44 protein-coding genes and 1 tRNA gene (2 of these 45 running past the window's edge) are annotated in these 57,671 nt (G+C 55.0%); 18 read left to right on the forward strand and 27 right to left on the reverse strand.

Features of this window, described 5'->3' with window-relative positions; all coding sequences use genetic code 11:
• The 12 genes from JWG43_RS02450 to JWG43_RS02505 form a co-directional block, all read right to left on the reverse strand.
• Positions 1-493, reverse strand: the beginning of a protein-coding gene (locus JWG43_RS02450; RefSeq protein WP_205241224.1) for an FAD-dependent oxidoreductase. 761 nt of this gene lie to the left of the window's left edge; only the first 493 of its 1,254 coding nucleotides appear in the window; the start codon lies at positions 491-493; its stop codon lies off the left edge, out of view.
• 186 nt (positions 494-679) lie between these two features.
• Complete coding sequence (gene aprA / locus JWG43_RS02455; RefSeq protein ID WP_205241225.1) at positions 680-2,695, reverse strand: adenylyl-sulfate reductase subunit alpha; 2,016 nt, start codon at positions 2,693-2,695, stop codon at positions 680-682.
• 63 nt (positions 2,696-2,758) lie between these two features.
• Positions 2,759-3,184 carry an adenylyl-sulfate reductase subunit beta gene (gene aprB / locus JWG43_RS02460; protein ID WP_205241226.1) on the reverse strand — a complete coding sequence of 142 codons (426 nt, stop codon included), beginning with the start codon at positions 3,182-3,184 and terminating at the stop codon, positions 2,759-2,761.
• A gap of 394 nt (positions 3,185-3,578) precedes the next feature.
• Positions 3,579-5,753 (reverse strand): FtsK/SpoIIIE family DNA translocase, encoded by a 2,175-nt coding sequence (locus JWG43_RS02465; protein ID WP_205241227.1) that lies wholly within the window; start codon positions 5,751-5,753, stop codon positions 3,579-3,581.
• A gap of 293 nt (positions 5,754-6,046) precedes the next feature.
• Complete coding sequence (nusB, locus tag JWG43_RS02470) at positions 6,047-6,466, reverse strand: transcription antitermination factor NusB (protein ID WP_205241228.1); 420 nt, start codon at positions 6,464-6,466, stop codon at positions 6,047-6,049.
• Between the two features lie 74 nt (positions 6,467-6,540).
• Positions 6,541-7,008 (reverse strand): 6,7-dimethyl-8-ribityllumazine synthase, encoded by a 468-nt coding sequence (ribH, locus tag JWG43_RS02475; protein ID WP_205241229.1) that lies wholly within the window; start codon positions 7,006-7,008, stop codon positions 6,541-6,543.
• A 244-nt stretch (positions 7,009-7,252) separates the two neighbouring features.
• On the reverse strand, positions 7,253-8,497 hold the full coding sequence (locus JWG43_RS02480) for a bifunctional 3,4-dihydroxy-2-butanone-4-phosphate synthase/GTP cyclohydrolase II (RefSeq protein ID WP_205241230.1): 1,245 nt from the start codon (positions 8,495-8,497) through the stop codon (positions 7,253-7,255).
• A 190-nt stretch (positions 8,498-8,687) separates the two neighbouring features.
• Positions 8,688-9,338 carry a riboflavin synthase gene (locus tag JWG43_RS02485; protein WP_205241231.1) on the reverse strand — a complete coding sequence of 217 codons (651 nt, stop codon included), beginning with the start codon at positions 9,336-9,338 and terminating at the stop codon, positions 8,688-8,690.
• Positions 9,339-9,944 carry a tetratricopeptide repeat protein gene (locus JWG43_RS02490; protein ID WP_205241232.1) on the reverse strand — a complete coding sequence of 202 codons (606 nt, stop codon included), beginning with the start codon at positions 9,942-9,944 and terminating at the stop codon, positions 9,339-9,341.
• Positions 9,937-11,082, reverse strand: coding sequence for a DVU0298 family protein (locus JWG43_RS02495; RefSeq protein ID WP_205241233.1), 1,146 nt, complete (start codon positions 11,080-11,082; stop codon positions 9,937-9,939). Before JWG43_RS02495 ends, JWG43_RS02490 begins: the two co-directional genes overlap by 8 nt.
• On the reverse strand, positions 11,072-11,719 hold the full coding sequence (locus JWG43_RS02500) for a tetratricopeptide repeat protein (protein ID WP_205241234.1): 648 nt from the start codon (positions 11,717-11,719) through the stop codon (positions 11,072-11,074). The genes JWG43_RS02495 and JWG43_RS02500 overlap by 11 nt, the downstream gene beginning before the upstream one ends.
• A gap of 156 nt (positions 11,720-11,875) precedes the next feature.
• On the reverse strand, positions 11,876-13,006 hold the full coding sequence (locus tag JWG43_RS02505) for a bifunctional riboflavin kinase/FAD synthetase (protein ID WP_240193329.1): 1,131 nt from the start codon (positions 13,004-13,006) through the stop codon (positions 11,876-11,878).
• A gap of 145 nt (positions 13,007-13,151) precedes the next feature.
• On the opposite strand from JWG43_RS02505, the gene JWG43_RS02510 reads away from it, so the two are divergent.
• Positions 13,152-13,238: transfer RNA gene (locus tag JWG43_RS02510), tRNA-Leu, on the forward strand.
• A 163-nt stretch (positions 13,239-13,401) separates the two neighbouring features.
• On the opposite strand, the gene recD is transcribed toward JWG43_RS02510, so the two are convergent.
• From recD to JWG43_RS02535, 5 genes are all read right to left on the reverse strand, one after another.
• Positions 13,402-15,450, reverse strand: coding sequence for an exodeoxyribonuclease V subunit alpha (gene recD, locus JWG43_RS02515; protein ID WP_205241235.1), 2,049 nt, complete (start codon positions 15,448-15,450; stop codon positions 13,402-13,404).
• Positions 15,434-19,129 carry an exodeoxyribonuclease V subunit beta gene (gene recB / locus JWG43_RS02520; RefSeq protein WP_205241236.1) on the reverse strand — a complete coding sequence of 1,232 codons (3,696 nt, stop codon included), beginning with the start codon at positions 19,127-19,129 and terminating at the stop codon, positions 15,434-15,436. The genes recD and recB overlap by 17 nt, the downstream gene beginning before the upstream one ends.
• A 2-nt stretch (positions 19,130-19,131) precedes the next feature.
• Positions 19,132-22,662: an exodeoxyribonuclease V subunit gamma gene (gene recC / locus JWG43_RS02525; RefSeq protein WP_205241237.1), complete on the reverse strand. Its 3,531-nt coding sequence runs from the start codon at positions 22,660-22,662 to the stop codon at positions 19,132-19,134.
• A 295-nt stretch (positions 22,663-22,957) separates the two neighbouring features.
• Positions 22,958-23,524, reverse strand: a complete 567-nt coding sequence (locus tag JWG43_RS02530) for an SOUL family heme-binding protein (RefSeq protein WP_240193330.1) — start codon at positions 23,522-23,524, stop codon at positions 22,958-22,960.
• 152 nt (positions 23,525-23,676) lie between these two features.
• The gene (locus JWG43_RS02535; RefSeq protein ID WP_205241239.1) at positions 23,677-23,859 is read right to left on the reverse strand and encodes a hypothetical protein; all 183 of its coding nucleotides are present in this window, start codon (positions 23,857-23,859) and stop codon (positions 23,677-23,679) included.
• Positions 23,860-24,172: 313 nt separating this feature from the next.
• Here JWG43_RS02535 and JWG43_RS02540 point away from each other — a divergent pair, with 313 nt between their 5' ends.
• Together JWG43_RS02540 and JWG43_RS02545 are read left to right on the forward strand one after the other, a co-directional pair.
• Positions 24,173-24,832 (forward strand): ferredoxin-like domain-containing protein, encoded by a 660-nt coding sequence (locus JWG43_RS02540; protein ID WP_205241240.1) that lies wholly within the window; start codon positions 24,173-24,175, stop codon positions 24,830-24,832.
• Between the two features lie 606 nt (positions 24,833-25,438).
• Positions 25,439-27,928, forward strand: coding sequence for a glycogen/starch/alpha-glucan phosphorylase (locus JWG43_RS02545; RefSeq protein WP_205241241.1), 2,490 nt, complete (start codon positions 25,439-25,441; stop codon positions 27,926-27,928).
• Positions 27,929-28,051: 123 nt separating this feature from the next.
• On the opposite strand, the gene orn is transcribed toward JWG43_RS02545, so the two are convergent.
• Positions 28,052-28,594 carry an oligoribonuclease gene (gene orn / locus JWG43_RS02550; RefSeq protein ID WP_205241242.1) on the reverse strand — a complete coding sequence of 181 codons (543 nt, stop codon included), beginning with the start codon at positions 28,592-28,594 and terminating at the stop codon, positions 28,052-28,054.
• Between the two features lie 226 nt (positions 28,595-28,820).
• Positions 28,821-29,801 carry a class II fructose-bisphosphate aldolase gene (locus JWG43_RS02555; protein ID WP_205241243.1) on the reverse strand — a complete coding sequence of 327 codons (981 nt, stop codon included), beginning with the start codon at positions 29,799-29,801 and terminating at the stop codon, positions 28,821-28,823.
• A 213-nt stretch (positions 29,802-30,014) separates the two neighbouring features.
• On the opposite strand from JWG43_RS02555, the gene JWG43_RS02560 reads away from it, so the two are divergent.
• The 10 genes from JWG43_RS02560 to JWG43_RS02605 all read left to right on the forward strand — a co-directional run bounded on the left by JWG43_RS02560 (position 30,015) and on the right by JWG43_RS02605 (position 40,555).
• Complete coding sequence (locus tag JWG43_RS02560; protein ID WP_205241244.1) at positions 30,015-30,353, forward strand: hypothetical protein; 339 nt, start codon at positions 30,015-30,017, stop codon at positions 30,351-30,353.
• Entirely contained in the window at positions 30,350-31,801 is a 1,452-nt protein-coding gene (locus tag JWG43_RS02565) for an FAD-dependent oxidoreductase (protein ID WP_205241245.1), read from the forward strand. The genes JWG43_RS02560 and JWG43_RS02565 overlap by 4 nt, the downstream gene beginning before the upstream one ends.
• Positions 31,756-32,136, forward strand: coding sequence for a RidA family protein (locus JWG43_RS02570; protein WP_205241246.1), 381 nt, complete (start codon positions 31,756-31,758; stop codon positions 32,134-32,136). Before JWG43_RS02565 ends, JWG43_RS02570 begins: the two co-directional genes overlap by 46 nt.
• A 629-nt stretch (positions 32,137-32,765) precedes the next feature.
• Positions 32,766-33,557 carry an enoyl-CoA hydratase-related protein gene (locus JWG43_RS02575; protein WP_205241247.1) on the forward strand — a complete coding sequence of 264 codons (792 nt, stop codon included), beginning with the start codon at positions 32,766-32,768 and terminating at the stop codon, positions 33,555-33,557.
• Positions 33,558-33,873: 316 nt separating this feature from the next.
• Positions 33,874-34,725, forward strand: a complete 852-nt coding sequence (locus JWG43_RS02580) for a 3-hydroxybutyryl-CoA dehydrogenase (RefSeq protein WP_205241248.1) — start codon at positions 33,874-33,876, stop codon at positions 34,723-34,725.
• A gap of 65 nt (positions 34,726-34,790) precedes the next feature.
• The gene (locus tag JWG43_RS02585; protein ID WP_205241249.1) at positions 34,791-35,240 is read left to right on the forward strand and encodes a PaaI family thioesterase; all 450 of its coding nucleotides are present in this window, start codon (positions 34,791-34,793) and stop codon (positions 35,238-35,240) included.
• 133 nt (positions 35,241-35,373) lie between these two features.
• Positions 35,374-36,519 (forward strand): acyl-CoA dehydrogenase, encoded by a 1,146-nt coding sequence (locus tag JWG43_RS02590; RefSeq protein ID WP_205241250.1) that lies wholly within the window; start codon positions 35,374-35,376, stop codon positions 36,517-36,519.
• 149 nt (positions 36,520-36,668) lie between these two features.
• Complete coding sequence (locus JWG43_RS02595; protein WP_205241251.1) at positions 36,669-38,672, forward strand: heterodisulfide reductase-related iron-sulfur binding cluster; 2,004 nt, start codon at positions 36,669-36,671, stop codon at positions 38,670-38,672.
• A 186-nt stretch (positions 38,673-38,858) separates the two neighbouring features.
• Entirely contained in the window at positions 38,859-39,626 is a 768-nt protein-coding gene (locus JWG43_RS02600; protein ID WP_205241252.1) for an electron transfer flavoprotein subunit beta/FixA family protein, read from the forward strand.
• Positions 39,627-39,637: 11 nt separating this feature from the next.
• Entirely contained in the window at positions 39,638-40,555 is a 918-nt protein-coding gene (locus tag JWG43_RS02605) for an electron transfer flavoprotein subunit alpha/FixB family protein (protein WP_205241253.1), read from the forward strand.
• A 134-nt stretch (positions 40,556-40,689) separates the two neighbouring features.
• On the opposite strand, the gene JWG43_RS02610 is transcribed toward JWG43_RS02605, so the two are convergent.
• Positions 40,690-41,646: a Tim44 domain-containing protein gene (locus JWG43_RS02610; RefSeq protein ID WP_205241254.1), complete on the reverse strand. Its 957-nt coding sequence runs from the start codon at positions 41,644-41,646 to the stop codon at positions 40,690-40,692.
• 273 nt (positions 41,647-41,919) lie between these two features.
• Here JWG43_RS02610 and JWG43_RS02615 point away from each other — a divergent pair, with 273 nt between their 5' ends.
• The 3 genes from JWG43_RS02615 to hflC all read left to right on the forward strand — a co-directional run bounded on the left by JWG43_RS02615 (position 41,920) and on the right by hflC (position 45,227).
• The gene (locus tag JWG43_RS02615) at positions 41,920-42,894 is read left to right on the forward strand and encodes a rhomboid family intramembrane serine protease (RefSeq protein ID WP_205241255.1); all 975 of its coding nucleotides are present in this window, start codon (positions 41,920-41,922) and stop codon (positions 42,892-42,894) included.
• Between the two features lie 129 nt (positions 42,895-43,023).
• Entirely contained in the window at positions 43,024-44,229 is a 1,206-nt protein-coding gene (hflK, locus tag JWG43_RS02620) for an FtsH protease activity modulator HflK (protein WP_338033219.1), read from the forward strand.
• Between the two features lie 47 nt (positions 44,230-44,276).
• Positions 44,277-45,227 carry a protease modulator HflC gene (gene hflC / locus JWG43_RS02625; RefSeq protein WP_205241256.1) on the forward strand — a complete coding sequence of 317 codons (951 nt, stop codon included), beginning with the start codon at positions 44,277-44,279 and terminating at the stop codon, positions 45,225-45,227.
• Between the two features lie 589 nt (positions 45,228-45,816).
• On the opposite strand, the gene JWG43_RS02630 is transcribed toward hflC, so the two are convergent.
• Positions 45,817-46,491, reverse strand: a complete 675-nt coding sequence (locus tag JWG43_RS02630) for a hypothetical protein (RefSeq protein ID WP_205241257.1) — start codon at positions 46,489-46,491, stop codon at positions 45,817-45,819.
• A 796-nt stretch (positions 46,492-47,287) separates the two neighbouring features.
• On the opposite strand from JWG43_RS02630, the gene JWG43_RS02635 reads away from it, so the two are divergent.
• On the forward strand, positions 47,288-48,589 hold the full coding sequence (locus tag JWG43_RS02635) for a citrate synthase (protein WP_205241258.1): 1,302 nt from the start codon (positions 47,288-47,290) through the stop codon (positions 48,587-48,589).
• Positions 48,590-48,799: 210 nt separating this feature from the next.
• On the opposite strand, the gene JWG43_RS02640 is transcribed toward JWG43_RS02635, so the two are convergent.
• From JWG43_RS02640 to JWG43_RS02650, 4 genes are all read right to left on the reverse strand, one after another.
• Positions 48,800-49,180 (reverse strand): PilZ domain-containing protein, encoded by a 381-nt coding sequence (locus JWG43_RS02640; RefSeq protein WP_205241259.1) that lies wholly within the window; start codon positions 49,178-49,180, stop codon positions 48,800-48,802.
• 18 nt (positions 49,181-49,198) lie between these two features.
• Complete coding sequence (locus JWG43_RS19860; protein ID WP_275888413.1) at positions 49,199-49,321, reverse strand: hypothetical protein; 123 nt, start codon at positions 49,319-49,321, stop codon at positions 49,199-49,201.
• A gap of 331 nt (positions 49,322-49,652) precedes the next feature.
• Positions 49,653-52,334, reverse strand: a complete 2,682-nt coding sequence (gene polA / locus JWG43_RS02645) for a DNA polymerase I (protein ID WP_205241260.1) — start codon at positions 52,332-52,334, stop codon at positions 49,653-49,655.
• Between the two features lie 315 nt (positions 52,335-52,649).
• Positions 52,650-53,192: a cold shock domain-containing protein gene (locus JWG43_RS02650; RefSeq protein WP_205241261.1), complete on the reverse strand. Its 543-nt coding sequence runs from the start codon at positions 53,190-53,192 to the stop codon at positions 52,650-52,652.
• A gap of 287 nt (positions 53,193-53,479) precedes the next feature.
• Here JWG43_RS02650 and hemH point away from each other — a divergent pair, with 287 nt between their 5' ends.
• Positions 53,480-54,433 carry a ferrochelatase gene (hemH, locus tag JWG43_RS02655; RefSeq protein WP_205241262.1) on the forward strand — a complete coding sequence of 318 codons (954 nt, stop codon included), beginning with the start codon at positions 53,480-53,482 and terminating at the stop codon, positions 54,431-54,433.
• Between the two features lie 291 nt (positions 54,434-54,724).
• Here hemH and rodA read toward each other — a convergent pair whose 3' ends face one another.
• Together rodA and mrdA are read right to left on the reverse strand one after the other, a co-directional pair.
• Complete coding sequence (rodA, locus tag JWG43_RS02660; protein ID WP_205241263.1) at positions 54,725-55,861, reverse strand: rod shape-determining protein RodA; 1,137 nt, start codon at positions 55,859-55,861, stop codon at positions 54,725-54,727.
• A 233-nt stretch (positions 55,862-56,094) separates the two neighbouring features.
• On the reverse strand, positions 56,095-57,671 hold the 3' portion of the coding sequence (mrdA, locus tag JWG43_RS02665; protein ID WP_240193331.1) for a penicillin-binding protein 2. The gene runs 538 nt beyond the window's last position; the window shows 1,577 of its 2,115 coding nt (coding positions 539-2,115); its start codon lies off the right edge, out of view; it ends in the stop codon at positions 56,095-56,097.

Genomic DNA, 57,671 nt, shown 5'->3' on the forward strand with positions numbered 1-57,671 from the left:
GAATGGCTTCAAGGGACTCGGCTGAACAAGCATCCTTGTCCAGAACAAAGCGACGGGGAAAGGCCATCTCGTGGGGCAGGTATACGGCCTTGGTTTTTTTCATGCCAAAATTGTAGGCGTCATCGATCTCTTCGCTACAGGCTGGGATACAATCGCCGCAGGCAGTACAATTTGCGTTGATATACCGGGGCGCGGTTTCCAGTTGAACATCGAAATTGCCTGGCTCACCTGCAATCGATTTCACGGTGGTCAGCGTATACGTCCTGATCCTGCGATTGTCTTTAATACGTTTAAAATTGATTTCGAGTCCACATGTCGGGGGACAAAGTTTGGGGAAATACTGATTAAGCTGGGCGACCCGACCACCGAAGTACGAGTTTTTCTCGATCAGAAAAACGTCCTTACCGACTTCAGCCGCTTCGAGTGCAGCGGTGATACCACTGATACCGCCACCCACAACCAGTACCGCACCATTGCCTGCAGTGTCACTCATGCCAAACCTCCATAACTGCTGGTATTGATGAAAGGTGATTTCTGGTTCAATTGAACTGAAAATATTAAAACTACTTCATCTTTCAGCTCAACTCAAACAAAATCACAGCCGCATACAAAAAATCTCCAGACCCCCGAAGGGGCCTGGAGATTCCTGGTACCATCAACGAACAATATCCTCTCGGAATCAGATCCAAGGTTCGGTTTCGATGATGTTGATGCAATTGACCTTTTCACACTTCCACTCTTTGGTCTTGGGATCAAAGGTGGAGTTGACGAAGACCTTCCAGTTCTCGTCGTCACAGGTCGGATAGTCGGAGCGATAGTAGAATCCAGGATAGCGGGATTCCTTACGGAACTCGATGTGACGGATATGGGTCTCCACACACCAGATGCGGTGGTAGTTCTCCCAGGCCCGGAGGAGTTCATGCAGGTCGCCGGCTGCCATTTTTTCAGCATCCTCGCGCATCATCTGGAGCAGATCCAGACAGATGTTGAGCAGTTTGCCGGAGGTCATGTAATAGGTAGCGACACCACCGCCATATTCGTCGGTGGCCTTCATCAGCCGCATCATCAAGCCAGAGGGTTTGATATAGTTGGGATTGACATCAACAGCGGTGGACAAATCCTTGAACTCATGATATCGCTTGACCGGTGCGTAGACTTCATCGGCCAGTTCCTGGGGAGTCTGGGCCAGTTCCGGCTGAAAGTCGGCATTGTCACGGCAGTACTTGACCATCTGCTTGGCACAGATACGGCCTTCTGCGTGGGATCCGGAGGAGAATTTATGTCCGGAGGCGCCAACACCGTCACCGGCGGTGAACAGTCCGTTGACAGTGGTCATACGGTTATAGCCCCACTTGTACTGATGTGAGCGGGGACCATCAACTACAGGTACCCAGTCTTCTTCAGGACCGGAGGTCCAGATACCGCAGCAGCCGGAGTGGGATCCCAGCATGTAGGGTTCAGTCGGCATGATCTCAGATCCGACTTTTTCCGGCTCGATGTTCATACCGGCCCACAGCCCGGCCTGACCAACGGACATGTCAAGGAAGTCTTCCCACGCCTCGGACTCGAGGTGTTTCCAGAACTTCTTCACTTCCTTCTCGTCCTTACCGGCAGCGCGCATGTCATCGAGGAACGCATTCAAAGCAACATCGGTGGCCATGTAGATCGGGCCGCGGCCAGCTTTGAGCTCATTGATCATGAGGTGGTTACGCAGACAGGTCGGAGTGACCGGAGAACCACCGTATGGCATGAATTTGCCAAGCTCGTCTTTCACATCCGGGCTGTTGGCATAGAATTCGCCCAGACCGTTCTGAACTTTGGCTTTGAACAGAAGGAACCAGGCGCCAACGGGACCATATCCGTCTTTGAAGCGGGCGGGGGTGAAGCGGTTTTCCATCATGGTCAGGGTTGCACCGACCTGAGCGCACATGGTGTAGGTGGAGCCAGCGTTCCAGATCGGATACCAGGCACGGCCCTTGCCTTCACCGACCGATCGTGGGCGGAAAATGTTGACCGCGCCACCGCAGGCAACCAGTGCGGTTTTACACTTGTAGACGTGTACCTTGTTTTCACGCATGGAGAAACCAACGGCACCGGCGACGGTGTTTTCGCGATTCTTGTCGAGCAGCATCTTGACGATGAAAACACGCTCATGGATGTTGTCCTCACCCAATGCTTTTTTAGCGGGTTCGGCAACGATGCACTTGTAGGACTCTCCGTTGATCATGATCTGCCATTTACCGGTCCGTACCGGGGTACCACCTTCGCGCAGAGTTTTGGCAGGCTTGGCGCCGTCGAGGTTGTGGCCGTGCTCGTCTTTCTTCCAGATGGGCAGACCCCATTCTTCAAACAGCTTGACAGACTCGTCCACGTGACGACCGAGGTCATAGATAAGGTCTTCACGGACAACGCCCATCAGGTCGTTGCGCACCATCTTGACATAATCTTCGATGGCGTTTTCGCCGATGTAGGTGTTGATGGCGGAAAGGCCCTGGGCCACTGCACCGGAACGTTCGAGAGAGGCCTTGTCCACGAGGATGATTTTCATCCCTTCGGGGGCCCATTTGGTGATTTCAAATGCAGTACCGCAGGCAGCCATACCACCGCCAACAATCAGTACATCACAGCTGTGCTCTACAATCTCCGGATCGACTTCAGCGAGTAGCTCGCCTTTCGGCTTGTTAGGTAATGCCATATTTTTATCTCCTAATATCTTATTTTAAAAAGAATCTCAGTTCTTCACCCGGCTGGAAACAAGTCAGGCCAGCTTGGTGGGGGCTGGCAGATTGCTCTCGAGCAGCAAACACTCGTCATCCAGATTTGCTCCTCTTTCACCTGGATACTCATTGGCAGCACCCTCAGCCGTTGTCCGAATGGGGAACTTGAAGCGCTTGATCTGGCCGTTGCGGAACTTGACGGTCCACATGATGGAGTCAGACGAACGCATTGGATGCACCTGGCCTCCCAACGGTACAAAGTCGTCATAGCCGCGCACGAAAATTGCGCCCTGCGGACAGATCTTAACGCAGGAATGGCACTCCCAGCATGCATCGGGCTCCTGATTGTAGGCCTTCATTTCCTGGACATTCAGGACCATCAGATCATTGGGGCAGATGTACATACAGGCGGTCTTGTCGCCACCTTTGCAACCATCACATTTTGCAGGTTCTACGTAACTTGGCATTAAACTACCTCCTCACTTGGATTTTCCATTATGGCTTCCAACCCTGAAAGCCCATAACCTTTTTCTTCTTGATGCAAGAATAACGAATTCACATTGCTGACAAACCATCCGTTTTTCGCCTCGACCAGATGCAAAGCGCTGTGCATTTTTCTTGTCTTTCCAGACAGTTTACAACCAACCAAAAAATGAACAACCACTCATTCTGGACCGTGAACTTCTTTTAATTTGTTGCCCTTTCAAAGTCAAGAAAAATCGTCAAAACAACCTTAAACAGCAAAACTTAATAAAAGCATCAGAATTATGGATATATATTGTCGGCAGGCTCGCCAAACACGGGAAAACAAGGACTGGCACGCCTGAACCATTGAGCTATGCACGGAAAAGGCTCTTTTATTTACGTTTCTTCGGTATACGCGGAACGGACCAGGACCTCGCGCGGTCGGGAACCGTCAGCCGGTCCGACAATGCCTTCCTTTTCCATGATCTCGATCATCCGCGCGGCCCGGTTATAGCCAACCCGCAACCTCCGCTGCACCATGGAAATAGAGGCCTGCCCGGTTTCGGTGACCACAGCCACGGCTTCATCATATTTTTCGTCATAGGGTTCGCCTTCCCCTTCCACGCCCACGGACTCCTCTTCGACAACCTGAAGAACGGTTTCATCATATTCGGCTGTCCCCTGTTCCTTGAGGAAAGCAACGATCCGTTCGGTTTCCTGCTCGGAAATGAAGGCCCCATGAATGCGCTGCAGTTTGGCCGCCCCCGGGGGGAGAAAAAGCATGTCCCCCATGCCGAGGAGATGTTCGGCGCCGGACCCGTCGAGAATGGTTCGTGAATCGACCTTGGAAGACACTTTGAAAGAAATTCTGGTAGGGAAATTGGCCTTGATCAAACCGGTGAGTACATCAACGGAAGGGCGCTGAGTGGCAAGAATGATGTGCATGCCGGCAGCCCTGGCCATCTGGGCCAAGCGGGCGATGGAGGTCTCCACGTCTTTGGAGGCCACCATCATCAAATCGGCGAGTTCGTCGACAATAATAACGATATACGGCAATTTTTCTTCCGCAACCTGGTTGTAGGAGGCAAAGGATTTGACCCGTTTTTCCTCCAGGAGACGATATCGTCGCTCCATCTCACGTACAGCCCAGAGAAGGGCCCTGGATGCCATTTTCGCTTCAACAACCACCGGGTGGAGGAGATGGGGAATATCATCGTACATGGACAATTCAATCCGTTTGGGATCGATCATCAGCAATCGGACGTCGTCCGGGCTGGCCTTGAATAGAATCGAGGCGATAAAAGCATTGATGGCCACCGACTTTCCGGCTCCGGTGGCACCGGCGATAAGCAGATGCGGCATGCGGACCAGATTGGTGATGACTGGTCTGCCAATAACATCGAATCCCAACCCCAGGCTGAGCATGGATGTCGCGTCCCGATATTCGGGTGTCATGAGAATGTCACGCAGATACACTGTCTTGCGGACTGGATTGGGGATTTCGATGCCAATGGCCGCTTTACCGGGAATGGAGCCGACAATCCGCACCCGATCCACCTTGAGGACCATGGCGAGGTCGTCGGCCAGGGTGACGATCTTGTTGATCTTCACCCCGGGTGCCGGAGAGAACTCATAGGTGGTGACCACAGGTCCAGGCGAAATACCGGCAACGGTTCCCTGCACCCCGAAATCCTGGAGTTTGGCGATCAAGGTATCGCTGACCTCGTAATAATGCTCCCGACTGACCTCAAGATCACTCTGATCGCCAGAATCCAGCAGAGAAAGGGGGGGTAAGCGAAATGCACCACGCCTGGAGGATTTTCGAAGCACATCCTGCCGGTCCGTCTCGTCGATTTGCACCACGGGGACCGGGTCATGTACAGCGGGAACGGAAAAGGGCTCGGTGTCGGCCACCTTATTTTCCTTGCTCCTCCCTCGCCCGGCTGAAACGCTTGCCTTAGTTCTTCTCGCCAACGGCGCAGTTCCGCTGCTCTCACCTGTGTCCTTTTCCCCCATGTCGACAACCGGCTTTCGCGCCAATAATCGCAATATGCCGAAAGGAGAAAACCTGACCGCGGCCATCAGTGAAAAAATCAACAGCAGACCAAGCACCAGGGCGGTGCCCACGGAACCGAGATAGCTGTTGAGTAAGGTCCAGATCAAAACTCCGAGATAGCCGCCCGGGGCAATGAATTCCGCGGGAAACAGAAGATGGTCAAAGGCCCCGAACAACCCGGAGGAACTGAGCATGATCCCTGTAACACCGATGACGACGGCGGGAAGGCGCCTGCTTTGCGGTCGGGAAAAGAGAACCGAGCCGGCGGCATAGATGAGTATGCAGACCGGAAAAAGAGCAATGAGCCCGAGAAATGAAAAGAGATACCAGGCGGTGTAAAAGCCGAACGTACCGCACCAATTGTCGGCGGGTTGCTGTAGATGCGGTTCCGACTCGAGGAGGGGCTGCATATAACTGACCAGGCAGGTCAGAAGAAAAAGGGCCAGGAACAGCAGGAGAAGGGAGAAAACCTCCTGCAGCCTCCTGGTTTGAGGAATTGGTTCGGTTACATTCATCCGGTGATCGTGTGCTGCGGGAATCGTTTCGACAGAACCCTGGACAACCAGGCCGCGAGAACAGACGATTTCCTCAATCCGTGAAGGCGGCGTTGATGTTTTGGATATATTTGCCTGTAATCAGGGTATAAGTGTAGATACATTTTTCGTAGAACGCCTTCACCTGTCGCCCTTCGGGGCTTCCGTCCGCACGCTATCTTAGTAGCCCGTACCTGTTCGATAAAGTGTACTTTCATCGAGCGGCCGCGAGCAACAAAGCTGACGCACGGATGAACGCTGACGGATTCAGGGATTTATCGCGGTGCGGCCTGAACGGCATCAAGGATACCGTTGATAAAAGCCACTGAGTCGTCCACTGAGTAGCGCTTGGCAATCTCCAGGGCCTCATTGATGGCGACCTGGGCCGGTGCCTCATCAGTATATCGCATTTCGAAAATGGCAATACGGAGAATATTGCGGTCAACCAGAGACATACGCTCGACCCGCCAATTATGGGAATGGGCAGCCAGAAGCGTATCAACCGTCGCCAGGTTTGAGCAGATTCCCAAGATCAGGTGGCGTCCGTACTCAAGGGCCTTGCGATTGACATCGAACAGCTGGCAGAACAATTCCAGGTCTGCTGCCACTGCTTCCACTGTATTGGCATGCTCCTGGAAATCACGACTGAAAAGAAACTGCAGGGCCAGTTCCCGTGATTTACGACGAATACCCATGCAACCCCTACTGGAATATCACGGTAAAGCCGGAGTTCAACGTCCCGCTGATGATAAACCGTTTGTCAATGATGTTACTGGATCACTTCCAGCAGATTGATCATTTCCAAAGCAGCCACAGCCACATCCGCACCCTTGTTACCAGCTTTGGTCCCGGCCCTCTCGATGGCCTGTTCAATGGACTCGGTGGTCAGGACACCGAACAGGACAGGAATACTGACATCCAGCATGACCTGTGCGGTTCCCTTGGCCACCTCGCCGGCGACATATTCGAAATGAGGGGTGGCGCCGCGGATAACCACACCGAGACAGATGACAGCATCGTATCGGCCGGACCGCGCCATTTTCTGAGCCGCTAACGGGATTTCAAAAGCACCGGGGACACGGGCAACAGCAATGTCGCCGGAATCAACACCGGATCGAACCAGAGTGTCGATGGCCCCTTCAAGGAGCTTTTCGGAAATAAAGGAATTAAAACGGCTGACAATAATCCCGATTTTGCGTCCACCGCCTTGCAGATTGCCTTCCAGAAATGTGACCATGTTTGTACCTTATGGATTGATCCTTGCGCCACACTGTCCGCTCCGATGCCGATTCAACGGCAAATTGGGACTGCAGAATCTGGCAGTCTGTTCGAAATCGGCAGAAGCGCGTGCGCATAGATGGTTGAGGGAATTACACACTCCTGAATCCGTGACGGCTGGAATCTTGTTTCGGATAACGCTCACGGATTCAGGACTCTATCAACGCCTTGGCCCGAGGGCCGGGATGCTTGTCTACCGGCACTCATGGATCCCTGGTAACACACCCCATGGGCATGTCACCGTAGAGTTCGAGCAGATGTCCCAGCTTGTCGCGCTTGGTCCGCAAATACTGCTTGTTCTCATCCTCACCAGGTATCTCGATGGGAAGACGGTCAACTACCTCCAGCCCGTACCCCTCCAACCCTATGATTTTTTTAGGATTATTTGTCAGCAGGCGCATCTTTCGCACCCCGAGATCACGTAATATCTGAGCGCCGATCCCATAATCCCGCAGGTCCGGCTTAAAACCGAGCCGGGTATTGGCCTCAACCGTGTCCAGTCCATCGCTGTCCTGGAGACCATAGGCCTTGAGTTTGTTGATCAGACCGATGCCGCGTCCCTCCTGGCGCATATAAAGCACCACCCCTTTTCCTTCCTGCTCCACCATACGCATGGCTGCATGCAGTTGGGAGCCACAGTCGCACCGGGCCGAACCAAAAACGTCACCGGTGAGACATTCGGAGTGAACCCGGACCATGACCGGTTCCGCGGGAGTTATATCACCCTTGACCAGAGCAACATGCTCATCGCCGTCCACCTCGTTCTGATAGGCGACCAGGCGAAACTCTCCGGAATGGAAGGTGGGCAGCCGGGCTTCCGCGGCCCGGTGGACGAGCACATCCTTGCGGAGACGATAGGCAACCAGGTCAGCGATGGTGGCAATCTTAAGATCATGCTCACGGGCAAAAATCTCGAGATCGGGCATCCGGGCCATGGTCCCGTCGGTATTCATGATTTCACAGATGATCCCGGCGGTCCGCAGACCGGCGATCCGAGCCAGATCAACCGAACCTTCAGTCTGGCCGGTCCTGACCAAAACACCGCCCTGACGGGCTCGCAGAGGAAAAATATGGCCGGGACTGATAATGTCACGGGGGGTTGCGTCCGCCTGCACCGCCGCCTCGATGGTCCGACATCGGTCCGCGGCAGAAATGCCGGTGCTGACGCCGGTGCGGGCCTCGATACTGATGGTGAATCCAGTGCCGTACGGTGACTGGTTATTGGAAACCATCATCGGCAGTCCCAGCTGCTCCACTATGTCCGGGCTCAACGCCAGACATATCAAGCCGCGGCCATGGGTCGCCATGAAATTGATGGCCTCGGGCGTGACTTTTTCAGCGGCCATGCATAGATCACCCTCATTCTCACGATCTTCATCATCGACGAGAATGATCATTTTACCCGCCTTGATATCCTCAACAACTTCCTCTATCGAACTGACTGCCATAGCATGCCTCTTGCTGGACCTCGCCGCTCACTCCGGCCATCTTCCTTGTATTCCATGACAACACCCTGAATCCGTGACGGCGGCATTCATGTTTTGGATATATTTATCTGTAATCAGGGTTTAAGTGTAGGTACCTTTTTTATAGAACGCCTTCATCCGCCGCCCTTCGGAACACAACTGGTTTCCCGCATCACAAAAAACCGTGCTCAGCGAGAAAGGCCGGATTGATCCGGCCAGGCAATCCAGCAGCAGATTGGCCTGCCAGCATCTTTTCCACATATTTACCTATCATATCCACTTCGATATTGACCAGATCCCCTTCCTGCAGCGTTCCTAAAGTGGTCACAGCCAAGGTATGGGGGATGATGGAGACTGAAAACCTGTCCCGCTCGCAGCGGTTCACCGTCAAACTGATACCGTTGATGGCGATGGAACCTTTTTCAATAATGTACCTGGTCAATCCCTGGTCGAGAGAAAAGGTGAACAGGGTGAAATCTCCGGCGGGCCGCCGCTGTTCGACCCGACCCTGGGCATCGACATGGCCGCTGACCAGATGGCCGCCAAGACGGTCGGACAAGCGAAGGGCCCGTTCAAGATTGACCCGGTCGCCAGCCCGCAACCGGCCCAGGCCGGTCCTCGCCAGACTTTCCGGGGACACATCGACGGTGAATCGACTCCCGTTGATATTCCGCGCCGTCAGACACACCCCATTGACAGCGATGGATTCTCCTTCTTCCGGATCGGTGAGAAGAAAATCCGCCTCTAGCCCGAAGGTCATTCCCCCTCCGGAGGGTTTTTTCTCCAGTAAGGTTCCCAGCCCCTGTATGATTCCGGTGAACATTTACCGCTTCTGCTCCAGAGCCGCGGCACGAAGGTTGAACTCCTCGGCCAGCCGGGTGTGCTTGAAGCGACTATGGATGCCGGCAATGGATCGGTAGGTATCCGCGGCTTTGGCCCGTTCGCCCTGCTCGTTATAGACCTCGGCGATGCCGATCATGATTTCCACCGCCCCTTTGGGGTTGTTGGTCAGGCGATAATGTTCGAGCATATCAAAGAGCAGTTCCAAGGCTTTGTCGTGCTCCTCGAGCTTACGATAGGCAGCGGTCATTTTTTTATTGAGCGCCAGCTGCGAAAAACTGTCGTCTTCCTTTTCACAGATAACATGGGCTCTTTGATAATGGGTGATGGCCAAAGCATACTCGCCCCGGGCGAGGCAGACATCTCCGAGTCGGTCCGAAGCATTGGCGATGCCCTGTTCATCACCCTGCTCCTCAAAACCTTTCAAGGCGTTGTGGAAAGCCATGGCAGCGGCGCCAAATTCGCTTTTGCCAAGCAAGGTTCGCCCTTCCCGGTAATCTTTGCGGGCCTGATCCAGCATCTGGTCAGTATCACCTGACTGCCCACCCATGGGACAGAGGGAATCCAAGGGTTGAAAATGGTTACTCACGATTGTCTTCTCCCTTATGTATGGCACGGCTGGCGAGCATAGAGAGTTCGGCCACCGTTGTGTGATGAGGCGCACCCTGCTGGTAAACACAGACAGGGGTGGTGTCGCTCTGGAGCGCCATGATCTGAAATCCGGCCTCCTTGGCCTTGATTCGCCCGAACAGTTGCAGGGTCAAGCCGCGCAGAACGGCATTTTCGTCATTGAGCCCTGGGATGAGCACATAAAACGGCGTCTTACGAATGAGATCCGGGCGGGTGGCGGCGATTTCCCCAAGTCCCCACAGCGCCGCCTCACGGGTGCCTGGATCGCCAACGTAATTGAACAGATGCCGGGCAAAGGCCCCATAAATATCCGGGCGGGCGGCAATTATGGCACCGATGGCCTCCACCATGCCCCAGGAACTGGCGGCGGAATCAGCACAGGCCTCAAAGAGGCGATGGAGAAGATCCGCCACCGGGCCGGGTTCTCTGGTGGCCACCCGACCGCAGACCTCTCCCAGGATCCAGGCTATACGGTATCTGGCGGCGGTATCCGGCTCATAGAGCAACCGCTGCAGAAAACGCAAAGTCCGGCGATCATCCAGGCAGAGATCCACCAGGGCATCGATATCACCGCTGTGCGCCAGTTGCTGCACTTGCCGTTTGTCCGCTCGTTTGCGTTGCCGCTTGGGGTCCCGTTTTGGTTCCACCAGTGGAGAGACCGCCTGCACCTCCCCGACCAATGAACCTGGGTCGTCTTGTTCCTGTTTGCGCTGCAGGCGCTGAACCAGTTCATTCATCTCCCGGTGGAGACGGACAAAATAGAGCACCCCGCGCACGGCACGGCCGTCAAGATTGCGTTTGGCCACCACCCGGTGGGTGACTTCGTCATAGTCTTCTATCCGTCCGGTGAGATAGTCATCTTCAGGAATCAGCTCCCAGGCCAGATCCCAGTGATCACCACACGCCGTTACCAGGCACTCGACCATGGCAGCACCGACATTGTGGCCGGTGGCGTCACTGACATACACCGCCCCGCACTCACAATGTCCCATGGGGAACTCGCGCATCTTGCGTTGGACGCCGTCAGTGGGACGGCCCACATCCATGCCGCAGAAGGGGCACCAGGGCTTGACTTTTGCGTCTCCTTTACTGCCCATCTGCTTCCGTCAGTTTCCCGCGAAGTGCATCCACAAAACGGAGATCAACACTGTAGCCAAGCTCCTGGGCCTTCTCCAGATTCCGTTGCGCCTCCTTGAATTCTCCCTTGAAATAGAGGGCCACGGCAAGATTGTTTCTGGCCATCGGCGAGTCGGGTTCAAGGGTCACAGCCTGCTGGGCAGCCTCCACCGCTTTATCGTCTTCCTCCAGCATGGTGTAGGCTGAAGTCAGATTGATCCAGGCGGTGATCAGCCGGGGATCGATCTGCACGGCGGTGGTATAGCTGGCGACGGCCTCGTTGACCTCGTTGCGATGCTGGCGGATAAGACCGATATTGACATGTGCCTCGGCCATCTTCGGGGAAACGGCCAAAGCTCGCTGATTCAATTCGAGGGCACGATCGGTGTCGCCACGTTCAAAAAAGATGGCCCCGAGGTTGATCATACTCTCCATGGACTGATTATCCTGCTCGATGACCTTTTCCAAGGCAGCAATGGCCTCATCAATCCGGCCCGCCTGCCGGTAGACCAGGCCGAGATGATGGCGGGCCATGATGTTTTCAGGTTTTTCCTGCACGACCTTTTCGAGGTCAGCGATGACCTCGGCCAGGTCGGCTTTTTTCATTGTCTCTGTCATAAAAAAACTTCTCCGGTTCTTGAGTCATGCCTCCTCTTCTGCCGGCATTTTCGGCAAAAAGAGGTAAAATTTTTCACAATATAGCCACAATCAGCAGGGATGCAAGCCGGATCCGGGAAAAACAAGTGATTCCGTCCCTGACGTCGGACAGGGCGCTCATGGAGCGGCACCGTGATGGTAGGCGATAAGTTTTTTTCGTCGCTCGCGAACGAGAACCCTGTGGGCCACCTCTATATCCTTGCGGATCTGCCGGGCCAACGTCTCCGGTCCGGAAAAGGTGATTTCCCCGCGCAGGTGCTGAATCAGATTGATTTTCAGGGGGCGTCCGTAAATATCACGATTGAAATCGAAAATGTGGGTTTCCGCCACCAGGGCTGTGTCACCAAAGGTTGGGTTATAGCCAATATTGGAAACCCCGCCATACTGCTTGCCATCATAAATGACCTGGGTGACGTACACGCCTCGTTTTGGACAGAGATCCTCTTCGGAGAGGGACAGATTGGCGGTGGGAAACCCAAGCAGTTTGCCACCCCGCTGGCGCCCCGACTGCACATCCCCCCGGATCTGATAATAGCGACCGAGCAACCTGCGGACATCGCGCATCTTGCCAGCGGCGACCAGTTCGCGGATCCTTGTACTGGAAACCAGCTGTCCCTGTTCGTAATGGGCGGGCATCACCAACACTGAAAAGCCCTTTAACTCACCCTGCCGCTGCAGAAAGGCGGTATCACCCTGGCGATGTTTCCCCAGGGCATAATCGTATCCCACCACCAGATCCCGCATGCCGATTCGGCCGAGAAGCACTTCATCCACAAATTCATCCGCAGTCGTTAAAGCAATCTCTCGGTTGAAAGGAATGATCACAAGCACATCGATGCCAGCCCGTTCGATCAGTTCAATCTTCTGTGGGGTGGTTGAAATCAGCCTGATCCCTTTTGAACCTAATACTTTGAGCGGATGCGGGTCAAAAGTGATGGCAACGCTGACACCAGCATGCTGGTGGGCCCTGGCCACAACCTGATCGAAGAGTTTCTGATGACCGAGATGCACACCATCGAAATTGCCGATGGTGACATGTGCTCGCGGAAAAGGATGAGGGATGTCTTTCAGGTCAGTATAAATGTCCATGGAAGCCACCGCCGATACCCGGCGGGCCTGTTCAAACAAAAAAAGTGTCTCCCGGCAGGCAAGGAAACCCTCGCAACCATGGAAACGGGATATGTACCCCAAATCGAATAAACAAGCAAACAGTTCATCCTGAATCCGTGAGCGTTCGTCCCGATGCATACCTGTCCATCACCCATCAGGACCATCATCCACCACACCAGTGCTGTCCCCGGAGTTGCCAGGATAATCCCGGTCAATATTCTCTCCAGGCGCAAAAGAAATTGTTGACAAAAAACCGTTTAGCCAGCATATTCACCGACGCAATGCCGAAGTGGCGGAATTGGTAGACGCGCTAGGTTCAGGGTCTAGTTGGGGTTTCCCAGTGGAAGTTCGAGTCTTCTCTTCGGCACCAAGAAAAAATCAAGGCTTTATCCCATAATATCAGGGATAAAGCCTTTTTTTGTCCATTTCCTCTCCCCGCCCTGCCCTTTCCCGCCTTGCCATTCTTTGCTGTCTTATGTCCAATAAGTATAGTGAATCTTGAAGACTCCCGGGATCGGCCAATTTCTTGCGAATTAAGATTCACCAAAATCCAGGGCGCCAGACGTTTCGCTCTCACCCTGGGACAAGAGATCTCCAAGGCCGGAGGCCCTGTGTGTCCGCTGTTTCACTGCCGCGGCCAGCAGGTCGGTTGAGGTTCCTGCGAGGGTAAATAAGGAGCGGGACCGGGTGAGGCCGGTGTAGATCAGCTCCCGGGTCAGCAACGGACTCATGGTCTCGGGCATGACCAGGACAGTGTGGTCAAACTCCGACCCCTGGGATTTGTGAACGGTCATGGCATAGACGGTTTCCACAGTTCCCAGCCGTGAGGGCAGCACCTGCTTCAAGGAACCATCAGCCGTGGGAAAGACCACCCGCAGGATCGTTGCAGGCAGATCCCCTTCTGCATGGTTTTCGGAGCCGCTCTTGCTCACCGCAAAGACAATACCGATGTCCCCGTTCATGAGCCCCAGGCTGTAGTCGTTCCGGGTGACCATCACCGGTCGGCCCGGATACCATCCCTGGGTGGCCCGTATCAGCCCGGCATTGGCGAGAATCCGGGCGGTGATATGATTGAGCCCTTCCACGCCCCAGTCTCCTTTGCGAACAGGGCTGAGCAGCTGAAACCGGTTAAAGCTCTCCAGAACGGCCCTGAACCAATGGTCCTCCGAAGGCCAGGCCCCGGATCCCCCGGCCATGATGGCAAGATATTCCCGGTAGCCGACCGGCTGCTGCGCAGCATGTTGAAATGATTGCGGATTGCCGTCCAGGACCAGGCTGCGAAACCCTGCAGCTTCACAGGAAGGGATGACCAGCCGGGAAATATCGGCATACCCCTGCTCCCATACCGTAGAGACCTGCTGGCCATCGCCCTGGTTGACTGCCCGGGCCAAGGCACCGATGCCGCTGTTTTCATGGAATCTGTGGCTTGTTCGCAACACAACGATCCGCTGGTCCAGGGCGGTTCCCGAACCTGAAAACGCTGCCAATTCGTATCCAGTGGCTTTTTGGACCATAGCAAGGGTTTGCGGCCGATAACCGGGGTTGGAGGCATGGGCGCAGATATCCCCGAGCACGGACCCGGCTTCCACCGATGCCAACTGATCCTTGTCGCCGAGAAGGATCAGCCGCGCCTGGGGCGGCAAGGCACCCAGCAGCGCAGCCATCATTTCAAGATCGATCATGGACGCCTCGTCCACCACCAGCAGATCCACATGAAGCCGGTTGTTGCGATTGTGAACAAACCGGCGGGTATCAGGACGGGTGCCTAACAGTCGGTGCAGGGTCGTCACCTCGGTGGGTATATGGGCCTCAAGTTGCCCCGGCAAAAAGTCCATGGCCCTGGAGAGGGATTCCGTGAGCCGGACCGCGGCCTTTCCCGTGGGGGCGGCCAGGCGGATCCGCAGCGCCTTGCCCTGCTCCGTGGCGATCCCCTGCAGCAGGCCCAGAATCTGAACCACGGTGGTGGTTTTTCCGGTCCCTGGCCCTCCGGAGATCACGCAGAATCGGGAAGCAGCAGCAATGGCCGCGGCCACGCTCTGCCAATGGATGCTGTGCTTGCTCGTTTCTTCCGGGCTTCTCAACCTGGCAAACAGTTGATCCAGGCGATCCTCCAAGTCGCCGGGGACGGGGAGCGTCTGTTCCACCCTGTCAAGGATTTCCCGGGCTACCTGCCGGGTATAGTGCCAATAGCGCCGCAGATAGAGGCGGCCCTGGTACAGAACCAGGGGGGAGCTATCCGTGTCCTTGCCAACCAGAGCCGACCTGGAAAAATTATCGACCCAGATCTCTTGGCTCAGACCACGAAGAATCCGTGACGGCGCGACCGGCATATCGCCTCCTGTCTCTCCTTCCGGTGGAAGAGAAAGGGTGCCCTCGGGATCAGCCAGGGTCCTGTCTATATCCAGGCAGATATGGCCCCGTCCCAACTGGTGGCTGGCCAGGGCCGCCCCGAGCAGCACCAGTGCAGAGGCAGAAGGGTCCTGGCGGTGTGCAAACAGCACCAAGGCCTGGTCAATGGGCCTGAGCCAGCCCCAGGTGGTCCAGGTGCGGATCAGGTTAAAAAAATCAGTGAGGGGCAGCATGAGTTTCTTTTTCCTTGAACAATTTGTCCAGCGCACTGATCAGGCTTGCCGGAGGCTTGTCCGCATAGACCCCCTGGCCGGATTCGTTCACCCCGCGTAAAAACAGATAGACCACACCGCCCACATCCCGTTCGTAGTCATACCGCGGAAGACGGGCCTTGAGCAACCGGTGCAGGGCCAGGGTATACAACAGGTACTGAAGATCATACCGGTGCCCGGCCATGGCCCGGGCCATGGCCTCCTGCCCATAGGCGCTCTGCTCTTCTCCCAGATAATTGGATTTGTAATCCAAAACAAAATACCGACCCTCAAAACTGAACACCAGATCGATGAAACCTTTGAGCATGCCGTTGACCCGGTCCGGCCGCAGCACTGGCCGGACAATGCCCGGCAGCACCCTCTCGGTCAGCATACGGTCCAGAGAAGGGATATCCACCTGGTGCGCTGCAAAGAGAAATTCCATTTCCGCCCGGCATTGTTCTGTTTTCAGGGCCGACAGCGTCATGGAGGTTGCAGATAGAGCCGGAGACAGGCGCAACGGGGTGCGCAGCAAATTCAGCAACCAGTCAGCAAGCACATCGGCCCACAGGTCCCAGCCCCGGCGACTGCACATGCTTGTGACCTTGTCCCGGGTGGCGGCAGGGTCCTGTGCTACCCGGTCAAATCCGGTGTGCGCAGCCCATTCGAGGAGATCATGGAGAAAGGTTCCCGGCTCAGGCCCCCGGGCGAAGGTGTGGATGGAACGCGCCCTCAGGGGTGCCCCCAGGGACAATCTTTCTTCCTTGGCGCTTTCCTGGAGTTGGTCCTGCGCCGGCGAGTCCGGCGAGTCCATGGCTGTATCATTGCTCGAGCCAGGGGCATCGGCCCCGGCATCCGGCATGGCCGCACCGGTGAGTATCCCCGAATAACTGGTGATCCGCCAGTTTTGCGGAATAGTTCCTGAAAATTGCCGTGCAGGGAAAAGCGGCTGATTTTCCGGCTGCGGAGCCGCAATGTTGCCAGACGGATCCGGCAGGGGCAGCACGGCAATGGCCTCACAATCCCCTTTGACCTCGGCAAGAAGAGCCGCAAACTCATCGGTGGGAATCATCGCCCCTCCCTTGAGCAGGTAACCGATGGCTGCCTGGTGCAGATCGCTGGAATCCCTCCTGTTTTTACCCATGACACCCATACCCATCCAGCAGGCGTGGCAGGCCCGGGTCAGGGCCACGTAGAGGATACGCAGATCCTCGGCCAACCGTTCCTGGTCCGCTCTGGCAAGATCCTCGTCGTCCGGATGCACCACCATCCGCACAGTCCCGTCCGGGTCATGAATTTGTACGAAGACGGTATTTTTTGCGGTCACTTTCCTGAAACTACAGATAAAAGGCAGGAACACCAGGGGATATTCCAGGCCCTTAGCTTTGTGGACCGTCACCACCCGGACCAGGGCCTGGTCGCTTTCCAGGCGAAGGATCTGCTCATCGCCGCCCCCCTGGGGATTGTCAATCTGCCCGGCCAGCCACCGGATCAGACTCTGCTCGCCGTCAAGGTCGGCAGCCGCCGCCTGGAGCATTTCCGCCAGATGGAGCACATTGGTGAGTTGCCGCTCCCCCTCAGGGGCCGCCAGCATCCTGGCGCCCGCATTGAGCCCTGCCAGCAGGGCTCTGATCATGGGCAGTACTCCCTGATAGTGCCAGATGCCCTGCAGGTGCTTGAACCGTTCCTGTTCAGCCTCCCAGGCCAGCTCGTCCTGTTTGAGCCGGTCAAGGGTTGCATAGGAAAGATCGAGAATCCCGGTCGCCAGGGCAGTCCTGAGCAGCTTCTCGTTGGTGGGATCGGCACATGCCTGGAGGATATACAGCAAGGACTGGGCTTCCGGGGTAGTAAACACAGATTCGCGGTCCGACAGATAGACCGATTTGACCCCGCGCGCTGTCAGGGCAGAGCGAATGGCTGCCGCTTCCCTGCCGTCCCGGACAAGCACGGCAATGTCCGAGGGCCGCAGCGGGGTCATCTCTTTTCCCGGCTCAGCAAAGCCGGCCTGGCAGGGTATCTGACGGCCAAGGTTGATCAACCGGGTGATTTCATGGGCACAAGCCCGGGCCATCCGGGCAATGTAGCCTTCAGGGCCGCTTTTGTTAACCGGTCCGTCCTGGTCCATCTGCCACAGGGTCATGGCCGGGACCGGCTGGCCCTCGACGGTCAGCGTTTCCGGCCGGCCCTGTGCGGTGACCGGCTCAAAAGGGATCTGCTCCTTGAACAGAAAGGCCCCTTGGGGCAGATGGGATGCCCTGGCAAAGACCTGGTTGACCGCCGCCACCATGGAATGCGTGGAGCGGAAATTTTTCTCCAGGGTATAATGGTGGCCCCTGGTATCCTCTTTTGCTTTGAGATAGGTATGGATATCCGCGCCCCTGAAGGCATAGATGGCCTGCTTGGGATCACCGATCATGAACAGCCCCGTGTTTTCCCGGTCCAGGTAAATAGTGGCAAAGGAACTGTACTGGACCGGGTCCGTGTCCTGGAACTCATCGATCATGGCCACGGGAAACTGGGCACGGATCACCCGGGCCAGACGGTTTTCACCGGATCCGGGTCGGGACAAGGCCTGGCCGAGTCGGGTCAGCAGATCATTGAACCCTATCCGGGAAAGACGGTCCTTGGCCGCCAGAACCCTTTGCCTGATCTCGGCCGCGGCCTGATAGAGAAAGGCCTGTTCAGGATCCATCGAGACAAGGTCCTCGTTGAGCCGGTTCAGGGCATCATAGGCCGGATGGGCCGGGGGGGTCTTGTTTTTCGATGTCCCGGCGGCCAGACCGCGGGAGGACATTTTTTCCAGAACCTTTTCGTCCGGCAAAGGGCCGGCATGGTGCACCCATTGATCGAGTTCTACAATCCATTGTTCCAGGGAGGCTGCTCGGTATTTATTGTTGTTGAGGGTCTTATCAGTCCGGGCTTGGTTGATCTGCGCCACGGCGTGGGCAAAATCCGCTGCCCAGACCAGCCGGGCCGCTTCGATGGATTGCATGCGCCGTGCCAACAGGGCAAAGGGATCATCCGACCGAATCTCGCCGACAAAATCGAGGCCATTGATGAGGGGCAATACCTGTTTGAGCAGCTCCTGGGGCGTGGAGATCCGGACCACGGTCTTGAAAGCCGCTACCATTTCAGCACTCAGGGGATACAACCTGGCCCGCCAGAAATCACAGGCCGCCTCTTCGAGCAAATCCTGATCGCTGGGGGCAAGCTCCAGATCAAACAGGGATAAACTGTCAAAGGCATGCTGGCGAAGCATACGCTGACACCAGGCATGAATAGTGTGAATGGCGGATTCATCCATCCACTGAGCGGCCCGCTCCAGGCGCATGGCCATGGCCGGCCATTGATCGGATCTGTACTCATCCTTGAGATCGTGGAGGAAGGTATCCCCCGGCGCACTTCCTCGGAAAAAGGCGGCGGCTTCGGTCAGCCGGCTGCGGATCCGCTCCCGCAGTTCTTCGGTGGCTGCATTGGTAAAGGTGACCACCAGGATTTCCGGCGGGGTCAAGGGCCGAAAAAATCCCCTTTCTCCGCCGTGCCCCAGAACCAGGCGAAGATAGAGGGCTGCAATGGTGTAGGTCTTTCCCGTTCCCGCGCTGGCTTCGATGAGCCGGACCCCGTGGAGAGGAAAGGTCATTGGATGTAGTTTTACCACCATGGTTATTCCTCTTTTTCCAGGGCTTGCAGCAGGGGTGTATACAAAATCTGGCAAAGGGCGGCAAAATGATTGTCCCGGGCCTGCCAGAGATCCGTGAACGTGGGATAAGCTCTCTGCAGACAGGGATCATGTGCCAGTTCGCCGCCGGAATTGAAGCCGTCACCTTCATACACCCTGGACGCCGTGGCCTTTGCCCGATCCTCGTCTTGAGAGAGCAGGGCATGGGTATAGGCCAGACCGGTTTTTGCCGTGACCGGTAAAGGCCAACGCAGCCCGGAGCACAAACACACGACCATATCCGTGAGGATGTGCCGGGCCAGGGATTGCCCCATGGGGGCAAGAGAAACCGTTCCGCCCGGGGCCACGAGATGACTGGCAAGGCGGATACCCTGGGCGCATCCGGCCACATGTTTCACCCACAGCCCTGCCAGGCTGTGCAGCCGGATTATTTTTCCCGTGTTGTTGTCCATAATGGGCAGGGAATAAAACTCCCAGCGGGCAAAGCGGACCGAATCCGTGCACTCGCCGGTTGCATCCGGAGCATTGACCTCATGAACCTTGTCCAGCCAGTCATCCAGGGCAACAGACGGCATGTCCTCCGGGGCGATGGGCTGGGCGATCTCCATGGGATCGCAGGGACAGGGCCATTGATCCAGGAGGACCTGATGGCCTTGCAGCATATCCAGCACCGATTCCATAAGCTTTTGGGCGGCAAGATGACCAAACCCGGCCATGGGCAGAGCTCCGGCGCGAATCAGGCGCAGGGCCTCTGCTTCCACAGCAGCAGGGGCATCGGCCTGCCCCGCATGCAGCCCGGCTTCCAGCAGCTGATTGCCCAGTCTGAAGGGGGCCAGGTTATCCAGGGCAAAGGGTTCCTGATCCTGGCTGGTCGCGGACAGGTCATCAAAGCGGACGGACAAACGCTGATTGAAAAAATACCTGACCGGTTGTGTATAAAACCGGACCAGAGAACCCAGATTCAGCCCTTCCGTAAGATCAGGCGGGTCCAGGAGCTGGTGAATACTTGCTGTCGACTGGTGATTGTTGTCGATGTCCAGGGAAGTGCGCCACTCATGGGCATAGGTGAAAAGATCGGAGCGGTTGTCAAGGAAATAGGCCTTGGCAAAGGGCTGCAAAGGATAGGTGCGGGTCAGGGCCGCCAGGAGATCTCCGTTGCCGGTGCCCTCTTTCTGCAAACACCACCCGGCCGCCAGGTAGTCCCGCAACTGCCCCACCAGAACCGAAGGCATCCGTTCGCTGTTGTCGCGGTCATCCCGGCCCACATAGGAGATGTACAACCGCTCCCGGGCTGAAAGCAGGGCTTCCAGAAAAAGATAGCGGTCATCTTCACGCCGGGACCGGTCGCCGGGTCGATACAGCCCATTACCGGCCATGAGATCAAAGTCAAGCGGGGGACGGCTTCTGGGAAAATCTCCGTCGTTCATGCCTAACAGACAGACCACCCGGAAAGGTATGGCCCGCATGGGCATCAAGGTCCCAAAATTCACCATGCCCGCCAGAAAACGCTGGGAGATGCTGGATTCCTTCATTCGCGCCAGCAGAAAGGCCCGGACAACAGCCAGGGTCAATGCTTCATCCAGCATGGCCTGGTCACAGGCATCCTGCCACTGGTCCAGGACTTGATCGAGACGGCTCAGGGTCAGATGATCCTGACTGTCCTGGGCCAGGAAACAATCCTGGACAAGTTTGCGGATCCGTCGGCACCAGGCAGTCGGGGTTCCTGTCTGGTTCAGCTCCCGCCACAGGCTGTCCAGTTGCCTGATCACATCGAACAGCAGCCCGGCCAGAGCCGCATCGAGTCCGCCTACTTCTTCATAGGGTTCGATGCCAATCCATGCCGCGCCCTGCCCCACGGCATAGCCTAAAAGCATACGGTCGAGGCCAAAGCTCCAGGTGTTCTGCTCCAGCCCCTCGGGCAGTTCGAAAAAGGTGCGTTGCTCACCATGCAGCCCCCAGGAGATCCCGGCCCCTTCAATCCATTGCTTCAGTCTGGGTATATCCGCAGCTTCAATCTGAAATCGTTTGCGGAAGGCCCCGACCTCGAGCAGGTCCAGAACCACACTGACCCCCATGCGGGAATCAGGCAGGTGGAGAAGGGTTTCCAGGGCCTTGAGCAGAGGTACGCTTTCTCTGTTGGGCTTATCGGCAATGGTAAAGGGAATAAAACGGGGATCCGTCAAGGACAAGTTCCCGAAAACCGCCTCGATATGCGGGGCATAGGACTCGATATCAGGGGTCATGACAATAATGTCCCGGGGCTTCAAGTCTTCGAGGGTCTCAAAACAATGGAGGAGTTGATCCTGAAGAATCTCCACTTCCCGTTGCCGGCTGTGGGCGAGATGAAAACAGATGGACTGATCTTCTGGCCCAACCGCTGGTTTTGCTGCCTCGTCTTTGGCAAGGGGCTCGAGGTCGAGGACCGCCTGCTGGACCTGCCGCAACAGGGAATGGTCGCTCCCGGCGACCAGAAAATCCGCAAACAGATCAATCTGGGTAAAAGCGGTTGCATAGTTTTCCGGTTGGTCATACCCGTACAGCAGGCCGATATAATCCCGGCCCTGCTTTCCCCACGCCGCAAGCAGGGGATTGGCATGCTGGTGCAGCAGTGCGGGATCCAGGGGCTCGGGCATGGTGGCCTTTGCCTTGTGCCGGGCATGCTCGATGCGCAACAGCTCGCGGTCTTCAATGATGTCGGCCCAGAAGTGCCTGCAGGGATTGTGCACAAAAAGCAACACCTGGCACAACGAGGACACGGCGTGCAGGGTTTCCAATACCTGCCGGGGCAGAGAGGAAATACCAAAGACAATGGTTCGGGGCGACAATTCTCTGGGCCGGCCTTGCAATGTCCGGGCCTTTTCCACAAATCTGTGGTGAAGATCGGACCGGCTCAGATTTCTGTCTTCCTCGCGAACATCAGCCTTGATCCTTCGCCAGAGTTCAGCCTGCCAGAGCTGATCTTCTCCCAGGGGTTCCGGTTCTTTCGCTATCCTGGTCAGCCGGTCAACGCCCTGGGCCCAGTCCTCGAGCCAATCAGCCCGGTACACCTGGTACTGGTCATACAGATCGGCGAGATGGGCGGCCAACTGGCCGCGTTTACGCTGGTCTGTATCGTGGTCAAGAAAGCGGCGCAAAGGATCAAAAAGGCGTTCCGCGCACAACCCGGGCAAAAGCCTGAAAATGCGCCACATCAGCCGCTCTTTGTCATAGGGTGATTCCGCCGGAATGCTGTCGCTGCCCAGAACAGCCCGATAGGCGCTCCAGACAAAATGCCCGGGCAGCTGCATGTCTATTCCGGCACTGATACCACATCCATCGTCCGCGGCCAGGGCCAGCTTGAGCCATTGGGCCATCCCGTTACTCTGGACAATGAACTGCTCGCTTTCCAGCACCTGCAAAGGATGGGCCTTGATCCACCCCACCGCCACCTGTCGTAAATCTTCCAGGCGGTTGGAATGGATTATGGCAAGCCCCGGGGAAAGGTCCTGGCCGGTGTTTTTGTTTTGGGTACCCATTGAATTTTATGTGATTATGAAGCCGTAACCAGTGCAAACTGTCGCTTCGACGTGCACCAGAGAATCGTTCTCCCGGATCCGTGAGTGTTCGTACGTGGGGCAGCTGTGTTGTCTATGACCGTTCGATGAATGGACACTTTATCGAACGGAACCGGGCAATGAAAATGGCGTGCGGACGAACGTCCCAAAGGGTGGCTGGCGAAGGTTACTTTCAAGGATTCCGCTGTAATTATAATGTGATGACAGCAAGATATATTCAAAAAAAGCGTCCAGCCGTCACGGATTCAGGTCTCTCTTAGTCAGCGCCTGCCTCGACTGGTATCAAAATCTCATTCCGCCGCAAAAACCATGGGGTAAAAGGGGAATTGTAGCGTGCCCATACGGGCTCGCCCGCAACAGCAAGGTCCCTCTCCTTAATCCACGAAGCGAGTTCCATCTTGTATCGAAGATACTTTTTTTCGCTCCACAAACCGGAGTAGCGGACCGTGGCCATCCTTCGGGCCGGGACCTGCCGCAACACGACCCTGGGATCGTCCGGTACCGGCAGGGTTTCCAGAGTATACGAAGCCGGCATCATGAAACTGACAAGCCACTTTTCCTGGACACGCTGCTGGCCTACGGGAGCCGTCATCTTGATTTTCTCCCCCATTGGCTCCTGGGACACGGGGGCGGTCATGGCCAATTTGTCGCGCGACCGGTTTTCGCCGGAGATGTAGCCAAAGAGCCTGCTGAACGCCATGCTTCCAGCCTGTTCAAGATTTCCTTCCACCATGGTTTCGGCAAGGATATGGGGAGCATAATCGCGGATCTCGAACTTGCCCTCTCTTTCCAGCACAATGTATGCAGCCTCTTCGATCGCCATGGTCTCCATCGCTCCTATCATTATAACCGTTGCTGCAAGTAAGATTTGCATTGAACGTGTCATGTTTTCCTCCTCTCATGGCGTATAACTGGATCCGTGAGCGTTCATCCGTGCGTCAGCTTTTTTCGCCCAAACAACCTCGCTTGGATATTTCAGATGCCTGCAAGCAGGACAATGCCGTAGATAACCGGTGAAACGAGAATCAGCAAACCACCCAGGCACCCGGTTTTTCCTCCCGCCTTCCCCTCTTCTTTGCGCATCTCTTCAAACAGAATACAGTCCAGCGCTGGATCGTCATCAAGAAGGCCATGGAACTCCTCATCATCATCGCGCATTATTATGATCGCCTGTTTCAATGGTTTTCACAATCAAGATCTCCGCCAAATGTTGCCACTGTGCTGCCCTTTGCTCTTTTCCAGATTGGCGCCACCTCGCTTGCTCTCTGCACCGAGGGCGGCGGGAAAAGGCGTCTTGTCAATAATGGGGTTACGCTTATTACCTGAGCACAGCCGCCACCAATTCAGGCTTTAAATTGACAAGTTAGACGTACCCCTCTTATAGTCTTCTGGTGCATTCCTGGATCCGTGAACGTTCGTCCGTTCGTCAGCTTTCATTTCATACAACAAACCACCATCAAGGAGATACGTCATGACAAAAGCAGACGGCCCCAAAGGAGCTATACTCCAGCGCGACAAAAAAACCTATGCCATCGTACCGCGGATCCCTGCGGGCGTACTCAGCCTCGAACACCTGAAAGCACTCGCTGAGGTGGTGGAAAAATATGCTATTCCCATCGTTAAAATCACCTCCGGCCATCGGATCGCCCTGGTCGGCATGGCGAAAGAGCAGATCCTGCCTATCTACGAAGATCTCGGCATGAACGAAGGCAAGGCGGTCGAACTCTGCCTCCATTATGTCCAGGCCTGCCCCGGTACCGAAGTCTGCAAATTCGGCGTCCAGGACTCGCTTGGCTTCGGCATCCGCCTCGAAGAAATCTTTTCCCGCATTGAAATGCCGGCAAAATTCAAGGTTGGGGTTTCCGGCTGTCCATTCCTCTGCGCGGAAAGCCTGGTGCGTGATCTCGGACTGATCGGCAAAAAGAGCGGCTGGACCCTGGTCTTTGGCGGCAACTCCGGGCGCAGAGTACGCCAGGCTGACGTTTTAGCCGAGAACCTGGACGAGAACCAGGCAATCGCCTTGGCCAGAAAATGCATCGAGTATTATGTCGCCAATGCCAAACCCCGTGAACGGACCGGCGCCTTTGTCGACCGCATCGGTATCGAGGCTCTGAAAAAAGATGTCCTCTAGACGTTCGCTCAGCACAACGACAAAGATCAGGCGTAACCGGCCATGGGTGTTTGCAGCTCTACAGGGTATTAAAAAACCGGAAAGATAAGTCTACATCAGGGTAACACTTTTTTTCCTCAACAAGCAAGCAGGAGGGCTCATAGTATCAGGTAAACACCTGAATACGTGAGGGCTGGACGGTTGCTTTGGATATATCCAGCTGTAATCATATTAAAATTGCAGCAGAATCCTTAAAGCTAACCTTCACCAGCCCACCTTCGGGCGCCCGTCCACACACCATCTTCATTGTCCGTAACCGTCCGATAAATTCTCCATTAATCGAACGGTCACAGACAATAAAGCTGATGTACGGACGAAGGCTCACGGATCCAGGAAACATTCATATACGTACCGGTTACCTGGGCTGAAGATGATAATAGATGGAGCAAAGTCTGTGGCACGCAGCGTTTATGCCTTCAATGAATAATCTTGTCATCTTCTAGGCCTGACCCCCTTTGATTTGTACACTGGCATGCAGGATAATTATACGCTACAATAGATGTATATGTTCCCAAAAAACCCTACTGGCCATTCCCGCTCTGCTTTTTCTTTTTCCCCGGAGGTTCCATGAACAAACAGACAGAAACCTCAGCCAACAATCATGCCTATCAATCGATTTTCCAGGAAACCGGCGTCGAGGCTTTTAAAAAATGCATTCAGCATCATCTGGTCAGTTTCCAGGGTCGGGATCCAGACCGGGCCGGTGATCAGGATGTATACCGGGCGCTCTCCTACGCCCTGCGCGACGTGCTGATGGAAAAATGGATCAAGACCCAGAAGACCTTTTATGCCGAAAAAATGAAACGGGTCTATTACCTTTCCCTCGAATTTCTCGTCGGTCGTTCCCTGGGTAACGCCATCATCAATATGGGATTGATGGATGAGGTCACCCAGGCTCTGGAAGAGCTGGGGTATGATCTCGAGACCCTGCGGGAGTGCGAGGAGGATGCGGCCCTGGGCAATGGCGGTCTTGGTCGCCTGGCCTCCTGTTTCATGGACTCCATCGCCACCATGAAAATCCCGGCCTACGGATATGGCATCATGTATGACTATGGACTGTTCAACCAGAAAATCGTTGACGGATACCAGATGGAAACCCCGGACAGCTGGTTGCGGCTCGGCTCGCCGTGGATGTTCGAGCGGACCTCTTTCATGTATCCGGTCCATTTCTACGGCCATGTCACCACCTATACCGACGAGTTCGGCCGCTACCGGACCCGCTGGACGGATACGCAGATTGTCATGGCCATGGCCTGCGACATGCTCGTGCCGGGATTCAACAATGATCATGTGATCAACATGCGCCTGTGGCGGGCCAAGGCCTCCCGGGAACTGGATCTGCATTTTTTCAACGTCGGCGATTATGTCAATGCGGTGGAGAGCAAGGTGCGCTCCGAAACGATTTCCAAGGTCCTCTATCCCAGTGACGACATCAGTGAAGGCCAGGAGCTGCGCCTCAAGCAGCAGTATTTCTTCGTGGCCGCCACCTTCCAGGACATTCTCCGCCGGTACCGCAAAGAAAACGACACCTTTGACGATTTCCCCAATCAGGTGGCGGTGCAACTCAACGACACCCACCCGGCCATCGCTATTCCGGAACTGATGCGCCTGTTCCTTGACACCGAAGGCCTGACCTGGGAACAGTCCTGGGATATCTGTGTCAAGACCTTTGCCTACACCAACCATACCCTCATGCCCGAGGCCCTCGAGACCTGGCCGGTGGACATGCTCGGCACGGTCCTGCCCCGCCACCTGGAGATCATCTATGAAATCAACCGGCGCTTTCTGGAGGAGGTAGCCATGGCGTACCCGGGTAACACCCGGAAAATCCAAGAGATGTCACTGATCGAAGAAGGACCGATCCGCAGGATACGCATGGCCAATCTCGCCATTGTCGGCAGTCACTCGGTTAATGGGGTCGCCGCTCTTCACACCGAACTGGTGCGAACCCGTCTGTTCCACAACTTCCATGAAATGTTCCCGAACAAGATCAACTCCAAGACCAACGGGATCACACCGCGGCGGTGGTTATTGAAATGCAACCCCGGCCTGGCCGGATTGATCGGCGAAAAAATCGGGTACGACTGGGCCGTTGATCTCGATCGGCTCCGCGATCTTGAGTCGTGGAGTGAGGATACCGACTTTCACCAGCGCTGGCAGGAGGTGAAACTGGCCAACAAAAAAAGGTTGGCTTCGATCATAGAAACCACCTGCTGCTTCACCGTCCCTCCTGAGTCCCTCTTTGACATCCAGGTGAAACGAATCCACGAGTACAAGCGCCAGTTACTCAACGTCCTCCATGCCATTCATTTCTACCAGCGACTGATTACTCACCCCGAAATTTCGCTCACCCCCCGCACCGTTATTTTCGGGGGTAAGGCGGCACCATCCTACCATAAGGCCAAACTGATCATCAAACTGATCAACTCCGTTGGCGCGGTGGTCAACAACGACCCCCGGGTGGGTAATCGCCTCAAGGTGGTTTTCATCCCCAATTACTCCGTGTCCCTGGCGGAAAAAATCATTCCCGCAGCGGACCTCTCGGAACAGATTTCCACCGCCGGCACCGAGGCCTCGGGCACCGGCAACATGAAGTTCGCCCTCAATGGCGCCCTGACCATCGGCACACTGGATGGGGCCAATATTGAAATCCGTGAAGAGGTGGGAGAGGAGAACATCTTCATTTTCGGCATGAACGCCGAGGAAGCTGCCTACGAAAAAATGTGCAAGTCCCGCAAGCCGGTGGAAATTTACGAGCAGAACCCGGAGGTCCGGGCCATCATCGACGCTATAAGCGGCGGCGCTTTCAGCAACGGCAACACCGAACTCTTCCGTCCGCTGGTCAACGATCTGCTCAGCGAAAACGATCCTTATCTGTTAATGCTGGACCTCGAGTCCTACCTGCAATGCCAGCAGCAGGTCGGTGAAGTCTATACCGACCAGTTCACCTGGGTGAAGCGGTCAATTCTCAATGTGGCCCGCATGGGAAAATTTTCCAGCGACCGGACCATCAGGGAATATGCTGAGGAAATCTGGGGTGTGCAAGTCGGTACATGACAAGGAAAAAGGGACAGGGGAGATAATTCATCCCTGTCCCTGCCTGTACTTCGACAGTATTCGGCTGCTCGCCACCGGGAGAATCGGCCCAGCGGATATCAGCCAGGGTCCATTGAGAACCGGCTATTTTCTTCGAATAAAACTGTTGCTGTAATGCTTGAGTTCAGCAATGGATTCGCGGATATCCTCCAACGCCAGATGGTGACACTCCTTGTTGAAATTGGCCAGGTCCGGTGCCCATCGCAGCGCCAGCTCCTTGAGCGTACTGACATCGATGTTGCGATAATGAAAAAAAATCTCCAATTCGGGCATATAGCGGGCAAGAAAACGACGATCGTGCCAGACCGAATTACCGCACATCGGTGACACCCGATCCCGTGCCCATTGCCGGACAAAGGCCAGCGTTTCCATTTCAGCCTGCGGGCAGGAATAGGTGCTCTGTCGCACCCGGTCGAGCAACCCCGAGTGCCGGTGGTGATCCCTGTTCCATTTATCCATTCGGGCGAGGACCTCTTCCGGCTGTTGGATGGCGATAACCGGGCCATCGGCCAGAATGTCCAGTTCGGAATTGGTGATAACCGTGGCCACCTCAAGAATTCTGTCGGTGAAGGGATTGAGCCCGGTCATTTCCAGATCGATCCACACCAGATTATCATCATCTACCATCGACACCCATTCCTCTCTACTCATTCACACCCGTCCCTGCGGCTGCTTTTTCTTTAATTCAGTTGACACCCACCCGAATCCCTGAGAGCTGAACTCCTGCTTGAATTTTATGTTGCTATGATCAGGGTATAATTGCAGCTGAATCTTGGATCATGATTTTACCCGCCAGCCTTCGAGGCGTCCGTCCGCACACTCACGGATCCACAACCTGTTTTGGGTACTCGCTTTACTCGACCCTGCCGGCACTGCCCAGCACCGCTGTGTTTTTATGGACCACCAATTCAATCAGTTCCTCCCGGGCCTGCCCCAGGTATTTCCGCGGATCGAATTCCCCCGGCTGCTCGGCAAAAACCCGGCGGATAATGGCAGTCATGGCCAGACGTCCGTCGCTGTCGATGTTGACTTTACAGACCGCCGAAGCTGCGGCCCGGCGTAACTGTTCCTCGGGAATACCAGCGGTATTATCCATCTGCCCCCCGTAGCGGTTGATCATTTCCACATGTTCCCTGGTAACGGAGGATGCTCCGTGGAGGACAATCGGAAAACCAGGGACCCTTTGCTCGATCTCCTCGAGAATGTCGAAACGAAGCGGTGGAGGCTCCTCACCGGGCTGCAGTTTGAATTTATAGGCCCCATGCGAGGTGCCGATGGAGATCGCCAGACTGTCGACCCCGGTCTGCTCGAGAAAACGCTCCACCTCTTCCGGCCGGGTATAGGTGGAATGCTGGGCGCTGACCTCATCCTCAATACCGGCGAGAATTCCGAGTTCAGCTTCCACGGTGACATCACGATCATGAGCATAGGCCACTACCTGCCGGGTCAGGGCTACATTGTCTGCAAACGAGTGGTGGGAGGCATCAATCATCACCGAGGAAAACCCGGAATCAATGCATTCTTTGGCCAATTCAAAACTGGAGCCGTGGTCAAGATGCAGGGCGACAGGGATGGCCGAACCATTATCCCGGGCCAGATCCACCGCTGCTTGGGCCATATGGGGCAGAAAAGAAGGCCCGATATATTTGCGGGCACTGCCCGAGACCTGGAGGATAACCGGGGAAGCAGAGCGGGCGCAACCAAGGATTATGGCCTGCAATTGTTCCATATTGTTAAAGTTGTAGGCAGGAACGGCATAACGCCCTTCCATGGCCAGCTGCAGCATGGCCCGGGTATTGACCAGGCCGAGTTGGGAAAATTGATATTTTTTCATAGAAATCATCCAGGGGAAAGTATCGAATCTGTCGGTGTCCAATGGTCTTGACACAAGCATACCGAACCGACAGCCTTTCGGCCACACCCATCGTATCCGGAGACCGGGCTCAGCCGCCTCCGGACCACGTTGAAGCACTGTTCAACCACGTTGCCGACAGGTCTCTTCTTCCAGCGCAATTCGTCTACACGATACACCAAATCGTGGAATTGGTTGACCAAAATATGTACATTATCGACCAAAGCCTTCAGAAAAACTCTTTTTCATACAGCCGACATTGTCTCGACCAGCGCCCTGTTCCGTGATAGTCGCCATGCAGCGGGCGGACATGATTGCCAGTCGTCCCAGGCACCTGTCGTCCTTGGTCCGCAATGGACCCTTGTATCCGAGGGGCAAAAAAACATGGACCTGACCCCAGGATGGAGACAGCTTTCTTGTTTACCGACCATCAAGGTCATGGTAACCAATACCTGGATCCGAATGGAAAATAACGAGCACCCGGCAAGCGCCTCGACAGTTTTCACCTCTTCATCCATGGAAGCCCTCCAGTGACGAACACAACAACAGACAACTATGATGTGATCATTGTCGGTGGCGGCCCGGCTGGTCTGTTCGCCGCTCATTACCTCAGCGAACATTCACCATTACGGATTCTACTGATCGAACAAGGCAAAACACCCCTCAAGCGCGCCTGCCCCATGGGGGAAAAAGGCTGCATCCGCTGCCGTCCCTGCAACATCCTCTGCGGCATCGGTGGTGCCGGCCTCTTTTCCGACGGAAAACTCAACTTCATCCCCAAACTCGGCAAAACCGACCTGACACAGTTTCTCACGTTCAACGAGGCCGACAAATTGATCGATGAAACCGAGGCTATTTTCAATCGTTTTGGCATGGACGGGCAAGTCTACCCCACGGATATGGAAACCGCTCGCTCCATTCGCAAAGAGGCCCGGAAAAACGGTATCGATCTGCTGCTCATCAAACAGAAACACCTGGGCAGCGATAATCTCCCCCGCCACATTGACGCCATGGCCCGGCGCATTGTCGATCAGGGCGTGACCGTGCATCACTCGGAAATGGTTCGGGATATCTTGGTGGAAAACGGTGCGGTGACCGGTGTACTCACCAACCGGTGTTCCTATGCCGCCCCCTATGTCATCCTGGCCCCCGGAAGAGTCGGAGCGGAGTGGGTGGCGGGCATCGCAACCCGCAACGGTCTTGACATCTCCCAGCGCGGCATTGAGGTCGGGGTTCGGGTAGAAGTGCATAACGAGATTATGCAGGATCTCTGTTCGATCATCTATGACCCGACATTTTTCATTCGCACCTCCAGGTACGATGACCAGACCCGTACCTTCTGTACCAACTTCGGCGGCTATGTCGCCCTGGAAAATTATCAGCATTTTGTCTGTGTCAACGGCCATGCGCTCATGGACCGGAAGTCAGCCAATACCAACTTTGCCTTTCTCTCCAAAGTGGTGCTGACCGATCCGGTGGAGGACAATCAGGCCTATGGCGAATCCATCGGCAAACTCGCCACCCTCATCGGGGGCGGCCGCCCTATCCTGCAGCGCTACGGCGATCTTAGAAGAGGCCGCCGTTCGACCTGGAACCGAATCCGCAACAGCTACATCGAACCGACCATGACAGATGTGGTGTGCGGTGATATCGCCATGGCCTTGCCGGAACGTATCCTCACCAACCTGGTGGACGGCCTGGAAAAACTGAACAGGATCATCCCCGGTGTCGCCAACGATGAAACACTGCTCTATGCCCCGGAGATCAAATTCTTCGCGACCCAGGTCGCCACCAATGCCCACCTGGAGACGGCCGTCCAAGGACTGTTCGTCGCTGGCGATGGCCCCGGTGTCGCCGGCAATATCGTCTCCGCCGCAGCCACCGCCCTGATCTCCGCCAAGGAGATTGTCAACAGAACCCGTTCACAGGATATGCCATGCGTGGAAGAGCCATCCAAACCAACAAGGCGCCCGGGGCCATAGGGCCCTATTCTCAGGCGATTGCCATTGACGCCCTTTTGTTCACCTCCGGAACCCTGCCCGTGGATCCGGCAACCGGAACAATCCCCACGGGCGACATCGAAGATCATGCCCATCTGGTGTTTCGCAACCTCGCCGCCCTGGCCGAAGCAGCCGGAACCAGCCTGGATGCGGCCATCAAAGTGACGATTTTTCTCACTAATCTAGTTGACTTCCCACGGATCAACACAGTGTACTCCCAGTACTTCTCCACCCCTTATCCGGCCCGAAGCACTGTCCAGGTAGTGGCGCTGCCCTTGAACGCCACCATTGAAGTGGAGGCCATTCTGGCGTTGTGAGCCTGTTCTCATACCATGAATCCATGACGGATGGACGCTTGCATTGAATATATCCTGCTGTAATCATATTATAATTGCAGTGGCATTCTTGACAATAACCTTCACCAGCCGCCCTTCGTGGCGTCCGTCCGCATGGTCCTGCTGATCCGGGAGATCTCTGCATCCGTATTCCCTGTCCAACTCCAATGAACGGACGGAGCAACCCCCTGTCTCTCCTTGCAAATAGCCGTTTTACGTTGGCAACCAGAACATAAAAAAGGTTTGACAGTGGCTCTGTTTTGCAATAGATAGTACAAACTTGCTATCAGTCGCCTAAATCGGTGACGGCTCAACGCTTATTTTGGGCATATCTAACTGTAATAATATTATAATTGCAGTGAAATCGTTGATGATGGCCTTCACCAACCGCTCATGGATCCAGGAGTCTGATTTCTTCAATAATACCGGATTATAGTTGCACCGGTGAGGCAAAGAGGTGTGCCGGTCAGTTGTTCCTTGCACCTGCGTGCAGACGGGTCAGGAAGTTCGTTTTGCCGCGAACATTATCCTGTCCCTTTTTTTTAGGTGGAACGGTAGCACTCTGACTCTGGCACACTCCTTCATCACCCATTCTACCCAAGGAGAAAACGGTGGAGTATTCATCTCTAGAATTGACCAGTTCCGAGGGCGTTGCCACCCTGACCTTCAATCGCCCCAAGGCCCTCAATGCGCTCAACAGCGTGCTGCTTAATGAACTTGACCACGCCCTGGACAGCATCGCCAGCGACGAAAGTATCAGCGTCCTGATCCTCACAGGAGCAGGTGAAAAAGCCTTCATAGCCGGCGCCGACATCACTGAAATCGCCACCCTCACTCCGCTGGCTGCAAAGAAATTTGCCCAGTCCGGTCAGGCCGTCATCAGCAAACTGCAGGCCCTGCCCATACCGGTCATCGCCATGGTACATGGCTACGCTCTTGGCGGTGGATGCGAAATGGCCCTTGCCTGCGACTTTATCTATGCGTCGGAAAAAACGGTTTTTGGCCTCCCGGAAATAAACCTCGGCATCATTCCCGGTTTTGGCGGAACCCAACGGCTTGCGCGTCTGGTCGGTTCAGGTCTCGCCAAGGAAATGATCTTCACCGGTCGCCACATCACCGCTGCTGAAGCTGCAAATATCGGCCTGGTCAACAAGGTTTTGCCACCCGAGGAATTACGCACCGGTGTGGAGGAGGTTGCTCGCCTGATCAGTACCAAGGGAAAAGCATCGCTCTGTGCTGCTAAACAGGCCGTGAACCAGGGGCTGAACACGGACCTGACCACAGGGCTCGCCCTGGAACGTGATGCCTTCGCCCTGTGCCTTGCCAGTCCCGATGCGCAGGAAGGGACCACCGCCTTTCTTGAAAAGCGAAAACCGGTCTTCAAGGGTCCTCTGCACAGGTAAAAGCCTTTGCTGAACCAGCAAGCGAGGTTAAACAATAACCGAAACACCTCGCCGACTAAAGCGCAACATACCAGATGCGACCCAGGCAAGCACAGGCACCCCATCTCAGCCCGGATGCGGCTTGCCGCACAAAAAGGCTATGGAGGACAGCCGCATCCGCACAAATCCGGGGCACCCGTGACCGTGTAATACGACAGAAACATGATGGTGATCGGTTAAATGCGACGACATGGTAGGCCCCCGCGGCATTCATTGCTTTGACAGCAGGCGGGATCCGCCGACCAGATCAATATTGAATACGTTCAGGAGTGGACAAATGAAAGGACAGACATTCGGTGTCATTGGTGCCGGCCAGATGGGGAGTGGTATCGCTCAAGTTGCCGCGGCCAGCGGGTTGGCCGTTATCATCAACGATATTAAACAAGAGTTCGTCGACCGTGGCCTGGCCACCATCACCAGAAACCTGCAACGTGCCGTGGACAAGGGCAAGCTGAGCGCCGAAGACAAAGAGGCGATTCTTGCCCGGATAACGACCAGCACCACACTGACGGACATGGCCGCGGCCGATTTCGTGGTCGAAGCCGCCTCTGAAAACGAAAGTATTAAATTCAAACTGTTCCAGGATCTCGACGAAATCTGCGCCCCACATGTCATTCTTGCATCCAATACCTCTTCCATCCCCATCGGTCGCATCGCCGCTCATACCAGACGACCGGAGAAAGTGATCGGCATGCATTTCATGAATCCGGTTCCAGTGATGCAGTTGGTGGAAGTCATTTGTGGCCTGGCAACGGCTCCCGAAACCCTGGAAACCACCATCGCTCTGACACAGCAGATGGGTAAGACCCCGGCCCGTGCCAATGACTACCCTGGTTTCATCGCCAACCGGATTCTGCTGCCCATGATCAATGAAGCGATCTTCTGTCTGTACCACGGTGTCGGTGAGCGAGAAGATATTGATACGGTCATGAAACTGGGCATGAATCATCCCATGGGACCGCTGGCCCTGGCAGACCTCATCGGTCTCGATACCTGCCTGGCGATCATGAACACACTTCATCAGGGTCTCGGCGATCCGAAATACCGCCCCTGTCCGCTGCTTCGCCAGTATGTGGAAGCCGGCTGGCTGGGACGCAAATCCGGTCGGGGCTTTTATACGTACGCATAGTTGCCTGTACCGGACCAGCACCTGGTTTGACCGACCAGGCACACACCACAATGGAGAAGAAGGTGATGAGTGACACGGCTTTTCAAGATCATTATCCTGATGATTATGCACATTGTTATGGCTGTGGCCGTCTTAACCCCGAAGGGCACCATCTGAAAAGTTATTGGGATGGTGAAGAGACGGTCTGCCGATATACCCCCGACCCCAAATACACCGGAGGATTTACCGGATTTCTTTATGGCGGCATCCTCGCTTCCCTCATGGATTGTCATGGCGCGGGAACTGCCGCGGCAGCCAAAGCCAGGGAAGACGGCAAGCCCATTTCCCGCTTTGTCACTGCTTCACTCAAGGTCGATTTTCTTGCGCCGACCCCAGTCAACACCGAACTGGAAGTCCGTGGCAAAGTCAAGGAAATCAAGGGGAGGAAGGTTATCGTCGACCTGTCGGTCTCCGCGGCCGGAACTACCTGCGCCACCGGCACAGTGGTGATGGTGCAGATTCGAGACCAGCAATGAGACACTCACTTCAACCAACCGTTACACCAAACGGAACATGACCCGTATCGAGATACCCTTTTTTCCGATAACATCGGCGCCGGTCGGGCAAGGACCTTCGCTGAAAGAAAACCTTACTGTGGGAGAACAACACATGAATTTCGAATTGACCGAAGAGCAGAACCTCATTCGTGAGATGGTCAGAAGTTTTGCTGAAACCGAAGTAGCTCCGTCCGCGGCCAGCCGTGACGAGGAAGAATTGTTCGACCGGGCCCTGATGTATGACCGGCTCGGAGAACTGGGTCTGACCGGCATCGTTTTTCCAGAGGAATACGGAGGCGCTGGTGCCGATTATATCAGCTACGCCATTGCTGTCGAAGAACTGTCCAGGGTCTGCGGTTCCACCGGCGTGACCCTTTCCGCCCATCTCTCCCTCTGTGCCAATCCGATCTTCATGTTCGGCACCGAGGAGCAGAAGCAGACATTTCTCAAGCCCCTGGCAACCGGTGAAAAACTGGGCGGCTTCGGCCTCACTGAGCCTTCAGCCGGTTCCGATGCCGGTGGGACCAAGACCACCGCCACCCGGGACGGAGATGACTGGATCCTCAACGGATCCAAGATCTTCATCACCAATGGCGGCGATGCGGAAACCTATGTAGTCCTTGCCCGTAGCGACAAGAGCGCGGAAAAACACCGCGGCATCAGCGCTTATATCGTCGAGAAGGGAACCCCCGGTTTTTCCTTTGGTAAAAAAGAAAAGAAAATGGGCATCAGATCCTCGCCTACCATGGAACTGGTGTTTGAAAACTGCCGTATTCCGGGTGCCAACCTGCTGGGCCAGGAAGGACAAGGGTTCAAAGTCGCCATGAAAACCCTGGATGGCGGCCGTATCGGCATTGCCGCCCAGGCCCTCGGGATTGCCCAGGGGGCACTTGACGCCACCATTGCCTACACCAAGGAACGTGAACAGTTCAATCAACCTGTTGCCTCATTCCAGGGGGTGCATTTTCAGCTGGCTGACATGGCCACTCAGATCGAAGCGTCCCGGCTGCTGATCTACAACGCCGCGTACCGGGCAAGTGCCGGACTTTCCTATTCCCATGAAGCAGCCATGGCCAAGCTGTATGCCAGCGAAACCGCCATGCGGGTCACCACTCAGGCGGTGCAACTCCACGGAGGATATGGCTACACCCGTGAATTTCCGGTTGAACGTATGATGCGTGACGCCAAAATCACCGAAATCTATGAAGGAACCAGCGAGATTCATCGACTTGTCATCGGCACCGCTTTGATCCGCTGAGAGGCCACGGGCTGCAACCTGACACCGGCCTGGCTGCAACAACCCCAGGATCGTTTCTATGACTTGACAAGCACACAAAGAGAGGCGGGCTGCCCCTGCCCACCTCTCTTTGTGTCCGCATCTACATTTTTTTGGAATTGGAGGTATGGATGGAGTTTACCCGTGAAATTTACTGGAATGTCGGTCAAGGGTTCACCACCCTTGGCCCCATGTATTTCCTGGTCCTGGTAACTTTGTCCGTGTTCGTCTACGGCTTCATTCGACGGTGGCGGGTCTACCGACTCGGCCAGCCCCTTAACCGTACAGACCATCGCGGTGCACGCCTCAAAAGCATGCTCAGCCATGTCCTGTTGCAGACCAAGGTTCTCCGAGTTCAGGGCCCCGGCACAATGCACGCTCTGTTCTTCTGGAGTTTTTTCATTCTCTTCCTCGGCACCATTCTCATTGTCCTCCAGGCCGACTTCACCGATCTTTTTTTTGATGTCGTCTTCCTCAAGGGAAATTTTTACAAATTCTTTTCCCTGACTCTGGATCTGGCCGGGCTGGTGGCCCTGTGCATGGTTGCGGGCCTGATGATCCGACGCTATCTGCTCCGACCGCCCGGACTGATCACCGGCCGCGATGATCTCATCATGCACCTGTTGCTGCTGACCATTCTCATTACCGGTTTTCTGATCGAAGGGGCCCGGATGGCAGTGACGGAACTCGGAACACCGTTGGCGATCTGGTCACCGGTCGGCCTTGTGGTTGCCAAGGCGCTCAGTGGTCTTGGCGAGGAAGCGCTGCGCACCCTGCATGTCCTGATCTGGTGGCTTCATCTTGTCCTGGCCCTGGTTTTTATCGCTCTTATTCCTTTCACCAAGTTGCGCCACATCTTCACCACCAGTGCCAACTCTTTTTTTGCCGATCGCGGTCCCACCGGCAAGTTGACCTCCATCAATCTCGAAGATGAAACCACGGAAAAGTTCGGGGCCAATGAACTGGATGATCTCCGCTGGAAGGATATTTTCGACGCCGATGCCTGTACCCTGTGCAAACGCTGCCAGGATCGTTGTCCTGCCTATGCAACCGGTAAACCGCTTTCACCGATGCAGCTGGTCACGCAGATCGGTGCAACCGCCTTCAGCAATCCCGGAGCCAATCTCATCGATGTCACCAGTCGCGACGTACTCTGGGCCTGCACCACCTGCCGGGCCTGTGAGGATATCTGTCCCGCCTCCATTGAGCACGTTGATAAAATCATCGCCATGCGCCGTAACCTGGTTCTCATGGAGGGTGAATTTCCCGGCGAGGAAGTGATGACTGCCATGGAGCAGACCGAGGTGAACGGCAACCCCCTGGGCATGGGGTATGCCTCCCGGGGTGATTGGGCCGAGTCCCTGGGTGTTAAAACCCTGGCCGAAGACAGTGCCGTCGATATTCTCTATTTTGTCGGCTGTTACGCTTCCTTTGACAAACGCAACATCGCCGTGGCCAGAAGCTTTATTGCCCTATGCCAGGCTGCCGGTCTCCGAGTCGGTATTCTTGGAAAAGAAGAAAAATGCTGTGGCGAACCGATGCGGAAGATGGGCAACGAATACCTGTACCAGACCCTGGCCATGGATATGATCGAGACCATCAAAGGCTATGGTGTCAGTCAAATCGTCACCACCTGTCCCCATTGTTTCAACACGCTGAACAAAGATTACCGCGATTTCGATTTCGATATCAAGGTTGAGCATCATACCGTGTTTCTCGATCGACTCATCAAGGATGGGACCCTGCGCATCAATCGGGACGTCTTCTCCTGCACCTACCATGATTCCTGCTACCTGGGTCGCCACAATGAGATATACGAGGCACCCAGAAACCTGATCCAGACCGCGGGAGGCCGCCTCACGGAAATGGAGAAAAATCGTGACCAGGGCTTTTGCTGCAGTGCCGGAGGAGGGCGGATCATGGCGGAGGAAAACATCGGTGAGCGGATCAATGTCAAACGGGTTCAAATGGCCGGGGCCACCGGGGCGCCGCAACTGCTTGCCAACTGCCCCTTCTGCCTGACCATGTTCGAAGACGGGGTCAAAGGTGCGGAGATTGAAGAGTCCCTGCGCCCCAGAGACATTGCCGAAGTGTTGGCCGAACGACTCGTTGTCCAGGATACGCCAGGATCGTGAAATCCGGCCCACGCGTTTCGGTATCGGCCACGCTCCGGTCTCCTCAGGCCTGGTGTGGCGGGCCGGCTTTTACCCTTGGAATTCTCAACCAACCTTGAGCTGAACCATCATGGTACAGCCATATTTCACTTCAACAGACAGAAACCGTTACTCAATCATCACCACGCCTGAAGCTGGAGGGGCAAGATGAACATACTGATTTGCATCAAACAGGTTCCGGATATGGAATCAAAATTCAAGGTCAATGCCCAGGGCAACTGGTACGATCGGGCTGATCTTGCCTGGCGGATGAATGAATACGATGAATACGCCGTGGAACAGGCCGTCCGTTTGAAGGAACAGGTGGGCGAAGCCGACCTGACCGTTCTCTGCGTTGGCCCCGATCAGGTCAAGGAAACCATGAAAAAGGCCTTGGCCATGGGTTGCGACCGCGGTGTCCACATCGCAGACAATGATTCCTGCATGCGTGAACCCTTTGCGATTGCCACCATGATCGCCGATTTCGCCCGCGACAAGCAGTTCGATATCATTTTCACCGGAATGCAGTCCCAGGATCGCGGCAGCGCCCAGGTGGGCGTCATGATCGCCGAACTGCTGAACATCAGCGCTGTGACCACCATTGTCGAATTTGCCTATGACAATGGCACCATCAGTGTCAAACGTGAACTGGAAGGAGGCAGCAAGGCTCTGGTCACCGTCACCGCTCCCGTGGTGCTCACCTGCCAGCTTGGCCTCAACACCCCACGCTACCCGACCCTGCCCAATATCATGAAGGCAAAGAAAAAGGAAATGCTGACCATTGCCGCCGCCACCGACGAGCAAGGCAGACAGGAGACCGCTGCTTTCTACTTTCCGCAAAGAAAGGGTGGTGGACTTGTTCTGGAAGGCGATCCTCCGGAGTTGGCCGACAAACTCATTCAACTGCTCAAAGAAAAGACCGGCGCACTGGCCTAGGAGACGCGACCATGAAGACCTTACTTGTTGCAGAATTCCGGGAGGGAAAACTGCGTGTTGAATATTCTCAACTGATCGCCTTTGCCCAGGAACTCGGTGCGGAAAGTGCCATGTTTCTTGTCGGCAGCCCTGATGAACTGCCACGGTTTGACGGCACCCTCTACCTGGCGGATGTCAACTCCTACGGCGAATACAATCCCGCGGTCCACAAGCAACTGCTGCTCGATGTCATTGCCAAGGAACAACCTGAAACCATTGTTTTTCACCACTCCTCTTATGGGTGGGATCTGGCCCCGCGGATAGCCATAGCCCTCAAGGCGGCGCAGATTTCCGAGGTCGTAGCCATCGAGGACGGCAAACCGGTTGTTCCGGTCTGTAACGCCAAGCTACGGCGGACGATCACATCGAGGACACCGCAGACAGTCCTGACGCTGCAGGCCGGAGCCTTTGGCATGGATGAGGAACCATCCGGCACCCCTTCTGTGGTCCAGATCGATACAGATACCACCGGCACGGTTCTCTGCAGCGGCTATGAGGCAGCCAAGACCGAGGGAGTCGACCTGAGCAAAACAGAGGTTATTGTCAGCGCCGGTCGAGGACTAGGCAAACCGGAGAACATCGCCATGGTACACGCGTTGGCCAAAGTACTGAGGGGCGAATACGGAGCCAGCCGGCCGGTGGTGGACGCCGGCTGGGTCGAGCACAACCGGCAGATCGGCACCACCGGAAACACGGTCACTCCGAGACTGTATATCGCCTGCGGCATCTCCGGGGCGATCCAGCATCTGGCCGGAATGAAGAAGTCTGATTTCATCGTCGCCATCAACACCGATAAAGACGCCCCCATTGGCGAAGTTGCCGATGTGTTCGTGGTGGCCGACGTCAAACAGTTTCTTCCGGTACTCACGGAAAAACTGCAGAACCTGTAAAAAAAAGCGAGGGTTGCGCTTCACGATATAAGCGCAGCCCCCGAGGGTGAAAAAACACTATATCCTGGATCCGTGAGCGGTCGCCCGTGCGTCACGGATTCAGGTATATAGAATATGGTATGGGAGATCGGTTCTCAGTCTTCTTCGACCACCTCAATCCCCTCCAGTTTCCAGTCTTCTGTTCCCACCGGACGGGCCCAAGTCCATTTCTCGGCAAATTTCACCGGTTCGTTCATACTGCCCTCAAGCAATTCCCCCGTCTTTTCATCCACCGTGTATTGAAGCAGGTTGGCGGTAAACAGGACAGTGACGAAATCTTCACCGTTGTCACTGCCTGCTGCAACTATTTCTAGACGGCGCACCGCAATACTTTCCAGTTTATTCAGCCGCCCCTGTTCCTTCAATTCCTTGAAATGTTCCTCATACTCGGCTGCCAGTTGGGTACCGAGCAGGTGGCCATGGGCCGAAAGGTCGCGTCGTGTCCAACCCGCCTGAATCTTGAAAAAGACATCCGAGGCGATTTCGAGAAAATACTTCTCGTCAAACCCTGGATCCGTGGCACGGATCTCCGCCAGCCCGGCGGCAACGGGATCGGTCTCGAGACCGGAAATAACCGGAGGAGGCGAGGAGTCAGTGCTGGAACCAAATCCGCCGAATGCCCCCTGGAATCTGTTGCCATCTGTTGCCTGTCCACCGGCGGAGGTGGCTGCGACCGGTCGGTTCTTGAAGCGCCGATAAAGGAAATAACCAACACCTCCAAGGAGCAACAGCGGCAAAATTCCCATGCCGGTGCCACCGGCACCGAAAAGACTGCCCAGCAGTAAACCACCGATGGCGCCACCGATCAGGCCACCCATCAAGCCGCGTCCCATGCCTCCGGCTGCTGCCTGCTGTTGCTGCTGCGGCTGCTGTCGGGTTGCCTGCGTTGGAGCCGCCTGCTGTTGTGCCGGTCGGGTAGCAGGACTGCTGAAAGATCGGCCGCCGGATCTGGAACGGGCATCGCAATACTCAGTCAAAATGCCGGCCTCAATAAAGGCCAAAGTGAAAAAAGCCAACAAAAAAGGGGTACATCGTGTCAATAAAGCAAGCATAATCAGTTTTCCGTCGCTACATTGTTTGGGAGTGACAACGATCCGCTTCCTGCAGTCCGCGGATCCGGCGAAACTCCAGTTGAATCTGGTCAAATGGATAAACGTGTTTATTCTACTTAGGATAGCCCGGATGTCAAGGTAATCCGGCATCACCAACCCTGCTTATTCTTTTGATTCATCGATGAAACATCCGGCACATTCAACCGCTTCGCACATCAGCAACTGATCTGTTCTTCAGGCTACTTCTGCTTTCGACCCTTCACCAGCGAGGGTATGGAATCGATATCCACAGGTTCACTGATTGCCTCTTTCTCCGCGCACATGACCCCTGCATTCGATCTCGACAAGGACAACAGCAACCCGGATAGTGACCAGCCCATTCTTTCTGATCCGATCGAGGTCGCCAGCGGCACAGAATCCGACCTCCATGCCTTCTCCCTCGTTCTGGCCGCAATGGAAATCGACCATGTGGTCGATGTTCACAAGGGCAAAGTCCTGGTCGCTCGCCGCGATGCCAGACAGGCTCGCATGCATCTGACCAGCTACCAGGAAGAAAATCGTCACTGGCCGCCAAAACCGCCACCCCTGCTGCCAGTACGCCCGGAAACGCCCCCTACCCTGCTGATCATGGGTGCCTTGGCGCTGTTTCATGCCCACACAGGCCCATGGTCGGAGGACAGTCCCTGGTTTGTCTACGGCTGCATCAACAGCAAGGCCATACTTGAACAGGGAGAGTGGTGGCGCCTGGTGACAGCTCTGACCCTGCATGCTGACCTGCTCCACCTGGTTGGTAACTGCCTCATTGGTGGCGTGATGATTCACTTTCTCAGCAAAATGCTGGGCTATGGTCTGGCCTGGCTGTTGCTGATCGCCAATGGTGCCGCCGGCAATCTGCTCAACATCCTCCTCCGTGAACAGCTGCACCTCTCTGTGGGACTTTCAACCGCTATTTTTGCCACCATCGGTCTGTTCACCGGCATTCGTCTCACCCAGATCCATCGTCGTTCACTCCGCGAATTCTTCCTTCCCATCGGGGCCGCTATGGGTCTGTTTACTTTCCTCGGCGGTGAAGGGCCCAGGACTGATATCGGTGCCCATTTTTTCGGTTGCCTGAGCGGTCTGTTGTGTGGAATTGGCCTAGGCCGTACCACCGTGATGACAACCTCCAGAAGTTCTTTGAGCGAAGCCGTTCTTCTCGTCTTTGCCTTTTCCCTGGTCCAGATCAGCTGGACCCTCGCTTTGGGTTGATTTGCCGGTATTGTCCCGGCACTTGCCAACAAAATGGCTCTATTCTGTCCGATCTTGTTTGACCTTGTTGTCTTGAATGTATAAGATATGATTTGTATGTCAATCAACTGAGTCGAGGAGGCCCCCGTTGTGGCACGCGGCAATCCCCGCCGCCTCAGCACTGATCCCACTCCCGCGACCTATCACCATCCAACGCACCCATCCGGAGTTGTCCCTATGCCGATGAACGAACAACCACCCTGGGGAAAGAAGAAAAAACCCAGCGGTCCTGAAGATTTTCTCGCAACCCTCATTCAAAAATTAAAAGACACTTTTGCCGGTGCCGGACAAAAACCGCCCCGGGACAACCGGAGCGAAAAAGACCCGGATGGACCGCCGAACTTCCTCGGCGGTGCCAGCAAAATCCTTGCTGTTGTCGTTGTCATTGTCCTCATCCAGGCGGCGATGTCAGCTTTTTACACCGTTAAACCCGGTGAAGTTGGTGTCATTCTCCGGTTCGGCAAATTTACCAAAGCCACCACGCCAGGACTGCATTTCAAAATGCCCTACATTGACAGACTGATCAAGGTGGACATGGAAACTATCCGCAAGGAAGAGTTCGGTTTCCGGACCCGAACAACGACCATGGGCAATAACCTGGACCGGCGCGGTCTTGACAACGAATCCCTCATGCTCACCGGTGACCAGGGGGTGATCGAGGTGGCGTGGATTGTCCAGTACAAGGTCGAAAATGCCCAGGATTTTCTCTTCAAGGTCCGCGATGTCCCCCAGGCCCTTCGCGATGCCTCGGAAACTGTGACCAGGCGAATTGTCGGCAACATGGATTTTGACTTCATCCTTTCCAACCGGGACATCCTCGCTCTCAATGCCCGGCAGGAACTGCAGGACCAGATGAACCGGCTCGAGTGCGGGATCGCTATCGTTGCCCTGCAACTCCTGGACATCAGTCCGCCCGATCCGGTTCGCCCAGCCTTCAACGAGGTCAACGAGGCGGACCAGGATATGAAACGTCTGGTCAATGAGGCTGAAGAGGTCTATAACAGGATCATCCCGGCGGCCCGGGGTAATGCCCGACAGATTGTCGAAGAGGCCCGTGGGTACAGCTTTGAACGGGTCAACCGGGCCATGGGTGAAACCACTCGTTTCGTTGCTCTTGTCCAGGAATATGAACGAGCCCGTGATGTTACCCGGCAACGTCTGTACCTGGAGACCATGTCCGAGGTCCTGCCGACTGTGGAACATGTCTATATCATGGACCAAAGCCAGAACAGTCTCCTCCCTCTTCTCGACCTGACCCGGCAACACGGAAAAGAGACCGCTATCGGCGCTGAATAATCCACAACAAGCAGCTGTTCTCCGAATTCTTCAAACTATATAAGCTTATGCAGAATACTAAAAAACTGATTAACTCGCTCCTCATCGGACTTGCTGTTCTCGTGGTTGTCACCATCTGGGATGGATTGTACGTCCTCCCTGAAGGCGAACAGGCAGTCGTAACCCAATTCGGCCGTCCGGTCGGTGACCCGGTCAACCAGGCCGGATTGAAATTCAAAATGCCCTTCATCCAGGAAGTGCAGTTTTTTGACAAGAGAATCCTCATCTGGGACGGTGAACCTAATCAGATCCCGACCAATGACAAGACCTTTGTCTATGTCGACAACACCGCCCGCTGGCGGATCACCGACCCGCTGCGTTTTCTTCAGGCCGTGGGCACTGAGCAACGGGCCAATACCCTGCTCAACGACATCATTGCCGGTACGGTCCGTGACATGGTGAACAGAAACGACCTGATCGAAGTCATCCGTAGTTCGGACTGGTCGGATGAATACATGACCTCCACCGTTCAAAGCCGTGATTTGATCCTCACCCCGCCCAGCGTTGGCCGGGACCGGATTGCCCAGGAAGTGCTGGAGGCCGCCGCCAGAGTTACTCCGCAGTATGGCATCGAACTGACTGACGTCATGTTCCGCCGGGTCAACTACATTGAGTCTGTGCGCCTGCGGGTCTATGATCGGATGATATCTGAACGAAACCGAATCGCCGCGGAGCGGCGGTCCACCGGTGAAGGCCAGAAGGCTGAAATCCTCGGCCGGGTCGAGCGCGACCGCCTGGAAATTATCTCCGCTGCCGAACGAGAAGCCTTTGAAATCCGTGGTCAGGCTGATGCCGAGGCCACCCGGATTTACGCCGAGGCCTATTCACTTGATCCTGAGTTTTTTGCTTTTCTCAAGAGTATGGAGAGTTATCAGGACATCATCTCCGGAAACAGCTCGCTGGTGCTGTCCACCGACTCCGACCTCTTCCGTTACCTGGAAAGGCACCGCTTGAATTGATGGATATCTGAATCCGTGAACGTTCGTCCGTGCGTCAGCCTTCTTGTCTGTGACCGTTTGATTAAAGGACACTTTATCAGATGGTTACGGGCAATGAAGATAGCGGGCGGACGGCCCCCCCGAAGGGCGGTGTTGGAAGGTTATTCCCATGGATTCAGGGGTTTGTCAGCTTGCGCTTCCCCCCCCGCCTTGGGCGGGAGCCAGGCAGGTAATCAAGGGCATGGGGGAGGTAAGCAGATCTTGCCTGCATCCAACCCATACTCCTGAGACAACCCTCAGGTTAAAACCAGAAAGACTCGGAAAACGCCCTGCGCTTTCCGAGTCTTTTTTATCTGCACACCGGTGCGGGTTCACCTGCCCGTGCTCTTATCCTGAATCCGTGACAGCTGGACTCTTGTTTTATATATATCTTGCTGTAATCATGTTTTAATTGGAGCGGAATCCTTGGTGCTAAATTTCACCAGCCGCCCTTCGGGGCATCCGTCCGCACGCCATCTTCATTGCCCGTAACCGTCCGATAAAGTGTACTTTAATCGAACGGCCACGAACAACGAAGCTGACGCACGGACGAACGCTCACGGATTCAGGCTTATTCCAGCAAAACAACCGAACCCTCGTCAAGATAACCGGGACGCTGCTCACTTGCGTACGGTATCCGTCCCCGTTGTTCCAGAAGCACCTCGAGCCGCAGTAATTCCTCTTCCGTTGCGATGCTGTCCAGGCCAAGCTGTTCAAACCGGCAATCGCAATAGATCAGCTGCCCACCGCACCAGGGACAGACCTCCACCGGACACCCCAATTCATGCAGCTCGCCACTGCCGGTGTGACAGGCAGGACAGATATCTTCATCGAGCCGCAGGGGCTCATAGACTGGAATATCATCAACAGCGGCACAGATTGCCTTGAAGTCGGCAGCGGTTTCATACCCAAAAAAATCAAGCAATTCCGAGGTTAGGTACCCTTCAGCCATGCTGCCATGAAATTCGATTCCTTCGCTTGAAACCAGGTATAGATACTTTTCCCAGGGCGTGATCGCAACCAGGAGAAACACCCCCCGATGCCGGTTGAGCATCCGTATCTCCCGCACCCATTCCTCTCTGGCATCGGGCGGACAGGAATAAAATTGATCCAGTAAGGTCAGACCCAAACGATCCTCTTGATACAAATCGACCAGATCCTCGGCCGCCGCCCAATCCGCTTCCGGAACCGTGTGCTCCATTGCCTGCAGAATGGTTGCCCTTTTTTCAGCAAACTCTTCCCGCATGATATTCCCCTCTTTTTCTCCCTCCGTTCGTAACTGATCGCGCCAGATCCACACACCAAAAACCAGGCGGACGGAAGGTATTCATTGTCATCCTGACCCTGAGTGATTGTCCTGAATCCGTGACGGCAGGACTCTTGTTTTGAATATATCTTACTGTACTCAGATTATAATTGCAGTGGAACCCTGGACAATAACCTTCACCAGCCGCCCTTCGGGGCGTTCCTCCGCACGCCATCATCAAAGCCTGTAACCGTCCGATAAAGTCTCCGTTAATCAAACGGTCACAGACAACAAAGCTGACGAACGGACGAACGCTCACGGATCCAGGATTGTGTCATGCTATTCAATCCGCTGTTTCCCTGACTTGAATTCATATTGGTTTTACAGTAGGATGTCAAGGATCGGAAATCTATCGTGGAACCGTACTTCAGCACTCCATCCACGGATGATCAGTCTGCTTGGCGGGGGATGTATAGACCCGCAGCCTGCTCAACCGTCTATCCGGCAATGAAGCGCTGATAAACTGTTCAGTTCTCAGGTCAGGCTGTCTCTTGCCTGCATCGGGTGAACCTAGTCTCAATCGTATATATACCTGTTCTGTACGCAGATCGCTTGTATCGTTCCCCCTGCTGCCTTTTCCCAGAACGGGATTTCGTACTTCCAAGGAGTGCCCGCACCCCGCACTAGCTCCATCCCAGTCGCCCCGTAGCGGATTGGTCCGATTACAAAAAGGACTTTCCCGCCTGCGAACAAATGTAGCGAACAGTGGCACCCGCCTTTTTTCCAGGAGAAAACCATGTCCGAAAAAGCGCCCCAAAATACAGCGGAGCTGATCATAAACGGTACCAGCTATCTGCTCCCGATCATTGAAGGCGAGCAGGGTGACAAGGCTATTGATATCCGGGGACTGTTGCGACAAACCGGGTTCACCGTTTTTGACACCGGCTTCAAAAACTCTGCATCCTGCAGCAGTACCATTACCTACATGGACGGAAGCAAGGGTATTTTGCGCTACCGGGGTTATGCTATTGAGGATCTTGCCGAGCGCTGTCTCTTTATCGAGGTTGCCTACCTCCTGCTGCACAACAAGCTGCCCAACCGGGAAGAACTGGAAAGTTTTCGGACCATGCTTGAGCAGTTTGCCCTCATGCACGAAGACATGATCCATTTTTTCGATAATTTCCCCCCCAACGCCTCGCCCATGTCCATCCTGTCGGTGATGGTCAACAGCCTTCATAATTATTATCCGGAAATGAGTGATGACCCGCTGGTGAATATCGACATCACAGCCAGTCGACTCATTTCCAAAGTGCGCACCATTGCCTCATTTTCCTATAAAAAATCCATTGGCCAACCCCTGGTCTATCCGCGTTATGATCTTTCCTATTGCGGCAACTTCCTCAACATGATGTTTGACAACCCGGTACGCCCCTATATCGTTCTCCCGGAAGTCGTCGCCGCCCTCAACAAGTTGCTCATTCTCCATGCCGATCACGAGCAAAACTGCTCAACCTCGGCAGTCCGTCTGGTAGGCAGTGCCGGAGGAAACCTCTATGCCTCCATTTCAGCGGGTATCAATGCCCTCTGGGGGCCCTTGCACGGTGGTGCCAACGAAGCGGTCATTCAGATGCTGGAAGCTATTCACGCCGACAACAACGATTATAAAAAATACATTGCCAAAGCCAAGGATAAATCAGATCCGTTTCGACTCTCCGGCTTTGGCCACCGGGTCTACCGCACCTATGACCCCAGGGGGAAAATCATCAAAGATGCCTGCAGAGGCATTCTCGCGGCGCTCAATGTTGACGACCCCCTGCTCGAAATTGCCGGCAAGCTGGAGGAAATCGTACTTTGTGATGACTATTTCGTCAGTCGCAACCTGTATCCCAACATTGATTTTTATTCCGGTATCATTTATCGCGCCCTGGGTATCCCCACCAACATGTTTACGGTCATGTTCGCCCTGGGTCGGCTTCCCGGCTGGATCGCACAGTGGAAAGAAATGCGGGAGGACCAGAGCACCAAGATCTATCGCCCCCGTCAGATCTACACCGGCGCCCCCCCCAGGCACTTTATTCCCCTGGGTGAAAGGAGCTGAACTCGATGAGGGTGAGCGGTCACAGGTGAAGTGCTGATGCAAGAAAGCTCATGGAAAAAACAGGGGACGGCGTGGGCCATTGTCCGGCAGGAAGACCTGAACGTTCACCTGGATCCGTGACGGCGGGGCTCTTGTTTTTGGTTTAATTTGCTGTCATCAGCTTAAAAATATGATGATATTTTCAGCAATTCACCCTCGCGGATCCAGGGTTCAGTTATCCACCACAGTGTTCTGAGCGATGAATTCAGCTAACCGATTCTGTTGATCCGGTGACAAGGCACCGAATTTCAAACCGAGGCGTCGGACCCTGAGGGAAGTGAACATTGAACGGGGTACAACCTGGGTTTCTTCAACCAGAACTATGGGGATGTTGGGAAGATAGAAATGAGATTGGGCGACAAAGATATCCACAGAACCTGGAATCTCGGTTTCTTTGTCAAAAACAGCATAATGCACAGACAAACCACCCGCACTGATGTCAAGAATCGTGCCGGTTTCCTGGCCAAAAAAAACAACACTGTTTTCCCTGACTTTGAATCGTTCATGACGGCGCCGTTCTTTTTTCTCGGAAACCGCCGACCTGTTCTCCATTTGGATATCCTTACAATGTCAGATCCTGCAGGAATTGAAGCGTTGGCAATATTCCCGAACCAGTTGCCAGCGCTGCGAGGTACTCAGGCGAAAATAAATGGGACTGAACATCAGGATGCGAATGGCTTCACGTGGGCTCATGATCTCTCCTCCAGATAGCATTTGCCATTTTCTTGCAATTTTCGATCCTATTTCAAGAAAGATGAACTATCCCCCACAGCGCAAGTGATTACACCCTTTGCTGGTAAGCACAGCAGACATCTCTGTCAAATTCTTCCGAAAAAAAGAAAAAACTCTCGGAACTTTCCGTTATCCAGGAACAATTTTGTCATTCCGCTGACGCCGAACCGGTTCAAAGAGGTAGCCACGCAGGCCAAACCCTCACGGATCCAGGCGATCTGCACCGACTACCCAAGAAAAATGGGGCCAAATACACCGTACTCGTATCAAAAAACAAACAAAAACATCCGTTCTACTCTTTGTCTAAACTCTGCCCCTGGCTGAGATGGACAACCAGCGGAACCCGTAGATTCATCGCCCCTTCCATGTGGGTCTTGAGCAGCGTTGACACTTCATCAAGCTCCTGCTTAGGAACTTCCAACACCAACTCGTCGTGAATCTGCAACAGCAAGCGAGCCTGGAGTTGACGTCGGCTCAATTCCTGGTGAACACGCAGCATGGCAAGCTTGATGATATCAGCAGCTGTTCCCTGGATGGGCGTGTTGATGGCCATTCGTTCGGCAAATTCACGTTGAACGCGATTTGTGCTAGCAATGTCCGGCAGGGGGCGCCTTCTTCCCAATAGTGTCGTGACAAAGCCATCCTTTCGCGCCTGGCTGACTATCTTTTCCATAAATTCCTTTATTCCGGAAAAATGAGCAAAATAGCGATCAATAAAGGTCTGCGCCTCCTTGCGGCTGACATGGAGTTGACTGGCAAGACCAAAACTCGACATTCCATAGACAATACCGAAATTAATGGTCTTGGCAACCCGACGCATTTCACTGGTCAGTAACTGTGGCGAGACCATAAAAATTTCCGCTGCTGTGCGCCGGTGGATATCCTGTCCGGCAAGAAAGGCCTCGAGCAAAGCCTGGTCCTGGGAATAATGGGCCAGGACCCGAAGATCGATCTGGGAATAGTCGGCTGCCAGCAGCTGCCAGCCTGGGGCGGCAATAAAGGCAGACCGGATTCGTCGCCCTTCCTCGGTACGAATCGGGATGTTCTGCAGATTGGGGCTGCTGGAACTGAGCCGTCCGGTGGCCGTGCCGCATTGATTGAAGGAAGTATGGATTCGGCTGCTGAGAGGATCACGAAGTTCGGCCAGCCGGTCGACATACGTTGATTTGAGTTTGGCCAGGTTGCGATACTGGAGGATCAGTGCCGGCAGTTCATGGGTCAAGCTCAAACTTTCCAGAACCTTGACGTCGGTGGACCACCCGGTTTTTGTTTTCCGCCCCTTGGGCAGACCCAGTTTTTCAAACAGCAGTTCACCCAGCTGCTTAGGGGAGTTGATATTGAAGGTCTCGCCGGCAACCTGGTAAATTTTCTGTTCAAATCCCTCCAGCCGTTCCCCGAATTCAGCGGCCAGGGCCGCCAGCTTATCGGCATCCACCAGAATACCGGTATATTCCATGGCGGCCAGCACCGGTATCAGGGGACCCTCCACATCCCGAAGCAGAGGCAGCAACTGCAACTCGGTCAACCGCGGCAACTGTTGATGATACAGGTGCAGGGCGGCAAAGACGTCTTCGCAGCTGTACTCCTTGGCAGCCATCAGCTCAACCCGGCAGAAGGCGTCCCCTCTCTTATCTCCACCGGTTACCTCGGCAAAAGTGGTCAAACACAGATTGAACTCCCGGCAAAGATCATCGAGTTTATACGTGCGCCGATCAGGGGCAAGCAGCCAGGCCCCCACCATGGTATCGTGAAGAGGGCCGTTCAACCGGATGCCGCCGTTCTGCGGGGCAGCAAGCACGGCAAGATCGAACTTGAGATTATGACCGACTTTAATGCTGTCTGGATCTTCCAGCACAGGGCGCAAAACCTCGCCAAGGTCAGCAAGCGTTGGCTGAGCGGCAACCAGAGTACCGTTTTCGTTGCGATGGCCGCAGGGTATGTACCAGGCCTCGCCATCCTTTGTCCCCAGGGACAGACCGACCAGATGTGCTCCCCGCGGGTCCAGGGAATCCGTTTCCGTATCCACGGCTAGCACATCCAACCCGCAAAGACGTTTTCCCAGTGCTGCCAGGTCGTCGCGGTTTTGCACCAGATAGAACCGCGACGTATCGATTTTGTTCACTGGCTCGTACTCCTTGAGCAGGGAATGAAACTCGAGCTCGGTTAATAGGGGTTGGAGCCTGGTCTGGTCTGGAGTTTCCAATCTGTATTGCTCGATATCACCGGGCACGGCGGCCTTGTGATTGAGGCGCACCAGATCCCTGGACAAAAAGGCCATGGACCGGTGTTGCTGGAGTAACCCCTGGATACGAGCCGGTTTCATGGCCTCCACAGCCCCATACAGTGCTTCCAGCGAATGGTACTCGCTGATCAATTTCTGCGCTGTTTTCGGTCCGATTCCCGGCACGCCGGGAATATTGTCGGAACTGTCACCGGTAAGGGCGAAGTAATCGAGGAGCTGAGCCGGATCCAATCCGTATTTTTTTTGCACTGCCTCCTGGTCCATGGTGCGATCGTTCATGGGATCCCAGAGAGAGACACGATCATTGACCAACTGGAGCAGGTCTTTGTCACCGGAAACGATCACCACTCGGCACCCCTTGGCCACCATCTTGTCGGTGACCGAAGCGATAAGATCATCTGCCTCCTGATCATCCTGCTGCAGATGGAGTATTCGATGGGCTGCAACCATCTTATGGATATATGGAATCTGGGCCGCCAGATCATCGGGCATGGGCGGACGATTTGCCTTGTAGGCATTATAGAACTGGTGGCGGAAAACCGGTCCACGACTGTCATAAGCCACCGCCAGGTATCGTGGTTGCCGCTCCCTGATCAGTCGACGGAGAATGGTGGTGAACCCATATACAGCATGGGTCGGCAGACCGTGGGCATTGGTAAGGGGCCTGATAGCATGATACGCCCGATAGATGTAGGCACTCCCGTCGATCAGATAAATTTCAGGCTCGGTCATAATGGTCCTTGGGTATTTCGTGCCGGATTCAACGTACTCGGTCACGCTGACAATACAGGCGCTGGATACATCAAGCAGGTACATACCCTGTGGCCGATACTGATTCAACCCCAGTTTTCTCGTCCACGATCAACGAATACTTCCGGTCATGGGCAAAAGCGCCCCTGGCTCTCACTGCCGCAGCTTTCAAAATACCCGGCCACACGATCACGACCAAGTATTTTTACAGACAAAAACAAAAAACCCTGCCGCTGACGACAGGGTTGATACATAAACGGTCCGCCCGAACTATTCGGGGGAACGAGAAACATCGCTTCAGGCGTTATCCATCCGCACCCAGGTAGCCTGGAGACCTTTTTCTCCCTCTTCCAGGGCCAGCAGGACTTCATCTCCCTCGGACAGATCACTCATGGCAACATCACGAAGGACGTTGGCGTGAAAAAAAACATCTCGCTTATCGTTGGTTACAATAAATCCATACGCATCATCGGGCATCAACTTGCGGATGATCCCCGAGGATTTAGCATCAACGGCACCGACCTGAACCTTGGCGCCTTTATGGTTCTGTTTCTTTTTAACGATTTCCTTCAACTGCAGTCCTAAAACATCAAAGGCTTCAACCAGCAGCGAGCGGACACTTTCACCCCATCGTTTGACCGCTACTGTATCATTGGGAACAGAGGCAACAAGGCGGACCTCGTAGCCCCCCTCTTTATACCCGGAGGTCGCTTCGATGGTCACACGCAGATGCAGGACAAAATTGGCATAATGGCGAATCAATTTATTGCGCTCTTCCTCTATCTTTTCCTGCCAGCTCTTCCGGATGTCAAGATTTTTAGCCTCGATTTTCAGTTCCATACAGATCCTCCACAGAGAAAGGGGTCAGCGGCCCCATGCCGCTGCCTTGAGGTCATCTCACGGCATCCATGTTCATGTATTTTCCAAGCGGCGGCAAACGCAACGTGTAAGGGGCGGTCCCTGAAGGGGACGCATGAAGAGAGTCTGTGCGATCCGCACAAAAAAAAACCGTTATTGGCAGGATACCGTTTGATCATAGTATTAATATAGCCATTGAAGGGAAAAGAAATCAAGTGGCCATGTACAATTTCTTGACGGTTGGCCAATCCTGCCGGTAGATTGATGCCATGAATACAAGCAAAAAAATCGGTGTGCTCCTCCTCAACCTTGGGGGGCCTCGTCAACTGGAGGATGTCAAACCCTTCCTGTTCAACCTGTTTTCCGACCGGCAGATCATTCGCCTTGGTCCTGCTTTTCTCCAGAAAACACTGGCCCGTATCATCGCCCATCGCCGTGCGCCCAAAAGCAGGGAGTATTATCGCCGGATCGGCGGCGGTTCACCCATTCTGGAAAAAACCAGGGAACAGGCGCAGGCGCTTGAGGACATCCTGGGACAAGAAGGCGATTTTCTGGTTCGGCCGTGCATGCGGTACTGGCACCCCTTTGCCCGCGAGGCTCTGACGGAAATGGCTGCAGCCGGGGTAGATGAACTCATCGCCCTTCCGCTCTATCCCCAGTACTCCCTGGCCACAACCGGCTCATCCCTCCAGGATCTGTACCAGACACAGGCACGATATGGACCGGATGTCCCTCTCCGGGAAATACGATCATGGCCTGCGGAACCCAACTACATCGCCTGCCTGGCGGCCCGAATAAAGGAGGGTCTGCACCGCTTTGGCGACCAACCGGTCCAATTGCTGTACAGCGCCCACAGCCTGCCCGTTCGCTTTATTGAGGAAGGCGATCCCTATGTCACTGATCTGGAAAAGACTATCAAGGCCCTTGAAGAGCAGACCGGTCTCAAAGGGGAACTCTGTTACCAGAGCCGCAGCGGACCGGTCCAATGGATTGGTCCGTCAACACCGGAACTGCTGGCCCGGTCAGCCGCGGCTGGCACCAGCAACGTGCTGGTAGTCCCGTTGTCCTTTGTTTCCGACCATGTGGAAACCCTCTATGAAATTGACATCGAGTATCGCCAGATGGCCGCGGATCTGGGAATGCGCCTGGAATGCACCCGAGGTCTCAACGACGATCCCCTCTTTATTGACGCCCTGCGCAACCTGGTACGAACAAGTCTGTAAGCCCATCGACCAGCAATATATTCTTTGCTCTGAACCCGTGACGGCAGGGCGCATGTTTTGGATATATCTTGCTTTAATCATGTTATAATTGCAGCTAAACCATTGACAATACCTTTCACCAGCCGCCCTTCGGGGCATCCGTCCGTACGCCATCTTCATTGCCCGTAACCGTCCGATAAAGTCTACTTTAATCGAACGGTCACGAACAACGAAGCTGACGCACGGACGAACGCTCACGGATTCAGGTTTGCCTGTATGCTGACGTGCGGACGATCCCACCCGGATCCAGGCCTATGGCCTGAAATCTGGAGATGGCACCGGTGAGGCGGGAAAGCTGCGCATCCGCACATTCATCAAAAGACCGATGGCCAGCATATTGGTCAGCAAAGACGAGCCCCCATAGCTGAACAGAGGTAAAGGCACCCCGACTACCGGCAACAGCCCCATGATCATGAAGAGATTGATCACTGCCTGCCAGAAAATGAGCATGACACAGCCGAATGCAAGCACGGTCCCCAATTTATCCTTGGCGGACATGGCGATATTGACACCCCAGATGAGCATAAAAAAATAACAGCTCAAAAAAAAGACCGAACCGGCAAACCCCCACTCCTCCGCCCAGACAGCAAAGGCGAAATCCGTATGCCGCTCAGGCAGAAAATGCAGGTGCCCCTGGGTCCCCTCAAGAAACCCTTTACCAAATACCTGACCAGAGCCGACAGCGATTTTGGACTGCAGGATCTGATATCCGTGGTGCATGGGATCACTTTCCGGATTGAGAAAGGTCTCGATTCTCTTCCGCTGATACTCCTTGAGCAGATATTTCCAGCCCACAAAAGCGCAAAGCAGCCCTGATCCTCCGAGGATACCGATCGTTGCCCATCGCAGTTTGACAAAAAGGGTCAGGGTCACGAATATTACAACCAGAATGAGAGCAGTGCCCAGATCGGGCTGCTTGAGAACAAGCACAAAGGGGATTATCGTCAAAATCACAGGTTTGATCAGGTCGCGCAGACGGTACCCGCCGGCCACCTCGGTATTGGCATAATACGAGGCCAACACCAGGATGAGGATCAGCTTGGCCGGTTCTGAAGGCTGGAGGTTGAAGAAACCAAGATCGATCCACCGCTGGGCACCGCCGATGGTTTTTACGAAAAGCAGGGTATAGAGAAGCAGGATCAGTGTAAAAAAATAGAGTACGAAACCGAGTTTAGCCAGCTTCTGATAGTCCTGGGTGATCACCAGCACGATGGACACCAGCCCGACAGTAAAAAACAACAGCTGCCGGTAAAAGATCCCGGAAACACCGGTGTCGGCACTGTAGGTTGCACTGTACAGGTTGATAAGCGCCATGCCGGAAACAAGGAGCAGCATGAGCAGCATGACCCAGTCAAAATGCTGGAGTAAACGTCGGTCAAATCGAAGCATATCTTGTACCTGAATCCGTGATGGCTGGACTCTTGCTTTGGATATATCCCGCTGTAATTATTTTATAATTGCAGCAAAATCCTTGACAATACCTTGTACCAGCCGCCCTTGGGGGCATCCACTCACGGATCCAGGTTGCAACAATCAGATCAGATTGCCGGCGCCAGGGGGAGGCATCGATGAATCCTCGGGCAGCAACGCTCCGAGCAAAGGATTCAGTGCACGCACCACTATCAATGGGAAGGTTGCCCTGCCGGCAACCAGGTGTCGTCGTCTTCATACACAGGGAAACCAACGTCGATGAGCATGTCTTCGGACAGCATTACTGGTTGCCTGCTGCGCAGTTCCTCCTGCTCAACTGCGCGCGCCTGCTCACGAAACTTATCCTCAAAATACCCGTTGAGAACCGCAGCGGCGATGGGGGCCGCCACCGAACTGCCATGCAAACCATGCTCCACCAGGACAGTCACTGCAATTTCAGGATTGTTTGCCGGTGCAAAACAGGTAAACCAGGCATGGTCTCTGAATCTGTAGGGTATGTCTTCATCTTTCAGGCCTCGGTACTGCTTCAGACGCACCACCTGCCCGGTCCCGGTTTTGCCGCCGACAATTATTCCTTCGGCATCGAGTCTTGCTCTGCGGCCTGTTCCCCGCTGACCGTTCACCGCTTCCACCATTCCGTCTCGAATCAGTTTGAGCCACCGGCCCTGGCCGGTCAGGCGGTGGAGAATATTCGGTTCAAAAACTTCGATCACCTGCCCATCGGGATCGACCACCCGTTCGACTATCGCCGGTTGAAAAATGGTACCACCGTTGGCAATGCCAGCGGTCATCATGTTTAATTGTACCGGGGTCACGAGATTGAAGCCCTGGCCAATAGCAATAGAGGTTGTTTCCCCCTCCATCCATGGTTCGCCATGGCGCCTTCTTTTCCAGTCCGCAGTCGGGACGAGGCCCGGCTTCTCATGTTCCATTTCTATCCCGGTCAAGGCGCCGAAGCCGAACATACGCGCGTATCTGGCGATCCGATCGACACCAAGTTTAAGCCCAACGTTATAAAAATAGACGTCACAGGATTCTGCCATAGCCTTTTTGAGATCGACGTGACCATGGCCCCCGCGTCTCCAGCACCGGTAGATTCGATTGCCGAAGCGAAAATGTCCCGGGCAGTAATAGGTCGACTCCGGGGTGATGATGCCTTCGGACAGACCGGCAAGGGCCGTGACGGCTTTATAGGTTGATGCCGGGGGGTACTGCCCCTGAACCAGTTTATTCACCAGGGGGTGCAGCGGGTTGTCGAGCATTTCCTGCCAGGCCCGATGCGAGATACCGCCGATAAACTCCTCAAGATGCAGTGCCGGCGCGCTGGCCAGGACCAGCATGCGGCCGGTATTGATCTCCATGGCCACCACCGCGCCGGCGCGGTTGCCCTCGGCCATCAGGTCTTCCGCGATTTTCTGCAACTCCATGTCAAGAGTGAGATAAAGATCATTGCCCGGCAGAGGCTCCAGCCCTTTCAAATTTCTCTGCTCGAACCCAAGCGCATTGACCTCCATGAATTCCCGGCCCTTTTCTCCGCGCAGATCCGGTTCCCGCAGACGCTCCAGCCCCATCTTGCCGATAATGTCGCCCCCCCGGTACACCTGTCGGTCCATGCGATCCAGTTCTTCCCGACTGATTTCTCCCAGGTAGCCGATAAGATGCGAGGCCAGATTGCCATAATGATAGACACGCAACGGAACGACTTCAATTTTGATCCCGGGTAAATGCATGCGGCTGTTTTCAATGCGTGCCACGGTTTCCCAGTCGA

It is taken from the genome of Desulfobulbus alkaliphilus (assembly GCF_016918545.1).
Classification (GTDB): Bacteria; Desulfobacterota; Desulfobulbia; order Desulfobulbales; family Desulfobulbaceae; genus Desulfobulbus; species Desulfobulbus alkaliphilus.

What these genes read in the sequence shown, in the direction of transcription:
- ribH (WP_205241229.1), bottom strand. Translation starts at nt 7,008, where the DNA reads ATGGTCACATTTCTGGAAGGCAATCTGCAAGGCGGTGGACGCAAAATC.
- JWG43_RS02635 (WP_205241258.1), top strand. Translation starts at nt 47,288, where the DNA reads ATGTCCGAAAAAGCGCCCCAAAATACAGCGGAGCTGATCATAAACGGT.
- JWG43_RS02535 (WP_205241239.1), bottom strand. Translation starts at nt 23,859, where the DNA reads ATGCGCGATGATGATGAGGAGTTCCATGGCCTTCTTGATGACGATCCA.
- JWG43_RS02570 (WP_205241246.1), top strand. Translation starts at nt 31,756, where the DNA reads ATGCGTGGAAGAGCCATCCAAACCAACAAGGCGCCCGGGGCCATAGGG.
- JWG43_RS02610 (WP_205241254.1), bottom strand. Translation starts at nt 41,646, where the DNA reads ATGCTTGCTTTATTGACACGATGTACCCCTTTTTTGTTGGCTTTTTTC.
- JWG43_RS02630 (WP_205241257.1), bottom strand. Translation starts at nt 46,491, where the DNA reads ATGCGGGAAGAGTTTGCTGAAAAAAGGGCAACCATTCTGCAGGCAATG.
- polA (WP_205241260.1), bottom strand. Translation starts at nt 52,334, where the DNA reads ATGACCGAGCCTGAAATTTATCTGATCGACGGGAGTGCCTACATCTAT.
- JWG43_RS02480 (WP_205241230.1), bottom strand. Translation starts at nt 8,497, where the DNA reads ATGGCAGTCAGTTCGATAGAGGAAGTTGTTGAGGATATCAAGGCGGGT.
- JWG43_RS02495 (WP_205241233.1), bottom strand. Translation starts at nt 11,082, where the DNA reads ATGGGCAGTAAAGGAGACGCAAAAGTCAAGCCCTGGTGCCCCTTCTGC.
- JWG43_RS02485 (WP_205241231.1), bottom strand. Translation starts at nt 9,338, where the DNA reads ATGTTCACCGGAATCATACAGGGGCTGGGAACCTTACTGGAGAAAAAA.
- JWG43_RS02540 (WP_205241240.1), top strand. Translation starts at nt 24,173, where the DNA reads ATGACAAAAGCAGACGGCCCCAAAGGAGCTATACTCCAGCGCGACAAA.
- JWG43_RS02500 (WP_205241234.1), bottom strand. Translation starts at nt 11,719, where the DNA reads ATGACAGAGACAATGAAAAAAGCCGACCTGGCCGAGGTCATCGCTGAC.
- hemH (WP_205241262.1), top strand. Translation starts at nt 53,480, where the DNA reads ATGAATACAAGCAAAAAAATCGGTGTGCTCCTCCTCAACCTTGGGGGG.
- rodA (WP_205241263.1), bottom strand. Translation starts at nt 55,861, where the DNA reads ATGCTTCGATTTGACCGACGTTTACTCCAGCATTTTGACTGGGTCATG.
- recD (WP_205241235.1), bottom strand. Translation starts at nt 15,450, where the DNA reads ATGCTGCCCCTCACTGATTTTTTTAACCTGATCCGCACCTGGACCACC.
- orn (WP_205241242.1), bottom strand. Translation starts at nt 28,594, where the DNA reads ATGGTAGATGATGATAATCTGGTGTGGATCGATCTGGAAATGACCGGG.
- JWG43_RS19860 (WP_275888413.1), bottom strand. Translation starts at nt 49,321, where the DNA reads ATGAGCCCACGTGAAGCCATTCGCATCCTGATGTTCAGTCCCATTTAT.
- aprB (WP_205241226.1), bottom strand. Translation starts at nt 3,184, where the DNA reads ATGCCAAGTTACGTAGAACCTGCAAAATGTGATGGTTGCAAAGGTGGC.
- JWG43_RS02615 (WP_205241255.1), top strand. Translation starts at nt 41,920, where the DNA reads ATGGAATCGATATCCACAGGTTCACTGATTGCCTCTTTCTCCGCGCAC.
- JWG43_RS02465 (WP_205241227.1), bottom strand. Translation starts at nt 5,753, where the DNA reads ATGAATGTAACCGAACCAATTCCTCAAACCAGGAGGCTGCAGGAGGTT.
- JWG43_RS02555 (WP_205241243.1), bottom strand. Translation starts at nt 29,801, where the DNA reads ATGAAAAAATATCAATTTTCCCAACTCGGCCTGGTCAATACCCGGGCC.
- recC (WP_205241237.1), bottom strand. Translation starts at nt 22,662, where the DNA reads ATGGGTACCCAAAACAAAAACACCGGCCAGGACCTTTCCCCGGGGCTT.
- JWG43_RS02595 (WP_205241251.1), top strand. Translation starts at nt 36,669, where the DNA reads ATGGAGTTTACCCGTGAAATTTACTGGAATGTCGGTCAAGGGTTCACC.
- JWG43_RS02650 (WP_205241261.1), bottom strand. Translation starts at nt 53,192, where the DNA reads ATGGAACTGAAAATCGAGGCTAAAAATCTTGACATCCGGAAGAGCTGG.
- JWG43_RS02640 (WP_205241259.1), bottom strand. Translation starts at nt 49,180, where the DNA reads ATGGAGAACAGGTCGGCGGTTTCCGAGAAAAAAGAACGGCGCCGTCAT.
- JWG43_RS02545 (WP_205241241.1), top strand. Translation starts at nt 25,439, where the DNA reads ATGAACAAACAGACAGAAACCTCAGCCAACAATCATGCCTATCAATCG.
- hflC (WP_205241256.1), top strand. Translation starts at nt 44,277, where the DNA reads ATGCAGAATACTAAAAAACTGATTAACTCGCTCCTCATCGGACTTGCT.
- JWG43_RS02505 (WP_240193329.1), bottom strand. Translation starts at nt 13,006, where the DNA reads ATGCATCGGGACGAACGCTCACGGATTCAGGATGAACTGTTTGCTTGT.
- nusB (WP_205241228.1), bottom strand. Translation starts at nt 6,466, where the DNA reads ATGGGTATTCGTCGTAAATCACGGGAACTGGCCCTGCAGTTTCTTTTC.
- recB (WP_205241236.1), bottom strand. Translation starts at nt 19,129, where the DNA reads ATGGTGGTAAAACTACATCCAATGACCTTTCCTCTCCACGGGGTCCGG.
- JWG43_RS02530 (WP_240193330.1), bottom strand. Translation starts at nt 23,524, where the DNA reads ATGGCGATCGAAGAGGCTGCATACATTGTGCTGGAAAGAGAGGGCAAG.
- JWG43_RS02585 (WP_205241249.1), top strand. Translation starts at nt 34,791, where the DNA reads ATGAGTGACACGGCTTTTCAAGATCATTATCCTGATGATTATGCACAT.
- JWG43_RS02605 (WP_205241253.1), top strand. Translation starts at nt 39,638, where the DNA reads ATGAAGACCTTACTTGTTGCAGAATTCCGGGAGGGAAAACTGCGTGTT.
- JWG43_RS02580 (WP_205241248.1), top strand. Translation starts at nt 33,874, where the DNA reads ATGAAAGGACAGACATTCGGTGTCATTGGTGCCGGCCAGATGGGGAGT.
- aprA (WP_205241225.1), bottom strand. Translation starts at nt 2,695, where the DNA reads ATGGCATTACCTAACAAGCCGAAAGGCGAGCTACTCGCTGAAGTCGAT.
- JWG43_RS02590 (WP_205241250.1), top strand. Translation starts at nt 35,374, where the DNA reads ATGAATTTCGAATTGACCGAAGAGCAGAACCTCATTCGTGAGATGGTC.
- JWG43_RS02600 (WP_205241252.1), top strand. Translation starts at nt 38,859, where the DNA reads ATGAACATACTGATTTGCATCAAACAGGTTCCGGATATGGAATCAAAA.